Annotated in this window: 53 protein-coding genes and 1 pseudogene (1 of these 54 cut by a window edge); 24 read left to right on the top strand and 30 right to left on the bottom strand. The window is 70.3% G+C overall.

Annotation, left to right across the window (positions count from 1 at the left end; translation table 11 throughout):
* Positions 1-1,029: 1,029 nt before the first annotated feature.
* Positions 1,030-1,392, bottom strand: a complete 363-nt coding sequence (locus ABD785_RS26280; protein WP_344833265.1) for a nuclear transport factor 2 family protein — start codon at positions 1,390-1,392, stop codon at positions 1,030-1,032.
* Positions 1,393-2,021: 629 nt separating this feature from the next.
* Between ABD785_RS26280 and ABD785_RS26285 the strand changes: the two genes are divergently transcribed.
* Together ABD785_RS26285 and ABD785_RS26290 are read left to right on the top strand one after the other, a co-directional pair.
* Positions 2,022-2,576, top strand: a complete 555-nt coding sequence (locus ABD785_RS26285) for a GNAT family N-acetyltransferase (protein WP_344833268.1) — start codon at positions 2,022-2,024, stop codon at positions 2,574-2,576.
* An 84-nt stretch (positions 2,577-2,660) separates the two neighbouring features.
* On the top strand, positions 2,661-3,875 hold the full coding sequence (locus tag ABD785_RS26290; protein ID WP_344833271.1) for an FxsB family cyclophane-forming radical SAM/SPASM peptide maturase: 1,215 nt from the start codon (positions 2,661-2,663) through the stop codon (positions 3,873-3,875).
* Between the two features lie 31 nt (positions 3,876-3,906).
* On the opposite strand, the gene fxsT is transcribed toward ABD785_RS26290, so the two are convergent.
* On the bottom strand, positions 3,907-6,432 hold the full coding sequence (gene fxsT / locus ABD785_RS26295) for an FxSxx-COOH system tetratricopeptide repeat protein (protein ID WP_344833274.1): 2,526 nt from the start codon (positions 6,430-6,432) through the stop codon (positions 3,907-3,909).
* A 258-nt stretch (positions 6,433-6,690) separates the two neighbouring features.
* Between fxsT and ABD785_RS26300 the strand changes: the two genes are divergently transcribed.
* The 4 genes from ABD785_RS26300 (at position 6,691) to ABD785_RS26315 (ending at position 11,075) form a co-directional block, all read left to right on the top strand.
* The gene (locus ABD785_RS26300) at positions 6,691-6,867 is read left to right on the top strand and encodes a hypothetical protein (protein ID WP_344833276.1); all 177 of its coding nucleotides are present in this window, start codon (positions 6,691-6,693) and stop codon (positions 6,865-6,867) included.
* Positions 6,868-6,901: 34 nt separating this feature from the next.
* Positions 6,902-8,878 (top strand): nSTAND1 domain-containing NTPase, encoded by a 1,977-nt coding sequence (locus ABD785_RS26305; RefSeq protein WP_344833691.1) that lies wholly within the window; start codon positions 6,902-6,904, stop codon positions 8,876-8,878.
* The gene (locus ABD785_RS26310) at positions 8,878-9,426 is read left to right on the top strand and encodes a hypothetical protein (RefSeq protein WP_344833279.1); all 549 of its coding nucleotides are present in this window, start codon (positions 8,878-8,880) and stop codon (positions 9,424-9,426) included. Before ABD785_RS26305 ends, ABD785_RS26310 begins: the two co-directional genes overlap by 1 nt.
* A gap of 158 nt (positions 9,427-9,584) precedes the next feature.
* Positions 9,585-11,075 carry an MFS transporter gene (locus ABD785_RS26315; RefSeq protein ID WP_344833282.1) on the top strand — a complete coding sequence of 497 codons (1,491 nt, stop codon included), beginning with the start codon at positions 9,585-9,587 and terminating at the stop codon, positions 11,073-11,075.
* A 45-nt stretch (positions 11,076-11,120) separates the two neighbouring features.
* Here ABD785_RS26315 and ABD785_RS26320 read toward each other — a convergent pair whose 3' ends face one another.
* From ABD785_RS26320 to ABD785_RS26330, 3 genes are all read right to left on the bottom strand, one after another.
* On the bottom strand, positions 11,121-12,266 hold the full coding sequence (locus ABD785_RS26320; RefSeq protein WP_344833284.1) for an NAD(P)/FAD-dependent oxidoreductase: 1,146 nt from the start codon (positions 12,264-12,266) through the stop codon (positions 11,121-11,123).
* Between the two features lie 84 nt (positions 12,267-12,350).
* Positions 12,351-13,295 (bottom strand): RNA polymerase sigma-70 factor, encoded by a 945-nt coding sequence (locus ABD785_RS26325; protein ID WP_344833286.1) that lies wholly within the window; start codon positions 13,293-13,295, stop codon positions 12,351-12,353.
* Positions 13,296-13,403: 108 nt separating this feature from the next.
* Positions 13,404-14,315: an RNA polymerase sigma-70 factor gene (locus ABD785_RS26330; RefSeq protein WP_344833288.1), complete on the bottom strand. Its 912-nt coding sequence runs from the start codon at positions 14,313-14,315 to the stop codon at positions 13,404-13,406.
* 169 nt (positions 14,316-14,484) lie between these two features.
* Between ABD785_RS26330 and ABD785_RS26335 the strand changes: the two genes are divergently transcribed.
* Entirely contained in the window at positions 14,485-15,972 is a 1,488-nt protein-coding gene (locus ABD785_RS26335) for an MFS transporter (RefSeq protein ID WP_344833289.1), read from the top strand.
* A 37-nt stretch (positions 15,973-16,009) separates the two neighbouring features.
* Here ABD785_RS26335 and ABD785_RS26340 read toward each other — a convergent pair whose 3' ends face one another.
* Complete coding sequence (locus ABD785_RS26340; protein WP_344833291.1) at positions 16,010-17,422, bottom strand: AAA family ATPase; 1,413 nt, start codon at positions 17,420-17,422, stop codon at positions 16,010-16,012.
* Between the two features lie 70 nt (positions 17,423-17,492).
* Here ABD785_RS26340 and ABD785_RS26345 point away from each other — a divergent pair, with 70 nt between their 5' ends.
* Complete coding sequence (locus ABD785_RS26345; protein ID WP_344833294.1) at positions 17,493-18,752, top strand: CE1 family esterase; 1,260 nt, start codon at positions 17,493-17,495, stop codon at positions 18,750-18,752.
* Positions 18,753-18,760: 8 nt separating this feature from the next.
* On the opposite strand, the gene ABD785_RS26350 is transcribed toward ABD785_RS26345, so the two are convergent.
* Positions 18,761-20,035, bottom strand: a complete 1,275-nt coding sequence (locus ABD785_RS26350; RefSeq protein WP_344833296.1) for a hypothetical protein — start codon at positions 20,033-20,035, stop codon at positions 18,761-18,763.
* Between the two features lie 82 nt (positions 20,036-20,117).
* On the opposite strand from ABD785_RS26350, the pseudogene ABD785_RS26355 reads away from it, so the two are divergent.
* Both ABD785_RS26355 and ABD785_RS26360 read left to right on the top strand, forming a co-directional pair.
* A pseudogene (locus ABD785_RS26355) lies at positions 20,118-20,318 on the top strand (YciI family protein); the annotation flags it as partial.
* Between the two features lie 130 nt (positions 20,319-20,448).
* On the top strand, positions 20,449-20,667 hold the full coding sequence (locus ABD785_RS26360; RefSeq protein WP_344833703.1) for a YciI family protein: 219 nt from the start codon (positions 20,449-20,451) through the stop codon (positions 20,665-20,667).
* A gap of 3 nt (positions 20,668-20,670) precedes the next feature.
* On the opposite strand, the gene ABD785_RS26365 is transcribed toward ABD785_RS26360, so the two are convergent.
* Positions 20,671-21,195 carry an FxLYD domain-containing protein gene (locus tag ABD785_RS26365; RefSeq protein ID WP_344833299.1) on the bottom strand — a complete coding sequence of 175 codons (525 nt, stop codon included), beginning with the start codon at positions 21,193-21,195 and terminating at the stop codon, positions 20,671-20,673.
* Positions 21,196-21,457: 262 nt separating this feature from the next.
* On the opposite strand from ABD785_RS26365, the gene ABD785_RS26370 reads away from it, so the two are divergent.
* On the top strand, positions 21,458-22,669 hold the full coding sequence (locus tag ABD785_RS26370; RefSeq protein ID WP_344833302.1) for an FAD-binding oxidoreductase: 1,212 nt from the start codon (positions 21,458-21,460) through the stop codon (positions 22,667-22,669).
* Here the strand turns inward: ABD785_RS26370 and ABD785_RS26375 are convergent.
* A complete protein-coding gene (locus tag ABD785_RS26375; RefSeq protein WP_344833304.1) occupies positions 22,666-22,887 on the bottom strand; it encodes a hypothetical protein in 222 nt (73 codons plus the stop codon). The genes ABD785_RS26370 and ABD785_RS26375 overlap by 4 nt on opposite strands.
* A 203-nt stretch (positions 22,888-23,090) precedes the next feature.
* Between ABD785_RS26375 and ABD785_RS26380 the strand changes: the two genes are divergently transcribed.
* The gene (locus tag ABD785_RS26380; protein WP_344833306.1) at positions 23,091-24,407 is read left to right on the top strand and encodes an NsdA family TPR-like regulatory protein; all 1,317 of its coding nucleotides are present in this window, start codon (positions 23,091-23,093) and stop codon (positions 24,405-24,407) included.
* Positions 24,408-24,429: 22 nt separating this feature from the next.
* Here the strand turns inward: ABD785_RS26380 and ABD785_RS26385 are convergent, their stop codons facing one another.
* Together ABD785_RS26385 and ABD785_RS26390 are read right to left on the bottom strand one after the other, a co-directional pair.
* Positions 24,430-25,230, bottom strand: coding sequence for an integrase (locus ABD785_RS26385; RefSeq protein ID WP_344833308.1), 801 nt, complete (start codon positions 25,228-25,230; stop codon positions 24,430-24,432).
* Between the two features lie 20 nt (positions 25,231-25,250).
* Positions 25,251-26,513, bottom strand: coding sequence for a beta-ketoacyl-[acyl-carrier-protein] synthase family protein (locus ABD785_RS26390; protein ID WP_344833311.1), 1,263 nt, complete (start codon positions 26,511-26,513; stop codon positions 25,251-25,253).
* Between the two features lie 231 nt (positions 26,514-26,744).
* On the opposite strand from ABD785_RS26390, the gene ABD785_RS26395 reads away from it, so the two are divergent.
* Entirely contained in the window at positions 26,745-28,523 is a 1,779-nt protein-coding gene (locus ABD785_RS26395; RefSeq protein ID WP_344833314.1) for a glycosyltransferase family protein, read from the top strand.
* A gap of 15 nt (positions 28,524-28,538) precedes the next feature.
* Positions 28,539-28,877 carry a hypothetical protein gene (locus tag ABD785_RS26400; protein ID WP_344833316.1) on the top strand — a complete coding sequence of 113 codons (339 nt, stop codon included), beginning with the start codon at positions 28,539-28,541 and terminating at the stop codon, positions 28,875-28,877.
* 87 nt (positions 28,878-28,964) lie between these two features.
* Here ABD785_RS26400 and ABD785_RS26405 read toward each other — a convergent pair whose 3' ends face one another.
* Positions 28,965-29,162, bottom strand: a complete 198-nt coding sequence (locus ABD785_RS26405) for a hypothetical protein (protein ID WP_344833319.1) — start codon at positions 29,160-29,162, stop codon at positions 28,965-28,967.
* 176 nt (positions 29,163-29,338) lie between these two features.
* On the opposite strand from ABD785_RS26405, the gene ABD785_RS26410 reads away from it, so the two are divergent.
* Positions 29,339-29,848, top strand: a complete 510-nt coding sequence (locus tag ABD785_RS26410) for a hypothetical protein (RefSeq protein WP_344833322.1) — start codon at positions 29,339-29,341, stop codon at positions 29,846-29,848.
* Positions 29,849-29,878: 30 nt separating this feature from the next.
* Here the strand turns inward: ABD785_RS26410 and ABD785_RS26415 are convergent, their stop codons facing one another.
* The gene (locus ABD785_RS26415) at positions 29,879-31,309 is read right to left on the bottom strand and encodes an MFS transporter (protein ID WP_344833325.1); all 1,431 of its coding nucleotides are present in this window, start codon (positions 31,307-31,309) and stop codon (positions 29,879-29,881) included.
* 66 nt (positions 31,310-31,375) lie between these two features.
* On the opposite strand from ABD785_RS26415, the gene ABD785_RS26420 reads away from it, so the two are divergent.
* Positions 31,376-31,846, top strand: coding sequence for a MarR family winged helix-turn-helix transcriptional regulator (locus tag ABD785_RS26420; RefSeq protein ID WP_344833328.1), 471 nt, complete (start codon positions 31,376-31,378; stop codon positions 31,844-31,846).
* A 23-nt stretch (positions 31,847-31,869) separates the two neighbouring features.
* On the opposite strand, the gene ABD785_RS26425 is transcribed toward ABD785_RS26420, so the two are convergent.
* Complete coding sequence (locus ABD785_RS26425; protein ID WP_344833330.1) at positions 31,870-32,463, bottom strand: pentapeptide repeat-containing protein; 594 nt, start codon at positions 32,461-32,463, stop codon at positions 31,870-31,872.
* An 84-nt stretch (positions 32,464-32,547) separates the two neighbouring features.
* On the opposite strand from ABD785_RS26425, the gene ABD785_RS26430 reads away from it, so the two are divergent.
* Together ABD785_RS26430 and ABD785_RS26435 are read left to right on the top strand one after the other, a co-directional pair.
* Entirely contained in the window at positions 32,548-34,164 is a 1,617-nt protein-coding gene (locus tag ABD785_RS26430; RefSeq protein WP_344833333.1) for a long-chain fatty acid--CoA ligase, read from the top strand.
* Between the two features lie 15 nt (positions 34,165-34,179).
* Entirely contained in the window at positions 34,180-34,470 is a 291-nt protein-coding gene (locus ABD785_RS26435; RefSeq protein WP_344833335.1) for a thiamine-binding protein, read from the top strand.
* A 12-nt stretch (positions 34,471-34,482) separates the two neighbouring features.
* Here the strand turns inward: ABD785_RS26435 and ABD785_RS26440 are convergent, their stop codons facing one another.
* From ABD785_RS26440 to ABD785_RS26485, 10 genes are all read right to left on the bottom strand, one after another.
* Positions 34,483-35,157, bottom strand: coding sequence for a hypothetical protein (locus tag ABD785_RS26440; RefSeq protein WP_344833338.1), 675 nt, complete (start codon positions 35,155-35,157; stop codon positions 34,483-34,485).
* Between the two features lie 52 nt (positions 35,158-35,209).
* Positions 35,210-36,751: a polysaccharide deacetylase family protein gene (locus ABD785_RS26445; RefSeq protein ID WP_344833340.1), complete on the bottom strand. Its 1,542-nt coding sequence runs from the start codon at positions 36,749-36,751 to the stop codon at positions 35,210-35,212.
* 85 nt (positions 36,752-36,836) lie between these two features.
* Complete coding sequence (locus tag ABD785_RS26450; RefSeq protein WP_344833343.1) at positions 36,837-38,378, bottom strand: polysaccharide deacetylase family protein; 1,542 nt, start codon at positions 38,376-38,378, stop codon at positions 36,837-36,839.
* A 74-nt stretch (positions 38,379-38,452) separates the two neighbouring features.
* Positions 38,453-39,427, bottom strand: coding sequence for a hypothetical protein (locus ABD785_RS26455; RefSeq protein ID WP_344833346.1), 975 nt, complete (start codon positions 39,425-39,427; stop codon positions 38,453-38,455).
* Between the two features lie 70 nt (positions 39,428-39,497).
* A complete protein-coding gene (locus ABD785_RS26460; protein WP_344833348.1) occupies positions 39,498-40,313 on the bottom strand; it encodes a hypothetical protein in 816 nt (271 codons plus the stop codon).
* Between the two features lie 6 nt (positions 40,314-40,319).
* The gene (locus tag ABD785_RS26465) at positions 40,320-41,084 is read right to left on the bottom strand and encodes a polysaccharide deacetylase family protein (RefSeq protein WP_344833350.1); all 765 of its coding nucleotides are present in this window, start codon (positions 41,082-41,084) and stop codon (positions 40,320-40,322) included.
* Positions 41,081-42,607: a polysaccharide deacetylase family protein gene (locus ABD785_RS26470; RefSeq protein WP_344833352.1), complete on the bottom strand. Its 1,527-nt coding sequence runs from the start codon at positions 42,605-42,607 to the stop codon at positions 41,081-41,083. Before ABD785_RS26470 ends, ABD785_RS26465 begins: the two co-directional genes overlap by 4 nt.
* Positions 42,608-42,609: 2 nt before the next feature.
* Positions 42,610-43,980: a glycosyltransferase family 2 protein gene (locus tag ABD785_RS26475; protein ID WP_344833354.1), complete on the bottom strand. Its 1,371-nt coding sequence runs from the start codon at positions 43,978-43,980 to the stop codon at positions 42,610-42,612.
* Positions 43,980-45,272, bottom strand: a complete 1,293-nt coding sequence (locus ABD785_RS26480) for a nucleotide sugar dehydrogenase (protein WP_344833357.1) — start codon at positions 45,270-45,272, stop codon at positions 43,980-43,982. The genes ABD785_RS26475 and ABD785_RS26480 overlap by 1 nt, the downstream gene beginning before the upstream one ends.
* A gap of 151 nt (positions 45,273-45,423) precedes the next feature.
* Positions 45,424-46,014 carry a GNAT family N-acetyltransferase gene (locus tag ABD785_RS26485; protein WP_344833358.1) on the bottom strand — a complete coding sequence of 197 codons (591 nt, stop codon included), beginning with the start codon at positions 46,012-46,014 and terminating at the stop codon, positions 45,424-45,426.
* A gap of 40 nt (positions 46,015-46,054) precedes the next feature.
* Between ABD785_RS26485 and ABD785_RS26490 the strand changes: the two genes are divergently transcribed.
* A complete protein-coding gene (locus tag ABD785_RS26490) occupies positions 46,055-46,453 on the top strand; it encodes a gamma-glutamylcyclotransferase family protein (protein ID WP_344833361.1) in 399 nt (132 codons plus the stop codon).
* A gap of 18 nt (positions 46,454-46,471) precedes the next feature.
* Here ABD785_RS26490 and ABD785_RS26495 read toward each other — a convergent pair whose 3' ends face one another.
* Positions 46,472-47,428, bottom strand: coding sequence for an NADPH:quinone oxidoreductase family protein (locus ABD785_RS26495; RefSeq protein ID WP_344833363.1), 957 nt, complete (start codon positions 47,426-47,428; stop codon positions 46,472-46,474).
* 17 nt (positions 47,429-47,445) lie between these two features.
* Entirely contained in the window at positions 47,446-47,916 is a 471-nt protein-coding gene (locus tag ABD785_RS26500) for a GNAT family N-acetyltransferase (RefSeq protein WP_344833366.1), read from the bottom strand.
* Positions 47,917-48,038: 122 nt separating this feature from the next.
* Between ABD785_RS26500 and ABD785_RS26505 the strand changes: the two genes are divergently transcribed.
* Positions 48,039-48,326, top strand: coding sequence for a WhiB family transcriptional regulator (locus ABD785_RS26505; RefSeq protein ID WP_344833368.1), 288 nt, complete (start codon positions 48,039-48,041; stop codon positions 48,324-48,326).
* 122 nt (positions 48,327-48,448) lie between these two features.
* Positions 48,449-49,090, top strand: a complete 642-nt coding sequence (locus ABD785_RS26510; RefSeq protein ID WP_344833370.1) for a rhomboid family intramembrane serine protease — start codon at positions 48,449-48,451, stop codon at positions 49,088-49,090.
* Here the strand turns inward: ABD785_RS26510 and ABD785_RS26515 are convergent.
* The 4 genes from ABD785_RS26515 to ABD785_RS26530 form a co-directional block, all read right to left on the bottom strand.
* On the bottom strand, positions 49,087-50,385 hold the full coding sequence (locus ABD785_RS26515; protein WP_344833372.1) for an extracellular catalytic domain type 2 short-chain-length polyhydroxyalkanoate depolymerase: 1,299 nt from the start codon (positions 50,383-50,385) through the stop codon (positions 49,087-49,089). The two genes, ABD785_RS26510 and ABD785_RS26515, sit on opposite strands and share 4 nt — an antisense overlap.
* The gene (locus ABD785_RS26520; RefSeq protein ID WP_344833374.1) at positions 50,382-51,674 is read right to left on the bottom strand and encodes an alpha/beta hydrolase family protein; all 1,293 of its coding nucleotides are present in this window, start codon (positions 51,672-51,674) and stop codon (positions 50,382-50,384) included. Before ABD785_RS26520 ends, ABD785_RS26515 begins: the two co-directional genes overlap by 4 nt.
* Positions 51,675-51,764: 90 nt before the next feature.
* Positions 51,765-52,391, bottom strand: coding sequence for a 3-oxoacid CoA-transferase subunit B (locus tag ABD785_RS26525; RefSeq protein WP_344833377.1), 627 nt, complete (start codon positions 52,389-52,391; stop codon positions 51,765-51,767).
* Positions 52,391-53,128, bottom strand: a complete 738-nt coding sequence (locus ABD785_RS26530) for a CoA transferase subunit A (protein WP_344833380.1) — start codon at positions 53,126-53,128, stop codon at positions 52,391-52,393. The genes ABD785_RS26525 and ABD785_RS26530 overlap by 1 nt, the downstream gene beginning before the upstream one ends.
* A gap of 237 nt (positions 53,129-53,365) precedes the next feature.
* On the opposite strand from ABD785_RS26530, the gene ABD785_RS26535 reads away from it, so the two are divergent.
* The 3 genes in view from ABD785_RS26535 to ABD785_RS26545 are tightly spaced (at most 32 nt apart) and all read left to right on the top strand, a layout consistent with a single transcriptional unit that may run on beyond the window.
* On the top strand, positions 53,366-54,124 hold the full coding sequence (locus tag ABD785_RS26535) for an ABC transporter ATP-binding protein (RefSeq protein WP_344833381.1): 759 nt from the start codon (positions 53,366-53,368) through the stop codon (positions 54,122-54,124).
* Positions 54,111-54,803 carry an ABC transporter ATP-binding protein gene (locus tag ABD785_RS26540; RefSeq protein ID WP_344833383.1) on the top strand — a complete coding sequence of 231 codons (693 nt, stop codon included), beginning with the start codon at positions 54,111-54,113 and terminating at the stop codon, positions 54,801-54,803. The genes ABD785_RS26535 and ABD785_RS26540 overlap by 14 nt, the downstream gene beginning before the upstream one ends.
* 32 nt (positions 54,804-54,835) lie before the next feature.
* Positions 54,836-55,162: the beginning of an ABC transporter substrate-binding protein gene (locus tag ABD785_RS26545; RefSeq protein WP_344833386.1), read on the top strand. It continues 909 nt past the right edge of the window; only the first 327 of its 1,236 coding nucleotides appear in the window; it begins with the start codon at positions 54,836-54,838; the stop codon falls past the right edge of the window.

A 55,162-nucleotide genomic window follows, 5' to 3' on the forward strand; every position in this document is an offset into this window, starting at 1 on the left:
AGCCCGTTCCCGCAGCTCAGGGGCATACTTCCTCGGTGGTGCCATAACTCCTCACCCTTCCAGGTATCGGAGCCTCCAACCAACTCGGGGTGGCCCAAGGCGCGTGCCATTAACGTGCCATTAGGCAGGGCGAACAGGGGTCAATGGGGGTCATCCGGGGGTAGATCTGGTCGCAGGTCAGGGTTGCTGTTGGCCTGGATCCATTGGACTCCCAAGCTGACCACGCGGGTTCGATTCCTGGTATCCGCTCCAACGAAGGAGCACTGGCCAGGTAGTTGATCAGGTCTGCGTTGGTTCTACTATCAAGGCCGGGGTCGGTGGAATGCCTGTCGGCGGTTGCGGTCCTTCATGCCGTGGCGGACCGCCAGGCGGATGAGCCAGTAGACGGCGACGATCGGTAGCACCAGCCCGAAGAAGACGATGACGAACTCGATGGGTCCGAGATCCGTTGTGGGGTGCTCCGATCGGAATATTCAGGGACAGAGGCGACACGGTATCAGTCGCCTACAGGACGGCCCGCCGTGCCAGCACATCCTTCGGGAGTGGCAGAAGAACTGCCAGCGCACCGGCACTGACCATCGGACATAACGATCAGAGGCCCAGGACGTCACCCGGCAGTGTCCAATGTTCGCCGGTTCGGAACTGGCCCAAATGGTGCTGGGCGGACAACGAGGTCACGGATCCGGGCAGGACGGCGAGGGTAATGCTGGGCAATTAGCGGCCGATCAAGGGTCGATAGGGGTCACTCGCGGAGACTCTCACCCACAGGTCAGAGGCCCTGTCGGGGGTAGCCATGATCCCGACTTTTGGATCGTGGCTCTCTATCATTTGTCGCTCATCCGTCACCTGGGCTGAGGTTCCGGGAACGGTTCGCTGGGGAGACCAGGTAGGCCATCTCCTGTGCGATGGGGCGGCTCGGGACCATTCGCTGGTTCGGAAATGGATCGGTCGGTTCAGGTTGAGGGCATCGACCGCGTTCAGCCGGTCACTCTCACGACACGGCCTCATCGGGCAACGTGTCGGCCGATGTCAATCGGTCGTGCCGGCGTGCACGGCGATGATTCGCCAGCCGTGGGTCTCGCTGTGGAGCCAAGTGCGGGTGTAGCGCATCCTGGCCGCGAACGGCGTACCGGAGATGGTCCCTTCGACGGTGCCGAGAAACCACGTCACCCCAGTGTGCCCATCGGAGAAGACGGTCAGCTCCTCCTCGGCCACCTTCGTCATCACCTGCGTCCGAGTGCGGTGCAGCTCCAGGTCGTCCGCCTTGGTCGCGACGTTCGCACCGAAGGTGAAGATCAGCCGATCGTCGAGCAGGCGATCCAGCGCCTTGACGTCTCCAGCAAGCTGCGCGGCCTGGAGTCGGCGCTCGGCGTCCCTCAAGTCCTCCGTCATGAGGTCCACCCTCCCAACCGGCGCCGTTTCCGCGCCAGGGCGTTCACGCTCGGCTGATCTTTGCAGCCGGCTCCAGGGACCCGCACAGGGTTCGGCCCCGAGTCCTGGGGGCTTCGGGAGTTCTGGGCCGGGAAGGCTGTGGACGTACCAGTCCACCGGGGCAGAGCCGAAGCTCAGGGAGCTTGGTCACGTGCCATTAGGCAGGGTGATCGAGGGCAATCGGGGTCGCAGGCGGATGCAGCAGACCGCACAAGCGTCGCGGATCCCCTTGGCCAGGTCTTCGATCCGGTCGGTGGGCGTCGGGCGGTGTTCTGTCGCGGCGATCGAAGCTGTGCCGGCGCCGGAGGCCGACATCAGTGGCACGATCAGGAACCTCTGGGTTCCCCGCCGTCCGTACCGTCCCCCTGTGGACAATCGATTTTGAGCCGGGCTTTGGCTACATGGTGCACGTGGACCATCTCGCCAGGTCGGAGCGGGCTCTTCGTCAGGAGAGGGAAGGGGTCCTGGCGCGCTGCGGTGGTGGCGACGTCATCGGCTCAGCAGGGCGACCGGCTGTCCTGCCGACGGGCGGAGGCGGAAGGTCGTCGGTGTCTTGCGGTGGGGGAGATGGCCTGGGGGATGATTCGGGGATGGGTCGGGTGGGGTTGCGGCGGATGGGGGGGGGGGATCTCGAGGAGTTCGTGGGGCTGGCGGTGGAGAGTGTGGAGCTGCATGCCGGGAGGGTCTACACGCCGGTTACGCCGGAGGGGTTCGAGGAGTATCTGGGGCGGTTCGGGGGCGGGGAGGCGGAGGCGTTCCTGATTCGTCGGGGCGGGGAGGGCGGGGCCGTCGGACTGGTGACGATCAGTGGCATCGTGCGCGGGCCCTATCAGCGGGGGGTGCTCGGGTACGCGGGGTTCGCCTCGGGGGTGGGGAAGGGGTACGTGACCGAGGGGGTGGGGCTGGCCGTGCGGTACGGGTTCGGGCGGCTCGGGCTGCACCGGCTGGAGGCCGACGTCGAGCCGGACAACGTGGCGTCGCTGCGGCTCGTGGAGCGGCTCGGGTTCCGGCGTGAGGGGTATTCGCCCGGCTTCATCCAGCTCGACGGGCGGTGGCGGGACTACGAACGGTGGGCCATCACTCCGGAGATCTCCGGTGGGCTGGGGACCTGCGAGGACTGGCAACTGCCGGACACCGGCTTTTAACGATCAGTAGAAAGGCGTACATAAGACTACAAATCGGATAGTGCGCAGCGCCGCGCGTGAGGATCGCCCGGGGAGCTGATCGGCGTGGATGACGGCGGGGAATGGCCGAGGACCCTGGACGTCCAGGCGCTTCTGGAGAGCGGCTGGCGGCCGACGCCGTTCCAGGAGTTCGTGTTCAAGATCCACAGCCGCTGCAACCTGGCCTGCGACTACTGCTACATGTACGAGATGGCCGACCAGAGCTGGCGGACGCAGCCGCGGCGGATGTCCAGGCACGTCGTCGAGGCCGTCGTCCGGCGGATCGGAGAGCACGCCAGGGGCAACGGGCTCGAGCAGATCGGGGTGACGCTCCATGGCGGTGAACCGCTGCTGGCCGGTGCCGACCATCTCCGGTTCACCGTCGAGACGATGCGCGCGGAGGCCGGGAACGACTTCGGGGTCGACTTCCAGGTGCAGACCAACGGAGTCCTGCTCGACGCGGTGTACCTCGACCTGTTCGACGAGCTGGGGGTGGCGGTCGGAGTCTCCCTGGACGGTGACGAGGCCGCTCACCAGCGGCACCGGAAGAAGAAGGACGGCAGCGGCAGTTACCGTGAGGTCCGTGCCGGGCTCGACCGGCTGACCTCTCCCGGTTACCGGCATCTCTTCGGCGGCCTGCTCAGCACCATCGAGCTGCGCAACGACCCCGTGACGACCTATGAATCCCTGCTGGCCTTCGCTCCGCCCCAGATCGATTTCATGCTGCCCCACGGTACCTGGGACAGTCCGCCGCCGGACCGTCCCCCCGACGCGTCCACCCGCTACGGAGACTGGCTGATCAAGGTCTTCGACCGCTGGTACGGGTCGCCGGTGCGGGAGACCCGGATCCGGTTGTTCAACGAGATCATGCAACTGCTCTTCGGCCGTCCTTCGCGGAGCGAGGCGGTGGGGCTGTCCCCGGTGGCCGTGGTCGTGGTCGAGACCAACGGCCGCATCGAGCAGGTCGACTCGCTCAAGTCGGCCTTCCAGGGCGCGACGGCGACCCCCTTCCATGTGGCCAGGGACGCCTTCGACGCGGTGCTGATGCTCCCGGAGATGGCCGCCCGGCAGATCGGGGCGCGCGCCCTGTCGCCGACCTGCCAGGGTTGCGATCTGCGCAGGACCTGCGGGGGAGGCCTGTACCCGCACCGGTACCGGTCCGGCACCGGCTTTCTGAACCCCTCGGTCTTCTGCGAGGACCTGTACCGGCTGATCGGCCATATCCGCAGCACCGTCAGCATGGACCTGGACCTGGCGGTGGTCAGGAAGGGCAGGCGCTGAGACCGGCCGATGGGACGCGAACGGTGGCCGATCAGATGGGCGGGGGGTCGAAGTCGCTGTCCAGGTGCCGGCGCTCCTGTGCCACGACCGCGTCCGGGTGGGACAGGCCGAGGGTGGCGGAGTAGTGCGCGATGGTCGCCTCGTAGAGCGTCCTCGCCTCCTCCTTGAGGTCCAGGGTCTCCAGATCCGCGGAGAGGTTGGCCGCGCACGCCAGCGTCATCGGATGGCGTGCCCCCAGAACCTGGGTCAGCCGTTCGAGGGTGTCCGTTCCGAGGACGCGTGCCTCTTCCAGGTGCCCCAGGGCGGCCAGGTCGCTGGCGAGGTTCGCGGCGACAGTGAGGGTGTAGTGGTGGTCGCGGCCGAGGGCCTCGTCGAGCCCCGCGAGCGCGCGCTCGTTGAGGGTCCTGGCGCGTTCGGGGTCGTCCATGGTCCGGTGCAGGAGGGCGAGGTTGCCGAGGCAGCCGTGGTAGTAGGGATGCTGCTCGCCGTACACGCTCGCGTAGCGGTTGACGGTGTCGACGATGAGCTCCTTCGCGGCGTCGAACTCGCCGACCGTCCGCTGGATGTTCGACAGGCAGATCGCCGCGGCGAGGGTGTCGGGATAGTTGAGGCCGTACTGGCGGACGTACCGGGCGTGGACGTCCTGGGCGAGTTCCAGTGAACGGTCGGAGTCGCCGACGCGGCGCCAGGCGATGGAGAGGTCCTTGGCCGACAGGAGCGTCCACGGGTGTTCGGGGTCGAGTTCCTCACGCCCGAACGCGTAGGCCTCCTCGCCGACGTCGCAGGCCTCGCTGTAGTCGCCGCACAGCCTGACCGCTCGGGCGATCCCGCTCCAGGCCGCCAGCCGGTTGATCGCGCCGCTCTCCAGGGCCACCGACCCGAGATAGGACTCCTCGTGGAGCTTGCGGCACTCGGGGTAGTCGCTGGCCAGGCCGTAGTCCAGGGCCAGGTTGTTGACCGCGCGCAGGGTGAGGAAATGGCTGTTCCCGTACTTCTCGCGGTGCCGGTCCACCGATTCCTGCTCGCGCGCGAGCGCCGCACGGAAATCGCCGCGGGCGCGGAGGTCCGCGCCCGCGCCGTTGATGAGGCTGAGAGCGGAGTCCGACGTCGGTCCCGCGAGTGCCTCGACCTTCTGGAGGGTGTCCTGGTTCAGCTCGAAGGCGGCCGCGTAACCGCCCAGGGCCCGCCGGACGTTGCCGAGGTGGCGGCGCGCCTCCAGGACGTCCATGCTCTCGATGCCGTCGACGCTCAGCCAGGTCTCGTCGAGCAGTTCGGCGAAGGCCTGAGCCGTCACGTAGTCACCGGAGGCGAAGAGGTACCGGACGAAGCTGAGGGCGAACTTCCGCACTTCGCGGTCGTCGCTCAGCGCGACGCCCGCCGACTGGACGTGTCCGAGGAGGCCGTTGAACTTCGGCCAGTTGTTCTTCTCGTCGGGCTCGCTCGGTGCGTGCTGGGCCAGCAGCAGGTGGACCTCGTGCCGCAGGGCGTCCCGCTCGGCCTCGGTGAGCTCCTCACGGACCAGGGCCTGGATCAGCCGGTGGACCTGGACGGTCCGCGTCTGCGGGTCGATCTTGGCAAGGGCGTACCGGCCGAGTTCACCGAAGGCCCTGCTGAGCCGGATCGGCTCGCTGAGCAGAGAGGTCATCTTCTGGCCTAGTCCGGCCGACGGGCGATTGAAGACGTCGCGGGGGATCGGTTCCGGTCCGAAGAACGCGCAGCAGCGCAGGAGGTCGATGCACTCGGGCATCGACTGGTTGAGGCTGGCCACCGACAGGCCCCAAGCGGCCGTCATGGAGACGGGGTACTCGGTGGGCTTCCCCTGCTCCATCAGTTCGGCCGTCTTGCGCTGGGTGAGCAGGGTCAGGTACTCGGAGACGGCCATGCCGGTCTCCGCCTGGAGGGCGCCGGCCTGCTCGAGGGCCAGCGGAAGGTCTCCCAGCTCCTCCGCCAGCCGGTCGGTGTCGGGATCTCCCAGCGATCTGGGCATCCGCTTGGCCAGGAAGTCCAGCGACTCGTCCCGGGTGAAGACGTCGACGGCGACGGTGTCGACCACGCCCTCCCACTTGTGGTTCCGTGAGGTGATCAGGACGTGCCCGGGCCCCTGCGGGATGATGTCGGTGAGGCCTTGAGGCTCGTCGGCGTTGTCGAAGATGAGAAGCCAGCGGTCGAAGGGCTCGCCTCGGCGCAGGGCGTCCAGGACGGCGTTGGCACCGTCCTCGATGCCGGTGGCCGTCACCGGCGGGAGGCCGAGGTAGGGCGCGAGGGCGGCGAGGGTGGCGCGCACCAGCGCGGGCTGGTCGGCCGGAACCCACCAGACGATGTTGTACTCATGCTGATAGCGATGGGCGTATTCGACGGCCATCTGTGTCTTGCCGACCCCGCCGAAACCCTGCAGCGCGTGCGGGACGACGGCCGTGATGCGGGTGATGCCACCCCGCAGACGCTGCAGCAACTCCTCGCGACCGGTGAAGTTCTTGTTCCGCGGCGGTACCCGGCCCCAGATGTCCGGTACTCGTCCTGCCGGGCGTCCGGAACCCGCGGGATGCGAAATCGACACTGCACCAGCCTCACGTTTCTTTTCAGTTAATCGACAGCAGTAGTACCAGTTGAGGTGCGTGTCATCGTACCCTCGCAAATGTTGTTTCTCACCTGAGGAGTTGTTTTGATCTCGCCTTCTCACCGAGATCAAACAAGACCGAAACCGGGTTTGTTTCAGGTGACACAATCGGCGGTCATGATCGGACGTCAGAGAACTGGAATGCGGCAAGTCGCCGTGCGAAGATTGGAGGTACCGTGCGTCCTACAAGGAGAGTTGATGCCGACCCAGCAGAGCTTGCACGCCGACCACGTCGATTTCCTCTCGCTCGATCCCACCGGCCTCGACACGTCGAACCTGAGCCCCGTCCTGGCCGATCTGCTGCTGCAGACCGCGGAAGCCCGGTTCGCGGGATTCAACAGCTACCTTCCCAGGATCCCTCGACCCCTCAACTGATCAACGTGTCATGCCTGGCCGGATTCGGGCAGTGATGAATCCGGCCACGGTAGCTCCACCGGAAGTTCGAGACGCCATTGTGGACCTCCCCGTAGATCCTTCTTCGCCTTTCCCGGGAAGCCGTCCTTACAGCGCGGCTGACAGAGGGAGGTTCCGCGGCCGCGCCCGGGAGATCGACGATCTTTCGGAAATGTGGACCGCACACCGCTTGACCATCCTCTATGCGAAATCCGGAGCGGGCCGGACCTCGCTGCTGTCCGCGGGCGTCCTTCCCCGGTTCGCCAACGTCTGCGCCCTGGGGAACCCCACCGACGGGATGACGGTCCCGCTGGCCACGGTGCCCAACGAGAACCGGTACGCCCTGTCCGTTCTGTCCACCTGGCAGCCCGAGGCCGCTCCGTCCTGGATGGTGGGGCTGTCGGTGAGCGGCTTCTTCCGCCGGCGGTTCGACTCGCGCTGGTTCGGTCCCCCCGCCGAGCCGCTGATCGCCATCGACGCCGCGGAGAGGCTCTTCTCCCGGATCTCGGGGCGGGAGGGCGAGCGGACCCGGTTCCTGGCCGACCTCGGTGAGGCGCTACGCGAGCGCCCCGACGCGCATCTTCTCCTGTCCGTCCGCGAGGACTGCCTGCCGGAGGCCGTCCGGTTCGCGCGGCGCGCCGTGGGCGAGCCGCGGAGCTACGAGCTCGCCACGCTGTCGCGCGAGGCGGCGCTCGAAGTGGTGGGCGAGCCCGCCGGATTTCCGCGCCCGATCGCCGAACGGCTGATCGGCGAGCTCATCACGGTGCGCGTGGACGGACGCCCGGATCGCCGGACGGCACGCGTCGAACCGTCCCTCCTCCAGGCCGTCTGCACCCGGGATCCGGCGCCTCCGTTCGAGCCGTCCGTGGACGAGGCGCTCGCCGAGCACGTGTCGGGTGAGCTGGCCGCCGTCGCCGAGGGCCACGGCCTGAAGACGCCCCGGATCGCCCGGTGGTTCGGCGACACCTTCGTGGCCGGGTCGGGGGAGACGCTCGTGGTCCGCGAGGAGGACGGCCGCACCGCGGGGATGGACAATGCCGTGCTCCGAGCGCTGGAGGACCGGCATCTCGTCACGACGACGCGGCACGGGGACGGTCCGCGGTGCTACCGCCTGGCCGACGAGCGCCTGGTCCGCCCGGTGCAGCATCTCCCGCTGCGGACGCCCCCGGCGATCGGGCCGACGGCGGAAGAGGGGCTGCGCGCGGCGAGGGCCGCGCTCTTCCATCGGGACCACACCACCGCGATCAGGCGGGCCGAGGCCGTGCTCGGGGCGAGCGGCCCAAGCGAGCTGCGGATCCGGGCGGAGGCCGGGACGATTCTCGGCGACGCCGCCTTCGAGCAGGGCGCCGTCGAGAAGGCCATCGAGCACTATGTCCAGGCCGCGTCGCTCCTCGAAGCGCTGCAGGACACGATCGGAGTGGGACGGCTGCTGGCAGCCACCGGACGCCTGAAGCTGCAACGGCCCCGGAACGCGCCGGCCGACGCGATCGCGGACCTTCAGGCCGCGGCCCGACGGATCCCGGGTGATCCGCTCATCCAGACCGTTCTGGGGCGCGCCCTGTGGCAGGCCGGGCAGCTCCGCGCGGCCCTCGCCGCCGTCAACGAGGCGCTGGCCCACGACGGTGAACTGCCCGAGGCGCTCCGGACCCGCGGTGAGCTGCTGGCCGAACTCGGAGACAGGGAGTCGGCGGAGGCCGCCCTGCGCGACCTGGACCGGGTGGACGCCGATCTCGCGCATCCCTCCAGCGGAGCGGCTCGCGCCCTCGCACTGGCCACGACGGGACGGATCGACGCCGCGCACCGCGCCCTGGAGCCGGCGCTCGCCGAGGGCGGGGACAGCGGCCCCGTCCTCTACCGTGCCGCCAGGGTCGAGAAGATCAGCGGTGATCTGTACTCGGCCGTGCGGCTGGCAGCCCGCGCGGTGGCCGCGAAGGATCCGCCGCTTCCCGAGCACCAGCGCCTGGCGGCGGGGCTGCTGCGAGACCACCGTTGATGGACACCGGCACGGTCATCACCCTGACCATCGGGGTCGCCACCCTCCTCGGCACCGTCATGGCGGCGGTCGGCGGCATGGCCGTCGAATGGTGGCGTTCCCGCCATCGGGAGCGCCGCGAGCAGCTCGCTCGCGAATGGGAGCAGCGCGCCCTCGACATCAGGGAGCTACGGTCGGCCCTCGCCGAGGTGCGCTCGTCCGTCCTCACCTTCAGCGTCGACGTCCAGCTGACGCTGGAGATGCTGCGCAGCGCCAGTGCCCGGCTCGACAACGGTGACCTCGCCCAGCAGATCCATCGCACCCGCGGGGACTATCCGGCCGCGGTGACCGCGCTCGAAGCCCTGTGGACCCTCTGCCCTACGGAGGAGTCCCGGACGGCCGTCGAGGAACTGTGCGAAACCGCCGCGTGGGCGTTCCGCAACACGTGGTCGGCGGGGGGACAGGGAATCGCGCCGGAGAAGGTGGACGAGCAGGTTCGGGTGCGGTTGCGCACCCTTAGTGTGTCTCTCGCGATCAGTGAGCGAAGTTTGACGGCACATCCTGAGTAGCGCTCATGAGGCCCGAGTACCTCCTGATGTTTCCGATACGATTCTCGCGCTTTGTTTTATGAGCCAGCCAAATTAGGTCCAAATAGGACTTTTCTTTATTTTTTGGCCGATTTTCTGCGTCCACGCGACATCGTCATCGTGGAGGGGAAGGCACCAGGGTGACTGTCGCGACCTCTACTTGGCGCATCGACTTCAGGCTGCTGTGGACGGGTTCCGCAGTGTCGCAGTTCGGCAGCATCAGCACGAGCACTGCGCTGCCGCTTCTCGCACTCGCGATCACTCATTCGGCGGCCTTCGCCGGCTGGGTTGCCGCCGCGAGCATCGTTCCCACCCTTCTGGTGAATCTGCCCGCCGGGCTGCTCGTCGACCGGATGGACCGTCGGCGGATCATGTTCATCAGCCAGGGGGTGCGCGTCCTGACAGCGGTCGTCCTCGGCTGTGCGCTGTGGTTCGTCGACGATCCGTGGCCGGGTCTGCTCGTCATCGGCGCGATCCTGGACGGCACGTGCATCGCCTTTTACAGCATGGCCGAAACGGTGGCCATGCGCAGTATCGTTCCCGACACCGAACTCAACGGAGCCTTGGCGCGCCAGGAGTCACGGGCCCATGTCGCGTTGCTCCTCGGACGTCCGCTCGGAGGCTTGCTGTTCGGTCTCGGACGAGCGATGCCCTATGCGGCCGATGCCGTGGCCGGGGCCGTCGCCCTGGTCACTCTGTCGATGGTGCAGACCAAGGGCTTCGCGTCGGAGGAGCGGAAACAGATCGCGGGGATGCGCGATAGCGTCAGTGCGGGCTTGAGATGCATCCGCGACGACATGTTCCTGCGTAGGGTCCTCCGCGTCTGCACCATCACCAATTTCATGTTCCAGGCTGGATATCTGCTCCTCATCGTGGTGGCGTCCAAATCCGGGATGTCGGGTCGCCAGCTCGGACTGCTGCTGGGCATCTCGGGGCTGGGCGGCGCCCTCGGCTCTGTCGCTGCGCCACGCTTGACCGGCAGGATGCAGCCGACCTGGATCATCGCCTGCTCCGTATGGGTCTGGATGGTGCTCGTCGCCCTGATGGCGGCGGCCCATCAGCCGGTCGTGGGCCTGGTGGCCTGGGGTGGGATCAGTTTCATGGGCGCGAACCTCAATGTCGCGCTCGCGGTCTACCAGTCGCGCAGGGTCCCGGCAGAGAGCCTCGGAACGGTCATGGGCATCATCCAGTTCACGACCCGGGGCGCCGGGCCACTGGGAGCCCTCTGCGGAGGCTACGTCCTGACTTTCATCAATGACACCAGGGCCGCCGCTATATGCGCGAGCCTGGTGATCCTAGGCCTCGCCGCCTCGATAACGCCCCGCGAAATGATCAAATCGATCTTCGTCGGGCTGCGGGCGAAGGACGTTCCCGCTTCCAGATCGGCTTCCGGGCCACCGAAGAGCCCTCCGGGGCAGGGATTGCCGCGGACGCGGGCTGACGAAGCCGCTCGCCCGGACCGGCCGCTGGAGCTCGTCCTGGAAGGGGACCGTCTCACGCCCCGCGCCACGGCTCCGGACCGGGTGGAGCGGCCCCGCAGAGCGTCGAGCGCACCCTGCCCGCCGGAGCAGGCCGAGGACGCGCCGCCGGTGGAGCGGGACCGGATCTCGGTGGGGATTTCCAACGGCTGAGCGGGGCCGTTCGTGTCCGGGTGGGGTGGGTGACCGGTAGGGCGGTCAGCGGGTGGGGTGGCGGCGGGTGGGGAGTTTGAGGGTGGGGTTGGCGGTGGACCAGGCGGCGGCGGTGCAGATGAGTTGCTTGACGCGGGCGGCGGGGCGGCCGGTGAGGGCGGAGGGCTTGGCTCGGTCGTCGGGGGTGACGCGCTGGACGAGGGCGTCGTGGCGGCCGAGGCTGATGCACTGGAGGGTGTAGCCGATGGTCGTTTCGGGGAGGGGGCGGGCGGTCAGGTGGGCGGCGATGGTGTCGGCGGCGTGCCAGGCCATGGGGATGCCTGAGGCGCAGGACATGCGGAGGGGCTTGTCGCCCGCGCCCTGGGCCAGGGCGGCGTCGCCGATCGCGTAGACGTCGGGGTGGGAGAGGGAGCGCATCGAGGCGTCGACCATGACGCGGCCGGCCGGGTCGGTGCGCAGGGTCGTGGCGGCGGCGATGGGGTGCGCGGCGAAACCGGCCGTCCAGACGGTGATCTCGGCGGGGATCTTCCGGCCGTCGGCGGTGAGGGCGTGGGTCCCGGTGATCTCGGTGACGTCGGTGTGGTCGTGGATCCGGACGCCGAGGCGGCTCATCACCCTGGTCAGGTGGCGGCGGCCCTTCTCGCTCAGCCAGTCGCCCAGGCCGCCCCGGACGGCCAGGGCAACGTCGAGGTCGGGACGGGACTCGGCGATCTCGGTGACGGCCTCGATTCCGGTGAGGCCGCCGCCGGTGACCAGGACCGTCCCGCCGGCGGGCAGGGCGGTCAGGCGGTCGCGGAGGCGGAGGGCCCCGGCCTTCCCCGCGACGTTCTCGGCGTGGTCGGCGACTCCGGGCACCCCCTGGTCGGCGGCGGTGCTGCCCAGGGCGTAGACCAGGGTGTCGTAGGCGAGATCGGAGCCGTCCTCCAGCAGGACGGTCTTGGCGTCGGCGTCCACGGTCGCGACGCGGGCGATCTTCAGGACGATGCCCGTCCCGGCGAAGACGTCCGCCAGCGGGCGGTGCTTGAGTTCCTGGCCGGTCGCGAGCTGGTGCAGCCGGACCCGCTCGACGAAGTCGGGGTCGGCGTTCACCACGGTGATCTCGGTGTCGGCGGGCTGCAGCCGCCGGGCCAGGCGTCCGGCGGCGTTGGCTCCGGCGTATCCGGCGCCCAGGACGGCGATGCGGTGCTTCATGGCTGTGCTCCTGTCCGGTGTTCGTTGGCGCCTCTTGAACCGGACAGGCCCGCGATTCATGACAGAACCCGGACGTGATCCGGGTCACCAGCCTGTGGACAGCGGTTTCCCGTGGTCGGAGGCCGTCCAGTGCCGGGTGGCCCGGCCGAGTTTCGCCGGATTCACCTGGATGGTGATCGCGGAGACGCCGTCGGCGGAGACGTCCAGGGCCAGGACCCCGGCCACCCGCTCCCCGACGACCACGACCAGCGCCGGATCGCCGTTGGCGATCGCCGGGTAGAGCGACGCCCTGCCGCCGATCAGCTCCCACATGTGCTCGTTCGGCCGGAACAGCCCGCGCAGGAAGCGCGCCACCCGCAGCGCCCCCGCCATCGGGACGGTCACCGCGGGCACGACGCCGCCGCCGTCGCCCCGGCTCACGGTGTCGCTGGTCAGGAGCGCGAGCAGCGGCGCGGTGTCGCCGCTCAGCGCCGCCGCGAGGAACTCCTCGACGATCCGCCGCGCGGTCGCCGCGTCGACCTCCCGCCGGATCCGCCCGGTGGCCGCGTGCTGCCGGGCCCGCCGGAGGATCTGCTGGCAGTTCGCCTCGGTCAGGTCGAGCATCTCCGCGATCTCGGAGTGCGCGTACCCGAACGCCTCCCGCAGGACGTACACCGCGCGTTCCTGCGGGGTGAGCCGCTCCATGACCAGCAGCATCGCCATCGACACCGACTCCCGCTGCTCGGCGGTCTCGGCCGGGCCGAGCATCCGGTCGCCGTCCAGGACGGGCTCGGGCAGCCACTGCCCCACATACGACTCCCGCCGCACCCGCGCCGAGCCCAGCACGTTCAGGCACAGCCGCGTCAGCACCTTGGTCAGCCACGCCTCGGGAACCTCGATCGCCCGCCGGTCGGCCCCCTCCCAGCGCAGAAACGCCTCCTGGACGACGTCCTCGGCCTCCACCGCCGACCCCAGCATCCGGTAGGCGATCGCCTCCAGCCGCCCCCGAACCCCCTCGAAGACCCCGACGTCCTCCACCCCGATCGCCATCCCCCGACCCTACCCACCGTCCGGCGGAGCCTCCGGGTCAGGCGTGGGGGACGGCGGGGGTGGCGTGGACGGCCACGTGGCCGGATGGGCGGCGGCCGTCCAGGAGGCTCAGCGGCTCAGCGGGGTCTCGTGGGTGACGCGGGAGAGCTTCTCGGGGTTGCGGACGAAGTAGAAGCCGGTGATGAGGCCGTCCTCGAGGCGCATCGCGATGACGGTGTCGATCTCGCCGTCGAGGCGCAGGATGAGGCCGGGACGGCCGTTGACCTCGGCGGGCTCGAAGGTCGGGTCGAGGGCGAGCCGGGTCAGTCCGCCGGTCAGCAGGCGGGCCACCCTGGTCGCGCCGACGACGGGGCGCAGGACGGCGCGCTTGACCCCGCCGCCGTCGGCCAGCAGGACGACGTCGGGGGCGAGGATGTCGAGCAGGCCCTGCATGTCGCCGGTCTCGACGGCCCGCTGGAAGGCCTGGAGCGCGGCCCGGCTGTCGGCGGGGGAGACGACGTCGCGCGGCCGGCGGGCGGCGACGTGCGCACGGGCCCGGTGGGCGATCTGGCGGACCGCGGCGGGGCTCTTGCCGACGGCCTCGGCGATCTCGTCGTAGGCCAGGTCGAACACCTCGCGCAGGACGAAAACCGCCCGTTCCGTCGGCGCGAGCGTCTCCAGGACCAGCAGCATCGCCATCGAGACGCTGTCGGCCAGTTCGACGTTCTCGGCCACGTCGGGCGTGGTCAGCAGCGGTTCCGGCAGCCACTGCCCGACGTAGGACTCCTTGCGGCGGCCCAGCGCGCGCAGCCGTCCCAGGGCCTGGCGGGTGGTGATCCTCACCAGGTAGGCGCGGTCGTCGCGGACCGTCCCGAGGTCGACGCCCGCCCATCGCAGCCAGGTCTCCTGGAGGACGTCCTCGGCGTCGGCGGCCGAGCCGAGCATCTCGTAGGCGACGGTGAACAGCAGGTTGCGATGGGTCACGAACGCCTGGGTCGCGGCGTCCATGCCGTCCTCACCGGACAGCGGTCCTGCGCTCATGCCCTGGTCCCCCTTGTTCGCCGTCGATCGTCGCATGTGCACGAGATGCCGCTCATCGGCCGTTCGTGACGGGTGCGGGCGGTGGTCTATGTCACATTCGCGGCCTGTCACGTCGATCGGGCCGCCGGCATCTCTTGGGCATCTGACACCGTAGTGAGTGAGGACGATCATGGTGACCACGAAGGAAAGGCCCCCGGACTCGCGCCGCTGGGCCGCGCTGCTGTTCATCGGGCTGGCTCAGCTGATGATCGTCCTGGACGGGACCATCGTGAACATCGCGCTGCCGTCGCTCCAGCGTGATCTGGGGATCTCCGACGGCGACCGGCAGTGGATCATCACCGCGTACATGCTGGCCTTCGGGAGCCTGCTGCTGCTCGGCGGCAGGATCGCCGACCATGTCGGCCGCAAGCGGATCTTCCTGATCGCGCTGATCGGCTTCGCCGGGGCGTCGGCGCTCGGCGGGGCGGCGGGCGGCTTCGAGCTGCTGTTGACCGCGCGGGCTCTGCAGGGCGCGTTCGGGGCGCTGCTCGGGCCGTCCGCGCTGTCGCTGCTGACCATCACGTTCACCGAGCCGGGCGACCGCGCCAAGGCGTTCGGGATCTGGGGCGCGATCTCCGGCATGGGCGGGGCGATCGGGCTGCTGGCCGGCGGCGCGCTGACGGAGTACCTGGACTGGCGCTGGTGCCTGTACGTCAACATCCCGATCGCGCTGGTCGCGGCTGCCGGGGGCTACGCCCTGCTGACCGAGTCGCGGCGCGCGGGCCGGGCCCGGTTCGACCTTCCCGGTGTGTTCCTGGTGACCAGCGGGCTGGTCGCGATCGTCTACGGCACCGGCCGGGCCGAGTCCGACGGCTGGAGCTCCGCGACGGTCCTCGGCCTGCTGTCCGCCGGAACCCTGCTGCTCGCCGCGTTCGCCCTGGTCGAGAGCAGGGTGCGGGAGCCGCTGCTGCCGCCGCACGTGATCGCCGACCGGACCAGGGGCGGTGCTTACCTGGCCGTGGGCGTGACGGTCGTCGGGATGTTCGGGGCGTTCCTGTTCATGACCTACTACATGCAGGCGGTGAAGGGATACTCGCCGGTCAGGACGGGCGTCGCGTTCCTGCCGATGGTCGCGGCGATGCTGCTGTCGGCCGGCGGGCTCACCACCCGGCTGCTGCCGAGGGTCGCGCCGCGGCTGCTGATCGTCCCGGGGATGCTCGTGTGCGCCGCCGGGATGCTGTGGATGATCACCCTGGAGACCGGGACGCACTACGCGGGCGGGGTGCTCGTCGCGCAGCTCCTGTTCGGATTCGGCGCCGGAATGATCATGCCTGCGGGGCTGAACTACGCCACCCACGGTGTCGGCCCGGACGACCTGGGCGTGGCCTCGGCCGGCGTCAACACCGCCCAGCAGGTCGGCGGTTCCCTCGGGATCGCCCTGCTCAACACCATCGCCGCGAGCGCGTCCATCGACTACCTGGGCTCGCACGGGAAATCACCGGAGACCGTGCGTCAGGCGGTGCTCGAGGGGTTCGGCGCGGCCGGTGTCTGGGCCGTGGTCATCCTGCTGGCCGGGGCCGTCCTCGTCGGCCTGCTGATGAACACCCCCCGGCCCGCTCCGCAGCAGGCCGGCGACGTGCCCGAACCGCTGCCCGCGACCGACCTCGTCTCCCGCTGACGGGGAACCGGCCCGGACGCCCGTGCGTCCGGGCCCGTCAGTCCTCGTCGTCCCAGTCCTCGTCGAAGGAGTCGCCGGGGTCCGCGCCGAGCAGGACCCGGGTGAGCTGCCGTCCGCCGTGGTCCATCTCCGCCCCCGCGGCGGCGAAGTGGCGGTCGTGCAGGACGGTCGTCCCGCTCTCGCGCAGGGCCGCCAGGACGGCGCGGCGGACCAGCTCTTTGACGTAGGAGGCGGTCACGCCCTCGGTGGCCTCGACGACGGGGCCCGGATCGGCCTGGACGTCCACTCCCCTGCCGTACAGGGCGAGCAGCCGGGCGCGGCCGGCGGCGTCGGGGCGAGGGATCTCCACCGCGAGATCGACCCGTCCAGGACGCTCGGCGAGTGCCTTCTCCAGGACCGAGGCGCGGTTGGTGGTGAGGACGAAGCTGACGTCGGCGTCGCCGCCCACACCGTCCATGGCGTCGAGGAGGGAGAAGAGCAGCGGCCGGCCGTCCTCGCCGTCGAGGTCGCGGTCCGTGGCGACCAGATCGACGTCCTCCAGCACCACCAGCGACGGCTGGAGCCGCCGGGCCAGCGCGGCGGCCTCGTCGATGAACCGCATGGCGGGCCCCGTCAGCAGGATCACCGTGCAGTGGGCGAGCGAGCTGATCAGGTAGCGCACGGTGTGGGTCTTGCCGGTGCCGGGCGGGCCGTGCAGCAGCAGCCCCCGCTTGAGGTGCTGCCCGGCGGCGAGCAGCTCCGCCGACCACTCGGCCACCTCGACGACATGGCGTTCGATCAGGTCGAGGACCCCGTCGGGCAGGATGACGTCGGCCGCGCGCACCGGGGGTCGCGGCAGGAAGGTCACCAGCTCGTTGCCATGGTGTTCGCTCACGCCGAAGCTCAGGACCTGGCCGCGGAACACGTCGTGGACGCGCATGAGGCGCACGATCTCGTCGCGGGTCTCGGTGGCGGCGCGGCCGGAGGCGGCCAGGACGTCAATCCGGCAGGACGGGGAGAACTCGCCCGCGGTCCGCAGGCCGATCACCACGGCCTCTCCGCCGGGGGACACCGCGTGCACCAGGCCCAGCTCGACGACCTCGGTGCTCGTCGCGGGCCCGGTCGGCGCGGTGCCGAACCTGGCCCTGCCCAGCTCGAACATGCCGTGCCGGGCGGCGTTGGTCAGGATGTTGAGGAAGTCCTCGTGGTCGAGGCCGTGCCCGGACATCCCGAACCAGCCGGGCTCGGTGAGGTAGGCGTCCACGCCGCGCTGCAGGTTGACGTGCTCCCACGGCGGAAACGACTGCGACACCGCGAGCATCTCGGCCGGCGGCACCCCGAGATGTCCGGTGACCTTCTCCACCAGCGCCGATGGCCGGCCTTCGCCGCCGAGTGCCCGGTGGGCGGCCTCCAGTACCTGCCGCAGGGCACCGGCGAGCTGACGCGCGTCGTCCGTTCCGATCTCAGCCATCCCCCCACGATGCCCTCCGGCGTCCGGGATCACTATCGGATTCTTCGCCCCGCGAACCTACGCTGGGCGGGTGAGACTCCACCCCCCGGCTCTCGCCGTGCTGTCCGCCGCCGCCCTCTGTGCCGTGATGCCCTCCGGGGCACGGGCCGCCGCTCCTCCGGCCGATCATGTGGTGCTGGCCGTCGAGGGAGGGCCCGCCTACCGGCTCGACGCGGACGTGACCGGGGGCGGGATCGCCGTCACCGACACGGTCGGGGACTACGCCGTCAACAGGATCCGGGGCACGGCGACGCTTCCGGGCGGGGCGGCGCTGACCGTCGGGATCAGCCGCGGGCCGCTGGGGCTCGGCGGGAGCCTCTCCTTCGAGGACCGGGGCGCGGACGTGCGGATCACCGCGGTCGTCGCGGGCGGGGTCACGGCGCGCGGGGACGGGACGGTGGCCTGGCGCGGCACGGCGCTGGTGCGGAGCGGAGGCGGGACGGCGCTCAGGAACGTCGCGCTGACGGTCGAGGACCGGCGGCCCGACCCCGGCGACCACGCGATCCGCATCACCCACGCCGGGCAGGCGCGCAACGCCATCCTGCGGCTGCCCGACGACTACGACGGGACGCCGCGGCCGGTGCTGTTCCACTTTCCCGGGCTCGTCGAGACGCCCTGGATGGCCGAGCTGTTCGGGCGGATGGCCGACTACGCGCAGAAGCACGGCTTCATCATGATCACGCCGGAGCACCACGGGATCGCGTGGCAGGAGGTCGGGTCGCAGCATGACGTCCCGCCGGATCCCGATGTCGACGATCCGGGGTTCGTCGACCGGCTCCAGGACATCCTGGTCTCGCGGTTCAACGCCGATCCCCGGCGGCTCTACGCGTCGGGGATGAGCAACGGCGGCTACTTCACCAGCAAGATGGCCTGCGAGAACGGGCGCTTCGCGGCCTTCGCACCCGTCGCGGGACAGCTCGACGATCCGGCGACCTGCCGTCCCGGGCGGCACATCCCGATCATCCTCATCCACGGCGACGCCGACCCGGTCGTCGACTACGCCGAGGCCCCGGTCTCCGCCGCGTTCTGGGCCCGCAACAACTCCTGCGCCCCCACCACGACCGACACGACGCTCCCCGACCTGGACCCCGCCGACGGCACGACCGTGGTCCGCTCCGCCTACGACGGCTGCCCGTCCGACGGCCCGGTCACACTCCTCCGCATCAGGGGCGGCGGCCACAACTGGCCCGGCGGCATCCCCTTCCTCGGCCCCCTCCTCGGCGGCACCACCCACGACATCGACGCCAACGCCGCCATCTGGACCTTCGTCTCCACCCACCGCCTGCCCTGAGCCCGGGCTCAGACCGGGGTGGCGGTGGTCCAGAGGGCTTCGGCCTCGGTGAGGAAGTGGGGGGTCCAGGGGGAGGCAGGGGGGAGGGAGAACTTGGGCTGGGAGGGGGCTCGGTAGGAGTAGTACTCGAGGTGGAGGGCGGGGGCCGGGGGGCCTTCGGGGGCGGGATCGGGGGCGAGGAGGCTGATGGCCAGGGGGTGGTCGGTCAGGCGGACGGAGAGGGGGCCGCGGGTGTTCTCGCGGAGCTCTTCTAGGAGGCGGAGGGTGTGGAGGATGCGCTGGCGGAGGCTCTCGGCCGAGCGGTTGGCGTAGTAGCGGGCGGCGGCGGTCTCGACCGCGGGGGAGGCGGGGTCGAGGAGGAGGAAGCGGATCTCGCAGCCGGAGGTCAGGAGGCGTTCGAGCGCCGAGTAGCGGGTGTGGACGAAGGTGTTGCGGGCGACGCCGGTGACGAGGAGGCGGCGGGCGGAGGCGAGCTGGGCGTCGAGTTCGGGGCCGTGCTCGTCGGTGAAGGCGGGGGCCGGGGTGGGCGCGGGCCGCGATGACGGCCAGGGGAGGCCGTCGTCCCAGATGCGGAGGGCCTCGGCGACGTAGTGGTCGTACCAGTGGCCGTCGCGGCGGTGGAGGTGGAGGATCGGCGTGGGCTCGGCCTCCGGGCGGTGCTCGTAGTGCTGGACGAGGATCGCGCCGTCGCGGGCGCCGATGTCGATGCCGTTGAAGCCGATGTTGGGGACGAACGCGCTGACCCTGATCTCGAGGGTGCCGCCGGTGGTGTCGCGCAGGTGGGTGAGCTCGTCGAGGGTCGCCTGGACGCGGCCGCGGATGCGGTCGGCGTCGACCGGGGTGACCTGGTTGAGGGACGCCTCCCGGACGAGACGGTCGTCCGTGGGGTCGATGAGCAGGAATCGCACGCTTCCTCCCGCGGTGAGGATGCGGCGGAGGTCGTGGCGCATCGTCTGGACGGTGCGCGTCCCGGCCGTCCCGATGAAGAGGAAGTCGCGCGCCCGGGCCCGGCGGAGGTGGTAGGCGTCGGGGAAGTCGGCGTGCAGCTCGACGGCGTTCTCCGGCCCTCGCGCGGTGAGGGCCGTGAGCTGGTTCCGCGACCTGATCTGCGACAGCGCCAGCAGGGCGAGCAGCGCCAGGACGGCCGACGAGAGCGTCTTGACGTCGGAGACGCCGAAGCCGCCGAGCACCGTGAACAGCAGGGCCGTCGCGATCAGGCAGTAGAGGTCGAGGTTCGGGTCGGTCACCGCGCGGCCGAGCGCTCTTCTGAGATTGTCGATCACTGAAGGCACGCTACGTCGCGGCGCGGGGGGCGGCCAGAGGCCGTTCGTTGCGGGGCCCGTGACCGGCGGGAACACTGGCGGGATGGAGTTCTTCTGCTACCACCGCGACCGTCCCGGATCGGGAGCGCTGCGCGACGAGCTGCTGGAGGCGCACTGGTCGTACATGGACCGGTTCGCGAAGGAGCTGATCGCCCGCGGGCCGACCCTCGGCGACGACGGTGAGACGGCCACCGGCAGCGTCCACATCGCCGACCTCCCCGACCCGGCCGCGGCCCGCACGTTCGCGTTCGAGGAGCCCGGCTACCAGGCGGGCGTCTACCGCGACGTCATGGTCCGCCGCTGGCACAACCTGCTGGGCCGCACCATGTGGGACTTCCCGGACCTCCGCGCCGACACCCCCCCGCTACCTGGTCATGGCCCTGGCCCCCGCCACCCCCTCCGCCCTCTCCCTCCCGGCCGCCCGCGACGACCTCATCGCCTTCGGCCCCCTCCTGTCCGACGACGGCACCCGCCCCCTCGGCACCGCCGCCCTCCTCCGGGCCCCGACCCCCGCCGCGGCTTGCGCCGTCCTGTCCCCCGCCTCCTACGCCTCCGTCGAGGTCCACCCCTGGGAACCGGGCGGCCGCCGCTGACCTCTAGGACCCGACCTTGACATCCGCCAGGGTGCAGACGATCTCATCGGTGCCGGCCGAGGTCAGAGCCACGGCGGTGAAGTTCCCGCGCTGCCCCGGACGGAGATCCGCGACATAGGCGACCGCGGCGTCGATGCGCGTCCCCTCCGCGTCGGTGATGTCGAAGCCGACCCGCACCTGCCCCTTGGTGGTGGCCGTGTTGACGACCGTCCCGGTGACCTCGGGGAAGCCCAGGATGTTGACCTCGCAGCCCTTGACCCTGACGCTCTTGAACGCGGCCGTACCCGCGTCCTGGGCCGTCGCCGAGGGCGCCGGCTCTCCGGCCTCCTCCGCGGTCCCGGTGTTGCGCGCCGTCTTCCGCGCCTCGTCGTTCAACGCCATCCCGAAGAGCACGGCGCAGCCGCCGAAGAAGAGCGCACAGACCCCCACCACGATGAGGACGATCATTCCCGTGTTGTTCTTCCCCGGCGGACGCGGCTGCCAGTAGGGCTGTTGTCCCGCTCCGCCGGGACCTGGGATCGGCTGCATCACAACCTCCCTGAATAGCTTAAAGCTAGCTATCCCTTACATTACGTCACTATTTTGGAGATGTCGGTCTTCTGGCCCCCAAGAAAGGCGTGGGGTGGATTTGTGTGTCGGGTGGGGGGTGTCGGGGGCGGAGGGATGTGTTCCCATGGGGTGATTCGGGAGCTTCTGGGGGGTTCTGGTGTGGGGATCGCAGGGGTTGGTGCGGCGGTTCGGGGACCGGCTGGTGCGGCCCGGGGACGGGAGGTATGGGGCGGCGTGCGCCGTGCACAACGCGGTGGTGGAGCGGAGGCCGGCGGCGGTCGTGTACTGCAGGTCCGAGGATGAGGTGCGGGCCGTGGTGGTGGAGGCCGGGGAGGCGGGCCTCGGGGTCGTCGTGCGGTCGACCGGGCACGGGGTGGCGGGGCGGAGCGTGGCCGACGGGGCCGTGGTCGTCGACGTCGGGGGGATCGACCATGTCGCGGCGGACCGGCGGCGGATCACGGTCGGGGGCGGGGCCGTGTGGCTGAAGACCGACGCCGTCTGCGAGGCCGCGGGGGTCGCCGTCACCGGGGGGACCGTGTCGTCGACCGGGGTCGGCGGGCTGACGCTCGGCGGGGGGATCGGGTGGCTGCTGCCCTCGTACGGGCTCGCGTGCGACAGCCTGGTCGGCGCGAGGGTCGTGACCGGAAACGGCACCGTCATCGAGGCGGACGACGCCGCGACGCCCGAACTGATGTGGGCGCTGCGGGGTTCGGGCGCAGGGCTCGGCGTGGTGACGGAGTTCGGGTTCCGCGCGCATCCGCTGCTCCCCGTGCACGGCGGGTCGTTCGCGGTCGATCTCGACCGGGTGGGCGACTGGGCGGGGGCCGTCGCGGAGCTGATGTCCGATCCGGTGCCGTCGACGATGCTCGGGCCGTCCTTCCTGTTCCGTGACGGCGTGCCGATGCTCTCGGTCGATGTCGCGATGCACGGGCCCGGCCCCCGCGACCTGGCCAGGATCGACGCCCTGCGACGGCTGCCGGGGATCATGTCCGACACCGTCCGGCCGAGGTCGTACGTCTCGCTCCAGACGATGATCGACGAACCCTCCCGATCGGGCCTGCGCTCGTACTGGACGGCCGGCTACCCCGCGATGGTCCGTCCCGAACTGATCGTCGCGTTGGCCGGGCGGATCCGGCGCAGCCCGTCCGGGCGCAGCATCGTCTTCCTGGAGAACCTGCACGGCGCCTACACGCGGCCGCCGCTGCCCACCTCCTTCCCGACGCGCGAGCCGAGGCTCTCCGCACTGATCACCGGGGCCTGGCACGACCGGGCCGACGACGAGGCGAACATGGACTGGATCGCCTCCGTCCGCGACGTCCTGGCCCCCTACCTCAGCCACCACGACGCGTACCTGAACTACAGCAGCGACCAGAAGGGCACGGGCCGTCCGGACGCCCCCGCCCGCCTCCGCGCCGTGCGGACCGCCCTCGACCCGCACGGCGTCTTCGTCTAGGCGATGATCTCGGGATCGGGTTCGCGGTGCCGTTTCCGCGCGGTCCTGTAGAGCTCCGACGAGACCTGGCAGAAGGCCGAGACGGCCGCCAGGGTGAACGAGACTCCGGCCGCCGCGAACAGCTGGACGGATTCCGAAACGACGAGCAGGAACAGCGGCAGGATCACTTGGGCGGCGCGCCCGGCGCGCCCGCACAGAATGCCGCGACGACGATTCATGTGAATCTCCCAGACCATTTTTGAGGCCGTTGTGGTCGGTTTGCCCGACCTCTGGGGAAATTCTCGGCTGTTATGTGCGGACATCACGAGATGCCGGGGCGGACCGTAAGGGGACGGCTAGCGGACCGGAGCGGGACCGGCATTCCGCTGCGGTAAATCGCCACGTATCGTCGATCGCAGGACGCCGGCCGAGAGGAGCCGTCATGGCAGGGAGAGAATCCCAGCAGCCGCGCACCGTACTCGAGTTCCTTCTCCGTCAGCAGGACCACACCTACGAGGAGCTCGTCCGCGAGTTCTCCAAGGTCGCACGGCAGCTCGACGAGCGCGGTGTCAGCATCTCGGCCAGGCATCTCCGGCGGCTCGCCTCCGGGGAGAGGGCGGGAACGACGCCGGCGACCCGGCGGGTCCTCCAGACGATGTTCGGGCTCTCGGTGAGCGATCTCCTGCGGCCGTTCGACCCCGCGGCCGCGGCACCGAACCCCGCTGACACCATCGAGAACACCCAGACGCAATCCGATGTGGAGAGGCTGATGACGGCCGCAGAACGGTCGAGGGAATTCGCTATGTCAAGGCACCTTCCGGTCAGTGCGGAAGGGGTGGAGGAACTGGCCGACGAGATCATGGGTCTCGCCCAGACCTATCTCGTGACACCTCTGCCGAATCTTCTCGGCCGCCTGATCAGTGCACAGGAATCGGTCTTCTCCCAGCTCGAACTGAGACAGAAACCGGCCAACGCCCGGCAGCTCTATTTCCTCGCGACGATCGTCGGCGGGATGCTCGGTTACGCGGCGCACGATCTCGGAAAGCCGCATGTGGCGCTCTCCCACACCCGCACCGCCTTCATGTGGGCCGAGTACGCCGACCACAACGGGCTGCGCGCCTGGATCCGCGGCCTGCAGTCGCTGATCTGCTTCTGGACCGGCCAGCCGCGGGAGGCCGTCAGGTACGCCCTGGCGGGCACCGAGTTCGCCAGCACCGCCCGGACGACCTCCGCCCCCTGGCTCTACGCCTGCCAGGCCAGGGCGCACGCGGCCCTCGGTGACGCCGCTCAGGCCAAGGCGATGATCGAGCGGGCGACCCAGGCCCAGGACCAGGTCGTCACCAACGATCTGGACGAGTTCGGCGGGATCTGCTCCTTCCTCCCCGCCCGGCAGACCTACTACGCGGCCCGGACCCTGGCGAGCCTGCCGGGCGAGTCGGCGAACGCCGAGCGCTACGCGCTGGAGGCGATCGAGATGTACACCGACCAGAACCAGGCCGGATGGGACTTCAGCTGCCAGGCCGACTCCTTCCTCAGCCTCGCCCTGGCCCAGGCCAGGAGCGGTGAGATCGAGGGCGCGGCCGCGTCGCTCCGGCCCGTCCTCGATCTCCCGCCCGAACAGCGGATCTCCGAGCTCAACACCACGATGAACCTGGTGCACGGCGCCCTGAACCAGCGCACCCCGCACCGTCAGGCCCTGGAGATCCAGGAGGAGATCGAGCTCTTCACCCGCGTCTCACTCCCTGGCTTCCCGGTCTGACCATCGCCCCCCGGGCCGCCCGTCAGCCGGTGAGGGGCCAGTGCAGGGCGGTGGCGTCGTCGGAGGGCTTGCCGCTCGCCGGAGGGGTGGCGGCCTCGGTCTTGCGGGTGCGGCGGATCAGGCCGGCGGGGCCGTCCGTGGTGAGGATCGTGCGGAGATCGGGCCAGGACAGGGTGGCGAAGAGGTCGGCCAGCCGGGTCGCGCCGTCGGTCAGGAGGGAGACCGAGCGCAGCTCGTCGAGGGGGACGGCGCCGGTAAGGGCCTGACGGGCGGCCAGGGGGTCGGCCGCCGCGACCCAGAATCCGCCGGGCCGGTTGCGGTGGGCGGCGAACCGCTCGACCGGGCCCAGACGCTCGTAGGCGAGGGGGTCGGCGCCCTCCGGCGGGGTCGCGATGCGCGGTCGGAGCAGGTCCAGCCGGTCGTCGGTGACGGCCTCCGCGGTGCCGTCGCGGTGGTCGAGCAGGACCGTGGAGTCGCACAGGACGAGGTACTCCAGCAGCCCGCCGCGCGCCCTGGCGATCGCGAGGGTCGCCGACGGCGAGTGCGGGCTGCCCAGATCGCAGCCGCCGGAGTGGATCCGGCCGACCTGGGCGATGGCCAACTCCAGCGCCTCGGCCAGGCTCAGCCGCAGGTCGGTGACCGTGCCGAGCAGCAGGCCGCCGAGCGTCCTGGCGTACCAGGCGACCGAGTGCACGCATCCGGACGCGACGCCCGGCGGTGCCGTGGCCCCGTCGACGACCAGGGCCGCCCCCGGGACGGCCCCGGCGAAGTCCTCGTTCTCCCGGTCGGCCCGGCCCGGCTCGCTCGCCACCGTGATCCGCATGGCGCCGACCCTAGCCGGGATCAGACCCGGGTGAAGGCGAGGGTGACGTTGTGGCCGCCGAAGCCGAAGGAGTTGGCGAGCGCCGAGGCGGGTCCGGGCAGGAGCTTGCGGGGCTCGTCGGTGACGATGTCGAGGTCGACGGCGTCGTCGAGGTCGACGAGGTTGCGGACCGGCGGGATCAGGCCCTCGCGGAGGGTCAGGATGGTGATCAGCGCGCCGAGCGCGCCCGCGCCGCCGAGCAGATGCCCGGTCATCGACTTCGTGCCGGTCAGCGGCAGGTTGTAGGCGTGCGCGCCGAACGCGGTCTTGATCGCGTTGATCTCGGCGACGTCGCCCTGCGGGGTCGCCGTGGCGTGCGGGTGGATGTGGACGATCTGCTCCGGGTCCAGCTCGGCGTTGGCGAGGCAGCGGCTCATGGCCTTCGCGGCGCCGCGGCCGTCCTCGGGCGGCTGGACCATGTCGTGGCCGTCGGAGGAGTAGCCGACCCCGGCCGCGATCGCGTGGACGCGCGCCCCGCGGGCCGCGGCGAACTCCTCGGACTCCAGGATCAGGATGGCCGAGCCCTCGCCGAGCACGAAGCCGTCGCGCGCCTTGTCGAACGGGCGGGAGGCGATCTCGGGCTCCTCGTTGTGGGTGGACATCGCCCGCATCGCCCCGAACGCCGCGATCTGCAGCGGGTGGACGCACGCCTCGGTGCCGCCGACGATCACGACGTCGGCCCGGTCGTTGCGGATCATGTCCATGCCGTAGGCGACGGCCTCCGCGCTGGACGCGCACGCGCTCGACAGCCCGTGGCTGCCCGCGTAGGCCTTGAACTCGCGGCAGACCTCGGTGGACCCGCCGTCCAGCCGCATCATCGGGTAGGTGCCGGGGGAGACGACCTCCCAGCCCGACTCGAGATAGCCGTCGTAGTTCTTGATGGCCGTCTGGAGCCCGCCGATGCCGGTGGAGAGCACGACGCCGAGACGGTCGGGGTCGACGCGCAGGCCGTCCTCGGAGGAGTAGTCGTAGCCGGCGTCGCGCATCGCCTCGGTCGCGGCGATCAGGGCGAACTGCTGGCCGCGGTCCAGGCGCTCCCTCCGCTCGGCCGACAGGACGCCGCTGTCGGAGGGTTCCACCGCGGCCTGCGCGGCGAAACGGACCGGCAGGTCCTCCACGCAGTCCCACGTGAGACGCGTCACACCGGTCCGTCCGGCGAGAAGGCCCTCCCAGGTCGAGGAGACGTCCCCGCCCAGGGGGGTCGTGGCTCCGAGGCCGGTCACCACAACACGTGTCCTGCTCACAGGGCTTGCCTCCTTCTGCGCGGTGGGCCTTTCACCCTGCGGCGTCCGGGATGCCCGGGGATAGTCCGATGCGAACGAAAAAGACCCCGTCTACTTGTCAGTACGGTGATTGATGCAAAGCCTGACGCGTCGTGACCGGGCGATGACTGGACCAGTCACAGTGGGTGGAAAATCGCTCTTTTTTAGCCTTATGTGCTGAAGTTGGTCACCTGGCTCAACTAGAGTCGGCCGATGCCGATCATGTCGGATCGTGAATACGTGACCGGAACGCCCCTCGCCGATGAGCGCAAGACGCCACGGCGCGGTCTGTGGATCGCCTTCCTCGTCTTCGGATGGGCGGTCCAGGCCGTCATCCGCTGGTGGCTCGCCCGGGAGCAGAGCGCCCCGATCACCAGTGCGGACGAGATCGGGTATCTGATGGCGGCCCGCGTGCTGTCCGGAGGCGTGGGCGGTGATCTCTCCGGCGGAACCTTCTACCAGGCCGGATACTCCCTCCTGCTGACGCCGATCTACTGGATCACCCGTGACCCCGACCAGGTCTTCAAGATCGCTGTCGGGCTGAACTCGCTCATCGGCGCGCTGCTGTTCCCCCTCTCCTACGTCGGCCTGCGCCGGTTCGACGTGGGACGGAAGGCCGCCTACGCCGCCGCGTTCGCGCTCGCCGCGCTGCCCGTCGGGATCTGGTACGGCCAGCTCGTGTGGTCGGACGCGCTGCTTCCCGTGGTCATCATGGGCTGGCTGCTGGCGCTCCACTCCTTCATGCGCAAGCGGACCGTCTCCGCGACGCTCATGTGCAGCATCCTGGCCGGCTACGCCTCCGCCGTGCACTCCCGCGGGTCGGTGATCGTCGCCGTGCACTTCCTGACGCTGCTGTTCGTGGCGTGGAAGAGCAGGGCCCACCGGCTGCTGGCGTTCGCCTCGATGGGCGTCCTCGGGCTCGTCTACGTCCTCGGAGCCCTGCTCAACCGGTACATCGTGAGTGAGATCTACCCGGACGGCCCCCGCTCCCTCGGTGATCTGCTCGTCCAGCGGATGACCAGCGTGGACGGCCTGATCAGATCGGGCTCCGGAGCGTCCGGGCAGATCTGGTACCTGGGCGTCAGCACCTGGGGGCTCGCCGCCATCGGCATCGCCGCGGCCGTGGCCGTGATCTTCATGCCGTCGCGGCCCCGGCAGGAACGCCTGCTCGCGGCCGTCATGATCGCGACGACGGTCGGGCTCGCGGTCGCCTCGTGCGCCGCGCTGCCGGTCGAGCACCGGGTCGGCAACTACGCCTACGGGCGGTACCTGAGCTTCTTCGCGATCCCCTACAGCCTGGCCGGGATGGTCGTCCTGGTGCGGGCCGGGATCGGGAAGGTGTTCCTCGCCGGGGTCGGCGGCATCCTGCTGATCGCCGGGGGGTACTTCGCGGTCTACTCCTACGCCGGCGATCTGCTGACGACCGACCAGTTCTACGCGGCGGACTTCCCCGAGATGTCCTTCCTGACCGGTGACTGGAACGCTCTCCACATGCGCGACGCCTCGATCACCGGTGCGGCGCTGGCGGGGATCGCGACCGGTCTCGCGCTGTTCCTGCGGGCCCCCGAGCGGTGGATCGGGCAGGCCAAGTCCACCGCCGTGGGGGCGAGCGTCCTGGCGGTGGCGATCCTGGCGATCGACGGCGCCGCCGCCCAGGCCATCACGGTCAAGGGCACGCGGGAGTGGAACAAGTACGCCGACACGCTGTCCAGGCCGCCGGTGAAGTCCGGCGAGATCGTCGCGCTCGACTCGCGGTTCACCTGGGAGGTGCCCTACCAGACCATGCTGCGCGTCTGGTGGACCGAGCTGCCGCGCTTCGACCCCACGACCACGGCCCCGCCCGCCGAGGCCTGCGCCGTGCTCGTGAAGGCGACCACCCCGCCGCTGAAGCCCGCCGCGGGCTTCCACGACGCGGGTCACTACTACGACCGGTGGGTCGCCTGGCGCAGGGACAGCTGCGGCGACGAGGGGTTGACGATCATCCGCATCTGACGAAGAGTCGAGGACATGGCCACTCCCGCTGAGCTCGAGCGCCGCTACACGCTGCTGACGGCCGTCGGGCGGTACGACGCCCTGCGCACCCGCGAGGTGCTGGCGGCCCCCGACGAGCCCGACATCAAGCCGCTGGGCCGCGAGGAGTGCCTGGAACTGCTGGCCCTCGGCGAGGTCATCGCCAAGAAGGCCGCGTACGGGCAGCAGCTCTCGGTCCGGGCCGCGCGGGAGGCCGGGGCCTCCTGGGCCGACATCGGCGCGGCCCTGGACGTGGACGAGGAGACGGCCAGGCGGCTGCACGAGCGGTGGCTGGAAGGCCGTCAGCCGCGTGACGTGGTCGACTCCTCCGACTGAGACGGGGACCGGACCCGAAGCTCCGGAGCACAGGGAAGGGCGCGGACCCGGGTGTGACCGGGTCCGCGCCCTTTCCCGTCGTCCGGCCTACTTGCTGGGCTCGGGGGTCTTGCACTCGATCTTGGGGTTGGCGCCCAGGTAGTTGAGCGGGCCCGCCACGATCGTGACGGCGACCGTCGAGGTCTTGGAGCAGTTGGCGTCGGAGTCGTCGAAATAGTCGCGCTGGATGGCAGCGGCGAGTCCGATCAGAAGCCAGAGAATGAGTATTACGGATCCGGCGCGCATGCCTTCCTCCTACTGGTGAATTTGCTTCACATGTAGTGCCCGACGGACGCGGAATAAACCGGTATGTCGGGCCCAGCGGAGAAAGGGCAGGCAGAAAGCGTCGCGAACGGGTGCCGTCGCCGTGACCCCGCCCCGACAATGTCGGGGAGTGGTGACACGGCGGCGAAGGGTGACTCATGGGGAAGCGTTCCGACCGGCTCCCGGCCTGCACGCTCTACAGCACGCCGCTCCGCCCGTTCGGGCCCCGGCGGATCACGGTGCGCGCGGCCGCCGTGGCGTCGGCGGCGGTGCTGGTCGTGGCGGCCGCCGTCGCCTGGCCCCGGGACGTCCCGGTACCGCTGGCCTTTCCCGGGCGGACGCCCACGGCCCAGGCCACGGAGTCCGGCGGGCAGGACCGCGTCCCGCCGCTGCCGGCCCGGCTCGGCGCCCCCGGGCCCGAGGCGTCCAGGACCCAGGACGAAGCCGCCCGGGACGGGCGTCCGGCGCAGGGACGTCCCGTGCAGGCCCGGCCGCGGCCCTCCGCCGAGAAGCCCGTCTCCCACCAGGTCCGGCCCGGCAAGAAGCCGCGGAAGGCCGAGCCGCGCCCGGTGCCCGCGTGGGTCTCCCGCGAGTGCTCCCGCCGCTTCCCCCGCGACCAGGTGCGCCGCGAGGCCTGCCGGGCCGTCCTGGAGAAGGCCCTCGGCTGAGACGGGGGCACGGGACCGTTCCCGGCGCGCTCAGGCCTCGTGGGGGTGGCGGATGGCGTGGAGGAGCGCCACGCCGGTGGTGAGGATCGCGGCGGCGGCGACCAGCCAGAAGCAGATCTGGTAGGCGGTGAGGGTGGGGGCGCCGGAGGAGAGGGTGTGCCCGGCGAGGATCGCGGCGGTGATCGCACCGGCGGCGCTGCCGCCGGTCGTGCGGACCAGGGAGTTGATCCCGCTGGCGATGCTGCTCTCGGCCATCGGCACGTGCTGGACGGCCAGTGTGCCGAGCGCGGCGTAGGCGATGCCGAAGCCGACTCCCTGGAGCGCGCCGAAGATCAGCATGTCGTGGACGTGGCTGTTGGCGACGGCCAGCCAGACATAGCTGAACGCGGCGAAGACGCTGCCGATCGCGAGGGTGTAGGCCGAGCCCAGCCGGGCGGCGATCCGGCCCGCGAACATCGAGCAGATCAGCATCGTGAAGGTGCTGGGCAGGCCGTAGATGCCGACGTCGAGCACCGAGCCGGACAACCCGTACCCGGTGGCGTCCCGGTCGGTCTGGATGAAGTTGGACGTGAGCGTGAACGCCGCGAACATCGAGAACCCCAGCAGCGCCGAGGCGACGTTCGCCGACAGGGACTGCCGGCCGACCAGCAGGCGCAGCCGCACGAGCGGCTCCTTGACGCGCGTCTCGACCCTGACCCACACCGCGCACAGCACGGCCGCCGCCCCGAACAGGCCGAGGACCCCGCCGGACGCCCAGCCCCACTTGTTGCCCTGGCTGATGGCCATCAGCAGGCAGACCAGCCAGCCCGCGAGCAGCGCCGCGCCGACGAGGTCGGGACGGCCGCCGGAGCGGTTCCCGGTGTCGGGCGCGGCCCAGGCGACCAGGGCGAGCCCGGCCGCGGCCAGCACCGTGGTGATCCAGAAGACCGGGTGGTGGCTGGTCGTCCGGTCGGCGATCAGCCCGGTGACGATCATCCCGAGGGTTCCGCCGACGCCCATGGTCGCCGACACGATCCCGATCGCTCCCATGATCTTCTCGCGCGGGAACGCGTCGCGGATGACGCCGATGGCCAGCGGGATCAACGCGGTCGAGACGCCCTGGAGCACCCGGCCGAACACGAGGACCGGCAGAGACTCCGACAACGCGCCGACCGCGGACCCGAGCACCAGCAGGCCCATGACGACCAGGATCATCCGCTTCTTGCCGTACATGTCGCCGAACCGCGACAGCAGCGGGGTCGCGACCGCGCCGGCCAGCAGCGAAGCGGTGAAGACCCAGGTCACCGCGGTGACGGAGGTGTCGAACTGGGCCATGAGCCGCGGCAGCAGCGGGATCACGACGGTCTGCTGCACCGAGACGACCATCCCGGCCGTGGCCAGGGCCAGGAGGGTGAGCCCGGTGTGCGGGAGGGCAGGGGCGGGTCCCGGCCGTCCTGTGGTCTCGGCTGTCTCGGTGGTCATGCGCTCTCCCGGGGGGCGTAGGAAAGTAGTTACTTAAGTTAAGTAATATAGCCATACGCTTGGGCCATGCAGGCACCGGAGGACATCGTCGAGATCGAGCGCGCGCTCACCCGTGTCGCTCATCTGCTCACCCGTGCCCGCCAGCACGACCGGACCGTCGCGGCCGCCGGGGTGCCCATCGACCGGGCGGCCCTGCCCGTGTTGCGCCTGCTCAGCGAGGCCGCCGACCCGATGCGGCCCAGCGAGCTCGCGTCCCGGCTGAACGTCGAGGCGCCGCATGTCACCCGGCAGATCCAGCGGCTGGAACGCGTGGGCTATCTCACGCGGGTCCCCGACCCCATCGACGGCCGCGCCCACCGGGTGCGCGTCACCCCCGCGGGCCGCGACGCCATGGACTCCATCCGCGCCATCGGCCTCCAGTGGATGGAGGAGGCCCTGTCGGACTGGTCGGCCTCCGAACGCCACCAGCTCGCCGACCTGGTCCACCGCATGGTCGACGACCTGGCCGACCACATGGAACTCCCGCTCAAGCCCTGAAGGCCTTGTCTCGCGGCCTCACCTCAGGGCTTCACCTCGAGGCCGAGGGCGGCCGCCAGCGTGACGGCCTGCTGCGGGGTGATGATCGCGCCCTTGAGGTCGAAGGCCTGGGGATCGAGGTCGGAGAAGACCGTGCCGCGCAGGTCGGCGCCCGTCAGGGCCGAGCGGTGCAGCCAGGCCGCGCTCAGGTCGCAGTCACGGAGGTCCGCCCCGTCGAGCCGGACGCCCGTCAGATCCGCCTCCCGCATCCGCACCCCGGTGAAGGAGCTGCCGCGCAGGTCGGAGCCCGGCATCGCGACGAACGACCAGTCGCCGCCGTCGACCTTGAACAGGCCGAAGTCGCACCGCTCGAACCCGCTGCCGGTCATCTTGCACGAGGTGAAGGAGGCGTCGAAGAACGACGATCCGGCGAACGTGCAGTTCAGATAGGCCGACTCGGCGTGGGTCGAGGCGTTGAACCGCACCTGCCGGAAGGTGCACTCCTCGAACACGGCCCCCCGGACGTCGATCTCCATCAGGTCGAGGTCCACGAACAGCACGCGCCTGAAGGTCTCTCCGTCGATGTCCCGGCCGTCCCAGTCACCGACGGTGCCATCCTCATGTACGCGTTCTGCCATATCCCGACGCTAACAGCGGTTTCCCTCTTTTCGGGTGCCGACCGCATGGTCTACCGTGCGGCACATCGAGCCCGAGGAGACCATGTGCTGAGCACCATGCAGGACGTCCCGCTGCAGATCCGGCGGATCATGGAACACGGCCTTAACCGGCATTCCACCGCCACCGTCGACACCGCGGAACCGGGTGGGCTGAGAACCTCCACGTTCGCCGAGATCGGCGCCGGAGCGGCCCGCCTCGCCCACGCCCTGAAGGAGCTCGGCACGGGCGACGGAGACCGCGTCGCCACCTTCATGTGGAACAACGCCGAGCACCTCGAGGTCTACCTCGCGGCGCCGAGCATGGGCGCGGTCCTGCATCCGCTCAACATCCGCCTCCCCGGCGACCAGGTCGTGTTCATCGCGAACCACGCCGAGGACACCGTCGTGGTCGTCGACAACTCGCTGCTGCCGCTGTTCGCCCCGCTGCTGCCGCGGATGGAGACGGTCCGGCACGTCATCGTGAACGGCCCCGGCGAGCTCGACGCCCCCGAGGGCGTCACGGTGCACGACTACGCGACCCTGCTCGAGGGCCGTCCCGCCACCTACGACTGGCCGGATCTCGACGAACGCCAGGCCGCCGCGATGTGCTACACCTCCGGGACGACCGGCGACCCCAAGGGCGTCGTCTACAGCCACCGCTCCATCTACCTGCACACGCTCTCGCTCGTCGCGCCGGACGTCTTCGACCTGTCCTTCCGCGACAAGGTCCTCGCGATCGTCCCGCAGTTCCACGTGCTGTCCTGGGGCCTGCCCTACGCGGCGTTCCTGACGGGCTGCTCCCTGTCGATGCCCGACCGCTTCCTCACCCCGGAGCCGCTCGCCGGGTTCGTCAAGGCGTCGCGGCCGAACAAGGGCGCGGGCGTGCCGACCGTCTGGCAGGGCCTGCTCGGCTACGTCAAGGCGACGCCCGACGCCGACATCTCGTCCCTGACCAGCGCGGTCATCGGCGGCTCCGCCTGCCCGCCGGTCCTCATGGACGCCTACGACGAGATGGGCATCACCCTCCTGCACGCCTGGGGCATGACCGAGATGTCCCCGCTGGGCTCGCTGGCCAGGCCGCCGCGCGGCGCCGACGCCGACGCCGTCCGCGCCCACCGCCTCACCCAGGGCCGCTTCATCGCCTCGGTCGAGTCGCGGCTGATCGGCCCCGACGGCTCCGTGCTGCCCAACGACGGCGCCAGCGTCGGTGAGCTCGAGGTCCGCGGGCCCTGGATCACCGCCTCGTACTACCGCGCGGACGACCCGGAGAAGTTCCACGACGGCTGGCTGCGGACCGGGGACGTCGGCCACATCAGCCCCGACGGCTATCTCACGCTCACCGACCGGGCCAAGGACGTCATCAAGTCCGGCGGCGAGTGGATCTCCTCGGTGGAGCTGGAGAACCATCTGATGGCCCACCCGGCGGTCGCCGAGGCCGCGGTCGTCGGCGTACCGGACGAGAAGTGGGGCGAACGCCCGCTCGCCGCGGTCGTCCTGCGCCCCGGCATGACCGCCGACTACGCCGAGCTGCGCGACTTCCTCGGCGGCGAGATCGCCCGCTGGCAGCTCCCCGAGCGCTGGACCACGGTCCCCGAGATCCCCAAGACCTCGGTCGGCAAGTTCGACAAAAAGGTGATCAGGAACCAGGCGGCGCAGGGGCTGCTGGACATCAAGAAGATCTGACGGAGGAAGAGGATCATGCTCGTTGCGTTCTCGGTGACCCCGCTGGGCGTCGGTGAGGAGGTCGGGGAGATCGTGGCCGAGGCCGTCCGCGTGGTGCGGGCGAGCGGCCTGCCGAACCGGACGGACGCGATGTTCACGACCGTCGAGGGCTCGTGGGACGAGGTCATGGCGGTCGTCGGGGACGCCGTCGCCGCGGTGGAGGCCCGCGCGCCGCGCGTGAGCCTGGTGCTGAAGGCCGACATCCGGCCGGGCGTCACCGACGGCCTGACCTCGAAGGTCGAGACGATCGAACGCCATCTCGGCTGAGTTCCGAGAGGGTCAGCGGCGCCGGCGCCAGATCAGGAAGGCGGCGGCGCCGGCGAGGCCCAGCCCGGCTCCGGCGGCGTTCCGCGCGCTGACCAGCGGTGGCCGTTCCGGCCTGGCGGGGATGGCGGAGGCGGCCGTCCTGGGGCGGGTGCGCAGGGTGCCGTCGCCGGGCTCGGACAGGAGCGAGCCGGGCAGGCCGGTCCCCGTGACGGCCGAGGCAGCCACCGCCCAGGCCCCGTGGGCCGTCAGCACGTCGAGGCGCCGCTGGAGATCGAGGATCGACCGGCGCAGCTCCGCGACGGCCTCGCCGTCCCCCGCGGGGCCGCGTTCGCCACGCGGTCCGGCCGGGCCGCGCAGGCCCATGGCGGCGACCGTTCCGGGCAGTCCCCGCTCGCCGGGCGGTCCCGCGGGCCCACGGGGTCCGGCGGGACCGCGCCGAGAGTCGGCGTGGAGCAGCGGGACGTGTTCGGCCACCACCCGCTCGGCCCAGGAGCCCTCCACGCCCTCGTAGGAGAGCGTGAAGGGCCCGAGGGCGCTGAGGCCGTGCCGGACGGCGATCTCGGCCAGCAGGGCCCGTGTCAGCGACGCGCGGTCGGCCGCGTGGGCGTGGACGTCCAGTTCCTGGACGGTCCCGGTCAGCTGATCGCCGCTGCGGGTGATCTCGACATGGAAGGTCCGACTGTTCATCCCCCCATGATGTCACTCAAGGTGACGGAGGCACCTCACGGGGTGGGCGGGCCTACCGGGTGAAACGACGGACGATCTTCACGGAGTTGTTCTTCCTGGACGTCTCCACGCTGGAGGTCCGCACCGAGGCCGAGAGCGTCTTCCGCACGGACCTCTTCAGCCGGGGAACACGGAACCTCACCGTGATCACGGCCTTCCGGGCGGCGCGGAAGTCGGCGAACGTGCACCGGATGCCGGTCCTGCCCTGGCGCTTGCAGCCCTTCACGGAGAGGATCTTCACTCCGCGGGGCAGCGTGCCGGTGAGGACGACCTTCTTCGCGCTCGTGTTCCCCTTGTTGGCCAGGGTCAGCCTGAGGGAGGCCGTCCGGCCGGACTTCAGCCTCCCGCTGACCGATCCCGTCAGCTTCAGATCGGCCCGCAGGACGGCGTCCGGCTTGAGGATCAGCGTGCCGAGTTCGGCCCCGTTGTCGGCGGGGTTCTTCTCCGGCGAGGTGGAGGTCGCGGCGGCGGTCGCCTTCGGGCTCTGGCCGGGCGTCCCGGTGAGCTTCCCGGTGACGGTCACCTTCCTGCTCTGACCCTGGGCGATGCCGCCCTGGTCGCAGCTGACGGTCGTGCCGGCGACGGCACAGCCGGGCGCGGTGACGCCGGTCAGGCCGGGAACCCGGACGACGGTCTTCACACCGGTCGCGTCACGGTCGCCGCCGTCGGAGGTGGTGACCTGGTAGGCGACGGTCGTGCCGGGCTTGGCCCGGACGGGGCCCGTGAGGGTGACCTTGAGGTCGGACTCCAGCGGCTTCGGCGGCGGCTGGACCCGTCCGCCGATGGCCTGGGCGACGGTGCCGAAGTCGACCGGCTGGGTCCGGGCCCAGGTCAGGAACTGGTCGATGACCTGGGCGGAGACGCCGTAGTCATCGGCGCAGGTGCCGGCCGGGCAGACGTCGTGGAAGGTCAGCGGCAGCCAGGCGCCGCCGGCCTGGACGGCGTTGTTCACATACCGCTTGAGGTCGTCGGCCGTGGTCCCGCTCTTGAACGAGGCGGGCGCCCGGACGGCGAACCGGTCGGCCGGCGGCAGGGTCTCGGCCGCGACGGGCGTGCCGTCGGGACGGATCGGGCCGGTGCGACGGGCGTTGTCGTAGCCGCAGGCCCGCGCCGCGTCCTGGACGGCCCCGTCGTACTCGCCGAAGGGGTAGGCGAGGCTGCTGACCTTCAGGCCCTGCTGGAGCAGTGTGGTGCGGCTGTCGCACAGCTCGCGGCGCAGATCGTCGGCGCCGAGCCCGGCCAGGTGGGGATGGGAGATCGTGTGCCCGCCGATCTCGTGGCCCTGGTTCTGGAGGTCCTTGACCTGCTGCCAGCTCAGGTTGCCGCCCCCGCCGACGCGCCCGGTGATGACGTAGAACGTCGCCTTCACCCCGTGCTTGTTCAGCACCGGAAGGGCGTTGGCGAACTGGCTGGAGAGGGCGTCGTCGAAGGTCAGGGTGAGGACGGGCCTGCCGGGCGCCGCGGCGTGGGCGGGCGCGGCGACGGCTGACAGGGCGGAGCCCGCGGCGAGGACGGAGAGGGTGAGGGCCGCGGCTCGGGTCTTCAGGGAGGGCATGCGGGCTCCGAAAGTCGGTCATTCAGGTCTATGAGAGACGCGAAAAGGGGCCGCCCGGTTCGGACGGCCCCTCGGAAAGTTTTTGCTACTTGACGAACTTTCGGACGATCCGCACCTTGTTGTTCTTCTTGGTGGTCTCGGCGGAGGTCGTGGTCACCTTGGCGGTGAAGGCGACCTTGACGGCCTTCTTCAGCTTCGGCGTCTTGAACTTCACCCAGATGGTGTGGGTCGCGCCCGGCTTGAACGAGGAGGCCTTGCACTTGATCGCGTGCTTGCCGTACCGCTTGCAGCCCGCGACCGAGACGATCTTCAGGCCCTTGGGGAGCTGGGCGATCAGGACGACGTTCTTCGCCGTGCCGCCGCCCCGGTTCACCAGGGTCAGCTTCAGCTTGGCGGTCTTCTTGGACTTGAGCGCGCCGAGCGTGCTCGCCTTGAGCGCCATGTCGGCCTTGAGCTTGGCGGACGCCTTGAGGAGCAGGGTGCCGAACTCGCTCTTGTTCGGGAGCGCCCACTCGGTGGAGGTGGTCGTCGCGTCGGCGGAGACCTTGACGACCGCGCCGACGGCGCCGTTCACCTTGCCGGTGACGATGACCTTCTTCTCGGTGGTCGCGGCGATCGCGCCCTGGTCACAGGTGATGACCGTGCCGGCGACCGCGCAGCCCGGAGCCTTGATCCCGGTCAGCGCGGGGGCGTTGACGACGGTCTTCACGCCGTTGGCCGCCGTCAGGCCGCCGTTGGTGGTGCTCACGGTGTAGGCGGCGGTCGTACCGGCCTTGGCCTGCGCCGGGCCCTCGACGGCCGTCTTCAGGTCGGCCGCGCGGGACGGGCCGGGCACGGCGGGCTTCTCGGCCCCGCCGACGACCTGGTCCATCGTCTTGAACTCGACGTTCGGGTTGGCCTTCGCCCAGGTCAGGAACTGGTCCATGACGTTGGCGCCGACCCCGTAGTCGTCGGCGCAGGGCGCCGTGCCGCACACGGTGTGGAAGGTGATCGGCAGCCAGCCGCCGCCCGCGTCGATGGCGTTCTCGACGTAGTTCTCGATCGTGGCCGCGGTCGTCTTGTTGTCGAAGGACGCGGGGGCGCGCACGGCCATGACGTCGGCGGCGGGGAGCGTCTCGGCGGCGACCGGGCCGCCGTCGGGACGGATCGGGCCGACCCGGCGGGCGGCGTTGTAGCCGCAGTCGCGCGCGGCCTGCTGGACGCCCGCGTCGTAGTGGCCGAACGGGTAGGCCAGCGTCGTGACCCTGACGCCGAGCGCCTTCAGGTCGACCCGGCTGTTGCACAGCTCGTCGCGGACCTCGTTCTGGGTCAGCTTCAGCATGTCGGAGTGGGACACGGTGTGCCCGCCGACCTCGTGCCCCTGGTTCTGCAGGCCCTTGATCTGGCCCTCGGTCATGATGCCGTTGCCGCCGATGCGACGGCTGACGATGTAGAAGCTGCCCTTGACCCCGTGCTTGTTGAGCACCGGGAGCGCGTTCTCGATCTGGTTCGACAGGCCGTCGTCGAAGGTCAGGCTGACCACGACCTTGCCGGGGGCGGCGCTTGCGGGGGCGGCCGGGTAGACCGCGGCGCCCGCGGCCACGGCCGACAGGCCGATGGCCAGGCAGCGCATCTTGAGTGAGGACATTCGAGCTCCGAGCTGTGGGGTGGTCGAGCAGGCGAAGAGACGGCTTCGGCCGAGCTGCGGCCGGGCCGGGGGGATCAGAGGTTGTAGACGCGGAAGTCCGTGAACTCGAACTCGCACCGGTCCGCCCGGACGCCCACGGCGCCCTGGTTGGTGATGACGTGCCCGCCGGTCCCCCGGTCGGTCACCGAGAGCAGCTGACGGCCGCCCTGCTTGACCGTGATGACGGCCGCGTCGCCCGCGGACCGGATCGAGAGGGAGAAGGACTGCCATTTGCCGTAGGGGACCGTGTAGCCCGTCTGGCCGAGCTCGTGGTAGGTCCCGCCGTTCTCGGTCCCGCCGGCGAGCTTCTTCTTGATGACGATCGAGTTGTCACGCCGGTTGAGCGACACGACGTACAGCTCGAACTGGGTCTGGTAGCGCAGCCACACGTGGATGCCGTCGGTGTCGGGCCCGCCGCTGCGCAGCCCGAGGTTGCGGATCTTCAGATCGACCCGGACGTCCTTCATGTCGCGCCGCTTGGTGTCGGCGCGGAAGATGTTGGACCCGGTCCCGTTGGAGGACTCGGCGTTCGGCTCCGCGCTGTCGGGGTAGCCGGAGTAGCCGACCCCGTTGCGCCGGAACAGCGAGCCGCTGGTGACCTCCCAGATCGGGGAGGTGGCGCCGGCCCGGTTCCACTTGGCCCAGGCGTTGGTGACCAGGCGGTCCGGTCCGTCGAAGGTGTCGTTGATGACGGCGCCGGGAGCGGGCGTGTCGTTCGGCGGGGGCGGCGTGGTGGTGCCGGGGGCGGGAGTGCTCCCGCCGCCCTTCTTCTTGCCGGTCTTGCCGTCGAGACCGGGGCCGACCGGGTACAGCGGACCGACCTGGAAGGGGCCGTCGGCGAGGACCTGCGGCGCGTCCTTCGCGCCCTTGTCCTTGCCTCCGCTCTTCGGCGAGGCGGACGTCGAAGGCACGTCATCAGGGGTGACGACCTTGGGCGGCGCGGTGCTGCACGCGCTCGTGACCAGTACCGCTGCTAGTCCCAGCAGTACCGGGAGTGACCGGCGTTCCATCACGCTCCCCGTGATCCTATGTCGGCCTAAGAGTATGGCGTAACACTGGTGTATAGCGCCACTTGTCTACTTAAAGCGCATACACCTTGAAATCCGAGAACTCGAATTCACAGTTGTCGGCCCGGATGCCCACCGCACCGGCTTTGGTGATCTGCGGACCGCGGTCGGCTTTCAGGGGCATCCGGGTGCCCTTGTCCTCCGCCTTCAGGATCAGCCGGTCGTTCACGAAGATCATGATGGTGACGGTGGGGCCGGTGTTCTGGATGGTGACGCTGAACGGCTGCCACAGCCCCTCCGGGACGCTGTAGGGCTCCCGCTGGATCTCCGCGTAGTGGCCACCATTGGACGATCCGCCGGGCAGCTTCCGCTTGACGACGACCGTGTTGTCGCGGCGGTTGAGCGTCACGGCGTAGAGGTCGCGCTCGCTCTGCCAGCGCAGGAACAGGTGGACGCCGTCCCAGCCGCCCGAGGTGGCCTGCTTGCTCAGCCCGAGGTTGCGCAGCTTCAGGTCGACCCGGACGTCGCGGAAGTTCTTCTGCCGCGTCGTCATGCGGAAGACCGAGGAGTTGTTCCCGGTCCTGGACAGCTTGTCGGGAAGCTTCGCGTCGGGCCTGCCGGACCAGCCGACGCCGTCGCGCAGGAACAGCGAACCGCTGGTGACGTCCCACTGCTGGGACCGGACGCCCTTGCCCTTGTTCCAGTGCGCGTACTCGTTGGTCAGCAGCCTGTTCCGGCCCGAGAGGTCGGCGGAGAACAGCGGCTCACCCGGGGAGGGCGGTGTGACGGCCGGAGTGGGCGCGGACACGGGGTCGGGCGTCGCGGTGGAGGGGGAGCAGGCCGTCGCCGCGAGCACGACGACGGCGCAGCTCAGAACGAGCCTCTTCACGATCTCTCATTCAGTCTGGGCGGATGGCAGTGCGGTGCAGAAGCCCTTCTTGCGGATGCCCTCGATGACCTTGGGCAGGGCTTCGACCGTCGCGAAGGAGTTTCGCACACCATCGTGCAGAAGGACCGTTTGCTCCTCCGGAACGGGAGGCTTCACTTCGAGCTGCTTGATCACCGTGTCGGCGATGTCGTCCGGCTTGCGGCCGCGCCAGTCGTTGGTGTCGATGTCCCAGTAGTCGAAGATCAGCGCGGGCTTGAACTTGTTGACCTCGAGGACCACGTTCTGGCTGATGTTGCCGAACGGAGGCCGGAAGTAGGTCGGCTTGGGGGCGCCGGCCTCGATCAGGGCGTCCTGGGTCTTCTGGATCTGCTCCCTGACCTGGGCCCGGGACAGGTCCGCGAGGTGCGGGTGGTCCCAGCTGTGGTTCTGGACCGAGTGACCGTCGGCGATCTCCGCCTTGATCATCTCGGGGTGCTTGACCGCCTTGGAGCCGAGCGCGAAGAAGACCGCCTTCACGTCGTAGGCGCGCAGCACCTCCAGGACCTGCGGGGTGTAGGCGTCGGGGCCGTCGTCGAAGGAGAGGATGACCTTGCCCTTGGAGCAGGTGTTGGTCTTGTCCGCGCTCGCCAGGGCCGCCTCGTCGACGACCCGGGTCGCCTTCAGCTCGACGTCCTTCAGCTCCTCGGGGCGGGTCAGGTTGTAGGCGAGAGAACCGGTCGCCGCGAGGACGACCATGCCCGCCGCCAGCTCCATGAGCCTGAGGCGAATCACGGCGCGACCTCCTGGTCGATCTTGAGCTGGGGCTTGAAGAAGGTGAGCGGCTTGAGGTAGCCGTCGACGCCGAACTTGACGCCGCCCGCCACGATCTCCGGCAGGAACTTCACGGTGAGCGGCTGGGCCATCCCGGTGATGTTCACGACGAGCGTGTTGTCCGGGCCGGTGCCCGACACCTTGATCGCGACCGTCCGGGTGGGACTGGCGGCGAGGTCGGCCTTGCCGAGCTCCTTGACCAGGTCGCCGCCGTTGAGCGTCTGACGGACGACCATCTCGTCGCGGCCCACGGCCACGACCAGGGAGCCGGTGTGCGTCGCGCCCTCGCCGTCACGGACGGAGAAGAAGGCGATCTGCCGGTTGATCGGCGCCTTGATGACGGTGCTCAGCGTGTAGTCGCGCCAGCGGGTGGTGTTGACGGTGTCGAGCTTGCAGTTGCCGTACTCGCGCGAGTAGACGTACAGGTTGCCCTTGAGGGTCTGGCACGCCACCGTGTAAGGGCCGGTCCACTTGACCTGGGTCAGGTTGGCGGGAGGCGGCGCGGGGATCGTGCCCCGGACGTCCTTGAGGAGCGTCGCGACCGTGGTCGTCGACCGGACGCCGATGCGCGGCAGCCGGTACCGGTTGGAGTTCTTGGTGACGCCGTCCACCTGCCCGGAGGGGACGTCCTCGCCGTAGAAGGCGTAGTCGAAGCCCGCGCTCTTCAGCAGCTTCTCGGTGCGGACCTGGATCCGGTCGAGGTTGTTGCTGTTGCGCGGGTCGCCGTTGGGATAGGAGAACGCGACGGCCGGGCCGCCCAGGTGCTTCTTGAAGAAGTCCTGGGTCCTGGCGAGGTCGGCGGTGATCCGGTCGTCCCACTGCTCGGGGGTCTCCGGCTCGCCGTCCACCATCATGCGGTTGGTGAAGGAGACGCCGACATCGCCCGGGACGTCGACGGAGTTCGCCGAGTCGTCGGTGTGCGAGCCGAACTCCCACCGGCCGGTCCCGCGCAGCTTCTTGAGCTGGTCGAAGGACAGGAAGTAGGACGGGGTGCCCGCCTGGACGATCTCGCTGGTGGTCAGGAACGTCACGGCGTTGAAGCCGAGCTCCTTCAGCACCGGGTCGACGTTGGTCCAGTCGGTGATGTGGCCGCCGTCGAAGGTCAGCAGCAGCGCCTTCGGCGGGAGCTCGACGCTCTCGCCGTTGACGAGCTTCTGCACCTGGTCGAGCGTCACGGTCTGGAAACCCGCGGTCTTCATCGCCCGCATGTGCTCGGCGAACAGCTCGCGCGACAGCGTGGTCCCGGCGTGGTCGGTGTCGGAGACGCCGTGGTAGGCGAGGGTGACGACCGAGCCCGCGAAGGCGGGCATCTTCTTGGCGTCGGCGATGGCGATCTCGTCGAGCCTGCCGCTCGCCGGCTTCACCTGGTCGGGATCGAAGGGCTGGCTGACCTTGATCCAGGCGACCATGACGAAGCCGAGAGCGACGATGAACAGCGTGCCGCTGATCTTGCGGATGAAACTGGATCCGGCTGACTCGCTCATGCCTACGCGGCCTTTCCGGCCCGCGCGACGCGACGTTCCTGCTTGGAGATGTTGGTCGTGCCCGCGGTCGACGGCCGGGTGCCCCACTTGCCGTCGCGGATCCGCAGGATCGCCCAGACGAGCTGGGGAGAGAACGAGATGTAGAAGAACGTTCCGAAGAACGCGTACAGCCACAGCCCGTCGTTCCGGAACATCCGGTAGAGGAGCGCGAACGCCATCGCGACCATGTAGAGGCCGAGGAAGTAGATGATCGGGAACTTGCCGCCCATGATCGGCACGGCGAGGCTGTAGGCGATGACGAACGGGCTGAGCAGCCCCGCCATCGTCTGGATCGCGATCGGCAGCAGCGCGAGAGGGCGCGAACGCCACACGTGCGACAGCAGCATGGGCCCCTCGCGGGACCAGGACTTCTTCCAGCGGAGCTGCTGCTTGAAGAACTTCCTGTACTCGTCGGGGGCGTCGGTCCACGCCTCGGCCTGCGAGTCGTAGATGGTCTTCCAGCCGGTCTTGATGACACGGGCCGTCAGGGCGCGGTCGTCGCCGTGGGTGCACTCGCGGCCGAGGAAGGTCTGGTTCTCCCACTGGTCGAGCAGCGGCGTCACCGCGGCCCTGCGGTAGGCGGCGAAGCAGCCCGAGCAGCAGGTGACCGCGTTGAGGACCGACTCGGCGCTCTTCAGGAGCTGGAAGGAGACGTAGTAGCGCGCGGCCTGCATGCGGGTCAGCGCGTTGGTCTCGGCGTTGCGGACGTAGGTGAGCCCGGAGATGGCGCCCACCTTCTTGTCGGCGAAGCCCTGGACGAGCTTGTAGACCGCGTTCGGCGCCGGCATCGAGTCGGAGTCGACGAACACCAGGATCTCGGCCCTGGTCTCCCTGATGCCGACGGCCATCGCCTTGCGCTTGCCCTGGTTGACCCCGGGATTGACGCAGCGGACCCGGCCCGGCGCGTACTGCGACGCCGCCTCGACCATGTGGTCCCAGGTGTCGTCGGTCGAGCCGTCGTTGATGACGACGATCTCCAGCAGGTGCGGCGGGTACTCCAGCGCCATCAGCGAGTGGATGGTCCGCGCGACCGCGCTGCTCTCGTTGTAGGCGGGCACGACGATCGCGATGGACGGCGTGATGCCGGCGTCGCGGGGCGGCCGGTAGAACGCCGCGAGCAGGAAGCGGCTGAGCATGTAGCCCGCGACCAGGATCGTGTACAGCGGGATGAAGATGTTGCCCCGCATGAACATGACCTTGACGATCACGTGCCAGAGGATGATGGCGCAGACGGACGTGATCCCGATGAAGGCGGCGACCTTGCCGACGACACTGGGTGAGACCTTGTTCCTGGGCAGCCGCGACCGCGGCACGTCCCCCGTCGTCTCGTCCATCAGAGGGCGTGACGGCCGGCGAGCCCGGCCATGCGGTAAGTCGCGTCGAGGACGAGCTGCCCCGGCTTGATCCAGGCGCTGGTCCCGCCACGCTGCGGGGTGTGCGCCAGGACGAGGTCGACGTCCACGGTCTCGAGGTCGACGCTGGTCATCTTCCGGCCGCGGATGGTCACCTCCTGGATGAGCTGGTCATGGAAGGACACGTCGGCTCCCGCGTCGAGCAGCCGCTCGATGATCTCGAGGGCGGGCGACTCGCGGATGTCCTCGACACCCGGCTTGTAGGCGACACCGAGCACGAGGACCTTCGCACCGCGCAGGCCCTTGCCGTGGTCGGACAGCAGTTCACGCACCCGGTGCACGACCTCGCCCGGACGCATCGCGATGTCGTTCATCGCGTTCTCGACCACGTTCATGACGACGCGCTCCTTGCGCATCTGCCAGAGCAGGTAGTGCGGGTCGCACGGGATGCAGTGGCCGCCGGCGCCGGGACCGGGGTAGAAGGGCATGAAGCCGTAGGGCTTGGTGGCCGCGGCGTCGATCACTTCCATGATGTCGATGCCGAGCTGGCGGCTGGCGTTCGCGAACTCGTTCGCCATGGCGATGTTGACCGCCCGGAACGTGTTCTCCAGCAGCTTGCTCATCTCGGCGACGCCCGAACCGGACACCTCGTGGATGTGGCGGTTGTACCGCGAGAGGACCTTGCTCGCCGCGGCCGTGCACCGTTCCGTCGTGCCGCCGACGACGCGCGGGACGTCCTCGTGGGCGTGCCGGTCGTTGCCCGGGTCGATGCGTTCGGGGCTGAAGGCGACGAAGACGTCGGTGCCGATCTCGAGCCCGCGCTCCCGAAGCGGCCTGACGAGGAGGTCCTCGGTGCATCCGACGTAGGTCGTGGAGGTCAGGATCAGGACCTGGCCGGGAACGGCGTGCTCGACCGCCGCCGCGCAGGCTCCCTTGAGGGCGCGCAGGTCGGGGGAGAGCTCTTCGGTGACGGGGGTGGGGACGCAGATGACCATCGCGGCGGCGGAGGACGCGGCGGCCACGCTGGCCGTCAGCTCCAGGGCGTCACCGGACAGGGCCTCGGTCAGCCGGACCCGGTCGGAGTCCAGGAGATCGACGCGCTCGGCGCGGATGTCGTCGAGGCGGCGTTCGCTGACGTCCACGCCCAGGACGCGCGCGCCCGCCGCGTGGAAGGTCAGTGCGGTGGGTAGTCCGACGTAGCCGAGCCCGATGATGGCGACGTCGTGGGTGAACGAAGACGCCTGGCCGGCGGTAACAGTGTGTGGCGACACCATCGAGGTACAACACTCCGTGACTGGGCTCCGTGCCCGGCGTGACAGGCGTGGTTCTAGAGCTGAGGTGGGGGTTCGGTCACGCAACCTTAAAGGACCTTAAGAGGTGCTACAAGCTGAACTGATACTTAGGTCGGTTTCTTGGCTTTTGTGCCTACACCAGCGACTTTGCCATCCAGACCACCCACTCATCGCGAGCGGCTTCGTGGAAGCCGAGCTTGGTGTAGAAGGGGGCGGCGGCGGTGTTGGCGGGGTCGAATCCGAGGTGCACTCCCGGCGAACCGGCGTCGCGCAACTCGTCCTCGAGCCTGTTGATCAGGGTGCGGCCGTGGCCCCTGCCCTGGGCGGCCGGCAGCAGATCGATGTGAAGGTGTGACGGATAGTCACCCACCAGTCCTTCCGGTGTCCTGTGGGGAGAATGGATCACGCGCATAAGACGCTGGTCCGGAGTGAGAAGTTCGGGGGGGTTCGGGTACTTTTTCCGGAGCGCGGGCCACCACTCCTCCTCGCACCGGGCCTCGAACTCGCGAGTGTCGGGGGCCGCCAGGACGTAGCCCAGCACCTGGCCCTCGTCGACCACCGTCGCGAACTGGGGGGCGAAACGCAGGTAGGGGCCCGCGTAGACATGGCCGATCAGCCGCGGATCCTCGTACAGATCGGTGGCGTCCGCGCCGGCCCTGCCCGTGCGGAGGCAGATGTCGTACACCGCGTGCTCGTCGTCGAGGCGGAACTTGCGAAGGGACATGCGCCGTAGCTTACGGAGCGGTTCGGAGTATTTTGTCCGTATGTCCGACCTGTTCGTCTACGGCACGCTGCGTTTTCCCGACGTCCTGTCGGCACTGCTCGGAAGGGTCCCGGTCATGTCGCCGGGACGGGTCGAGGGCTGGCGGGTGGCGGCCCTGGCGGGACGGGTCTATCCGGGGCTCGTCCGCGCCGAGGGGGCGGCGGCGGAGGGGGTCGTGCTCTCGGGGCTGAGTGAGGATGAACTGGTCGTTCTGCATGCTTATGAGGATGTCGAGTATGACATCGCCGTGCTCGATCTCACGGACGGGAGGCCGGCGCTCGCCTACCTCTGGAAGGGCGAGGCGCTGGCCGCCGACTGGGACGTCGCGGGATTCGCGACCACGGAGCTCGCCGCCTACGTGCCGGGCTGCGCGGAGTGGCGGAGCACGTTCCGAGGGTGAGCGGCGCTCGGGGCCCGGTCAGGGGATGAGCGCGACCTTGCCGGTGATCCGGCGCTCCAGGAAGTCGTCGAGCAGGGACTCGGCCGTCGTGAACGGATGGGTGGCAGGGGCGATCGGGTCGAGCCCGCCGTCCTCGACCAGCTTCAGCAGCTCGGTCAGCAAGGCGGCCTGCTCCAGCGGGTGCGACAGCGACCAGGAGCCCCAGTCGACCCCGATGAGCGCCCGGTTGCGCAGCAGGACCTGGTTCAGCGGGAGTGAGGGGATCCCGCCGGTGAAGCCGATGACCGCGTAGCGGCCGTACTCGCGCAGGCAGCGCAGGGCCGAGTCGGCGAGCTCACCGCCGACCGGGTCGTAGACGACGTCGACGCCGCCCTCGGACCAGGCCCTGGCCGCGCTCTTCAGATCGTGGGCGGTGTCGACGACCGCGTCGGCGCCGGCGACGGCCGCGGCCTCGCGCTTGCCCGCGCTGGACGCCCCCGCGAGGACCTCGGCGCCGAGGGCCTTGGCCACCTGGACGCCCGCCAGCCCGATGCCGCCGCCCCCGCCCAGCACGAGGACCCTCTCTCCCGGCCGCACGCCGACCCGGTCGCGGAGGGCGAACAGCGCGGTGCAGTAGGACTGGGAGAAGGTCGCGGCGCGGGCGAAGTCGAGCCGGTCGGGGATCGGGATCGCGGCGTGCTCGGGGACGGCGACCTGGGTGGCGAACCCGCCGAGCCCGCAGAAGGCCACGACCCGGGTCCCGGGCGCCAGGCTCTCGACACCGGGACCGACGGAGCGGATCGTGCCCGAGACCTCGCTGCCGGGGGCGAAGGGGAGCGGCGGCTTCAGCTGGTACCTGCCGTGCAGGAACAGCCCGTCCACATAGTTGACGCCCGCCGCCGCGACGTCGATGACGACCTGGCCGGGGCCCGGGGTCAGATCCTCCGACTCGACCGACGTGAGGGAGCCGAGCGTGGTGACCATCAGGACGCGCATGAGTGAATCGTAATCTTTCAGGGCTCGCGCAGCGGATACTTGAGGCCCATGTGAGAGGGACGAAACCCTAGCTTCTGGTAGAAGCGCAGGGCCTCGGGACGCTGGCGGTCGCTGGTCAGCTGGACCACGCGGCAGCCGCGCGTCCTGGCCTCCTCGATCGCGTAGTTCAGCATCTGCTGGCCGACTCCCCGGCCGCGCAGGTCGCCCGCGATCCGGACGCCCTCGATCTGGGCCCGTTCGCCACCGGTGTAGGTGAGGCCGGGAATGTAGGTCAGTTGGAGCGTGCCCATGACGGTGCCGTCGATGTCGGCGACGATCAGCCGGTTGTTGGGATCGGCGGCGATGGCGTCGAAGGCGGTGCGGTAGGCGTCCACGGCCGCGACGGACTCGCGGGTGCTGCCGAGGACGTCGTCGGCGAGCAACTGGATGATCGCGTCGAGGTCGTCGAGCGTGGCGTCCCGGAAGACCGGAGTGGGATGGACACTCATGCCGCGCAGGCTACCTGCCGGTCACTTGGGGTTCATCCGGGTCGTCCTTGTAACTCTCGCTTGTAGTACTACGGCTTGTAGTACTACGGTGGGGGAGAACGAAGCGCGAGGAGGCGCCCCCAATGAACGCGACCATGTACCGCGACGCGGCCAACCCGCTGGCAGTACGCAAGGAAGCCGATGGTCACTGGGCCGATCTGGCCGAGTGCAGCGGCATCGACCCCGAGATCTTCTACCCGATCTCCGTCGGAGGCCCCGCGGTCATGCAGGTGGCCGAGGCGAAGAAGATCTGCCGCCGCTGCCCGGTGGCCGACGCCTGCCTCGACTGGGCGCTGCGCGCGGGCGAGCCCGACGGCGTCTGGGGCGGCACCACCCCCGACGAGCGCCGCTACCTCCGCGCCGCCCGCTGACACCCCGTTTCCGGCCGCGAACGGCCGGACGTGGCGGAACGGCCATGGCGCCGGAGCGGTAGATCAGGCACCATCCGGGTATCCCCGACGTTGTCCCGGGGACGAACCAGAAGGAACCTGAGATGCCCGCATCCCCCCGCCTGCGCCGTTTCGGCGACCAGGCCGTCGGCCAGGCGAGCCAGGCCCTGGCCGCCCTCGCCCTCATCGGACTCCTGCTCGCCGTCATGTGGGGGCTGGAGATCCTCGACTACGCGATGGACGGCAGGCTCGACCAGTACGGGCTCGAGGCCAGGAACGTCGACGACCTCCCCGACCTGTTCACCTCGCCCTTCCTGCACTTCGGCTTCGACCACCTGATCGGCAACACGGTGCCGTTCGCCGTCCTCGGGTTCATCGCGGCCGTCCGCGGGGTGGGCAAGTTCGTCGCCATGAACCTGCTCGTCATCATCCTCGGCGGCCTCGGCGAGTGGCTGATCTCCCCGCCGAACACCCTCACGCTCGGCGCCAGCGGCCTGGTCTTCGGCTACTTCGGCTACCTCGTGGGGCGCGGGATCTTCGAACGGCACCTGGTCGACGCCCTGCTCGCGGTGGCCGTCGGCGTCCTGTACGGCGGGATCCTCTACGGCGTCCTCCCCACCGACCTGCCGATCTCCTGGCAGGGCCACCTGTGCGGCCTGATCGCCGGTTTCCTCTCCGCCTACGTGCTGCGGAGGAGGAAGCGGAACCTGCCCGCCGCCCCCTCCGTTCCCGGCCTGCCGGGCTAGCACTTCTCCCAGTAGCCGGGGGCGGTCTCCCGGATCGTGCTCGTCACGTAGAGGTTCCACAGCCCGAGCAGCTGCCCGGACCCCTTGGCGTAGGCGTTGCCGCCCGAGACCGTCGCCCGGCCCGCCGCGGTGTGCGCGTAGGTGCTCGCCGTCACGCACGCCGCGGTGGGCGTGGGCGTCGGTGTGGGCGTGGGGGTCGGTGTGGGCGTGGGCGTCGGGGTGGTCGGGGTGGGGGTCGGGGTGGACGTCGAGCCGCCGGTGATCTTGCGGACCATGTTCATGACGGCCTCGATCTGGGCGCCGCCGTGCTGGGCGTAGGCCGTGTCGCCGCCGTAGCCCCACCAGTTCCAGCAGCCGTTCGGGTTGGTGGTCGAGGCGCTGGACAGGGGGATCGCCTGCGGATACAGGACGATCATCGCGTTGGTGTCGGCGTACTCGTTGAGGTGGGCCAGGCGCATGAACTTGTCGCCGAAGCCCTGGTAGCCGTAGCCCTGCTTGCAGCCGTGCAGGGCGACCATCAGCCTGCACGAGGCGCCGGCCGCGCAGCCCGGCGGCACGTAGGCGAAGCCCTTGGCGTCCATGCTGATGGCCTGGGCGCTGCCGCCGGGGGCGTAGAGGTTCTGGTCGAACTGGACCAGGGAGCCGGTGAGCGTCGCGGCGGGCGCGGTGACCGTCCCGAACAGGTGCCTGAGCATCGCGTTCTCGGGGTCGGTGCCGCAGTCGTTGACGAACGGCGTCGCGGTGGAGGAGCAGGCGACCGTGCCGAGCGGTGAGACCCAGCCGTGCCCGGCGGCGGAGGCCTTGTCGTAGGAGACGTTCGCGCCGAGGTTCCCGTAGTAGGTCGCGAGGTCGTCGTTCACGGCCTGGAGGACGGTCTGGTCCTGGGTCCCGTGGAAGAGATAGACCGGGTCGCCGGACAGGTTCGCGGTCGCGTCGACCCTGCCCGCGGAGGCCAGGCTCTGGGTCTCCGCGACGAGCTGGGCCGGGGTCTTGCGCCCCGCGCCGTTCTTCATGCAGGAGTTCTGCGCCCGGACGGCGTAGTCGAAGTCGCCCGCGCACCGGAACGGGCCCGCGCTGAAGATCCCCGCGCCCTTGAAGACCGACGAGTAGGCCACGTGGAGCTGGCCGGCCATGTAGCCGCCGGAGGAGATCCCGGAGACGTATCCGGCGCTGACGTTGTAGCCGTTGAGCGTTCCGGGCGACGGAGCGGGAACGGCCGCCAGGGCCGCGGTGACGGTCGCCGCGGTGAGCCCGGCGGCCGCCAGCAGGCTCAGGAGGGTTCGTGTGACGTTCATCGGTTCTCCAGCGCGCAGGTCGTGGCGAGGTCGCCGGTGGAGGGCCTGGTGAGGGTGGCCGAGGGCGGCGGCCGGTGGCCGGTGGCGGTCCACTGTTCGACGGCGTCGAACGCGGTGCGGAAGCAGGGCAGGATCGGCCGGAGCAGGGACGGGAAGGCGTCGTAGAGGCCGTCCACGTGGTTGCCGCCCTCGAGGCGGTAGTAGCGGTGGAACCGGCCGCGGCCCTCGTTCTCGATCATCCGGCTGTAGGCGTCGGAGTCCTGGTCGATCGGCAGGAGGGCGTCGAGGGTGCCGTGCAGAGTGATCATCGGCCGGCTGATGCGGCCGGAGAGCGAGATCTTGCGGACGGCCCTGACGACCGAGCGCGGGCGCGTCGCGTAGTCGTAGGCGGCCTCGTCGCCGGTGTAGCCGGGGTCGAGCTCCTGCCGGTAGATCGACTGGGTGAGGCCCCAGTAGACCTGGCGGTGGTAGTCCCACAGCGGGGCCGAGTCCGCGGGATAGACCTCCTCGGGACGGCCGGCGAGGGCGGTCGGCAGGAATCGCAGCAGGTTGGGGCCCTCGGGCGTCCAGAGGGTGCCCTCCCAGTCGACGCCGCCGGTGTAGAGCTCGGGGTGGCGTTCGAGCTGCCAGCGCACCAGGTAACCGCCGTTGGAGATCCCCGCGGTGAAGGTGCGGGCGGGCGTCCTGCCGTAGCGCAGCCGCAGGGTCTCCCTCGCGGCCCGGGTGAGCTGGGTGACCCGGTCGTTCCACTCGGCGATCGCGTCGCCGGGCTCGGCGCCGTCGGTGTGGAAGGCCGCGCCGGTGTTGCCCTTGTCGGTCGCGGCGTAGGCGTAGCCCTTGGCCAGCACCCAGTCGGAGATCGCGAAGTCGTTGGCGTACTGCCGCCGGACGCCCGGCGTGCCCGCGACGACCAGGCCGCCGTTCCAGTGCTCGGGCAGCCGGATCACGAACTGGGCGTCGTGGTTCCAGCCGTGGTGGGTGTTGGTCGCCGAGGTGTCGGGGAAGTAGCCGTCGAGCTGGATCCCCGGCACCCCGGACGGGTTCTGCGCGCCCGCCGGGGTCAGTCCCGCCCAGTCGGCCTGGACGGTGTGGCCGCTCGCGAGGGTTCCGGCCGTGGTCAGATCGGCCAGGCAGGCGGAGACCTGGAGTTCGGCGCCGGGCACCCGGAGGGCGTCGGGGCACCCGGCCGCGGCGGCGGGCGCGGCGGGCAGGCCGACCGCCGCGCCCAGCAGGAACGCGGCGGTCAGGACCTTGCGGATCGTTGGGCGACTCAGGGTCGGGCGGATCATCGGCACTCCTCGATGGGGGATGGGTGCCGTCATCGTTCAGTCCCGGTGTGACCCGGACCATGTGGGCCGCCGCCACTTTCGGCCGGACCGCTATAGGAGCGGCGCCCCGCTGGCCGCGCGGACCTCGTCCCCGGTGACGCCCGGAGCGGTCTCGACCAGGACGAGCCCTTCGGGGACGACGTCGATGACCGCGAGATCGGTGATGATCCGGTCCACGACGCCGCGTCCGGTCAGCGGAAGCGTGCACTCCTGGACGATCTTCGATGAGCCGTCGCGGGCCACGTGCTCCATCAGCACGATCACCCGGGCGGCCCCGTGGACCAGATCCATCGCCCCGCCCATTCCTTTGATCATCTTCCCGGGGACGGTCCAGTTGGCGAGGTCGCCCGAGGCCGAGACCTGCATGCCGCCGAGGATCGCGGCCGACAGGCGCCCGCCGCGGATGATCCCGAACGACAGCGCCGAGTCGAAGAACGAGGCGCCGGGCAGGGTCGTGACGGTCTCCTTGCCCGCGTTGATCAGGTCGGGGTCGACGTCGGCGTCGTCCGGGTAGGGGCCGGTCCCGAGGATCCCGTTCTCGCTGTGCAGGACCACCTCCACGCCCTCGGGCAGGAAGTTCGGCACCAGGGTCGGCAGCCCGATCCCGAGGTTCACATACGTGCCGTGCTCCAGCTCCCGTGCGGCGCGGGCCGCCATCTGCTCACGGGTGAGCGCCATCAGGCCACCGTCCTTCCCCGGGTCGTCCTTCGCTCGACGCGCTTCTCGGAGACCCCGGCGACGACCCGGTCCACGAACACCCCGGAGAGATGGATCTCGTCGGGATCGAGGGCGTCCACGAGCTCCTCGACCTCGGCGACCGTCACCCGGCCCGCCATCGCGGCGAGCGGGTTGAAGTTGCGGGCGCTGGAGCGGAAGACAAGGTTGCCGAACCGGTCCCCGCGCGCGGCGTGGACCAGCGCGAAGTCGGTGACGATCGCCTCCTCCAGCACGTAGCGGCGGCCGCCGAACGCCCGCTCCAGCTTCGGCGGCGAGGCCAGCGCCACCTCGTCGCCGGGGCCGTAGCGCCACGGCATCCCGCCCTCGGCGACCGGCGTGCCGACCCCGGCCGGGGTGTAGAACGCGGGCACCCCGCAGCCGCCGGCCCGCAGCCGTTCGGCGAGCGTGCCCTGCGGGACCAGTTCCAGCTCCAGCTCACCGGCCAGGTACCGGCGGGCGAACTCCTTGTTCTCCCCGACGTACGAGCTGGTCATCCGGGCGATCCGCCCCTCGGCCAGCAGCAGGCCGAGCCCCCAGTCGTCGACGCCGCAGTTGTTCGACACGACCCGCAGCCCGCCGGTCCCGCGCACCCGCAGCGCCTCGATCAGCAGGCTGGGGATCCCGCACAGGCCGAACCCGCCCACCGCGATCGACGCCCCTTCATGGATGCCGGCCACAGCGTCGTCCGCCGTAGACATCACCTTGTCCACACGTCCACCTCCGGGCGGCGACGCTAGGGCCCGGCGGGGCCCGTTCCCATGGCGGCGGGCCACACAAGTCGCCCGTCCGGCATGTGGTGTGGCCCGCCTCCTCTGATCGTGATCGCAATGTGTGGCGGGCCCACATGGAACGGGCTCCGGGACGGTCATAGTGTGCGGCGTCACAGTGGTCCGGATGTGTCCTGGATCACCCCCCAATCCACGAGGAGGGCCCGGATGCCGGAAGCCATACTCACGGCCCGCGGACTCGCCAAGGAGTTCCGCGGGTTCCGGGCCGTGGACGGCGTGGACCTCGACATCGAAGAGGGCAGCGTCCACGCCCTGGTCGGCCCGAACGGGGCCGGCAAGACCACGCTCTTCAACCTGCTCACCGGCTTCCTCCCGGCCACCGCCGGGAAGATCACGCTGGCCGGTGCGGAGATCAGCGGCAGGAGACCGGAGGACGTCGCCAGGGCGGGCCTGGCCAGGTCGTTCCAGATCACCAGCCTGTTCCCGCAGCTCAGCCTGCGCCGCCATCTCGAACTGGCGCTGGCGGGGCCGACCGGCCTCGGCTGGCGGTTCTGGCGCAGCGACCGGGCCCTGCGGGACTTCACCCCCCGCGCCGACGAGCTCCTCGACCAGGTCGGCCTGCTCGGCCACGCCGGCGAGCACGCCGGAACGCTCGCCTACGGCCGCAAGCGCGCCCTCGAACTGGCCCTCGCCCTCGCCCTCGATCCCAAGGTCCTGCTGCTCGACGAGCCGACCGCGGGCATGGGCGCCGAGGACGTCGACCGGACCGTGGCGCTCGTCCAGAAGGTCAGGGCGGGCCGGACGGTCGTCATGGTCGAGCACAACATGAACGTGGTGTCGACCCTCGCCGACCGGGTGACCGTCCTCCAGGCCGGTCAGGTGCTGGTCGAGGGCGGCTACGCCGAGATCCGGCGGGACCCGCGGGTGATCAGTGCCTATCTGGGAGACGCCGATGCTCACCGTTGAGAACCTGTCCGCCTGGTACGGCGAGGCGCAGGTGCTGCGCGAGGTCTCCCTCGACGTCGCCGAGGGCGAGATCGTGACGCTCGTCGGCCGCAACGGAGCGGGCAAGACCACGCTGCTGCGCTGCCTGATGGGCCTGCACTCCCGGCTCGAAGGCGGGATCGGCCTTCTCGGCGAGGACCTGACCGGGCTGCCCGCCCACAAGAGGGTGCGGCGCGGGCTCGGCTACGTCCCCGACGACCGCGGCGTCTACGCGTCGCTGACCGTCGAGGAGAACCTGCTCCTGCCGCCCGTCTCCGGGCCCATGCCGTGGTCGGTGGCGGAGGTCTACGAGGCCTTCCCCCGGCTGAGGGAGCGCCGCCGCTCACCGGGCACCAAGCTGTCCGGCGGCGAGCAGCAGATGCTGGCCATGGCCCGGGTGCTGCGCATGGGCTCGCGGTTGCTGCTCTGCGACGAGCCCACCGAAGGGCTCTCCCCGCTGATCGTCCAGCAGATCGGCGACATCCTCCGGCAGGTCAAGAGCCGCGGTGTGACGGTCCTGCTGATCGAGCAGAACGTCCACTTCGCCACGACCGTGGCCGACCGTCACCACCTCCTCGCGGAGGGCCGCGTCGTCGAGTCGCTCGACAACGACCAGGTCAAGGCCCGCGAGCACGAGCTCCTCGAACACCTCGGCATCTAAGCCGGCCCACCCCAGGAAGAAGGAGAAGGACAATGAAGGCTCTCGGTGCCGCGGCTGCGGCCGTCACGACGGTCGTGCTGGTCGCCGGATGCGGCGGGGGACCCGGCGGGGGCGGGGGGAAGATCAGCGACGGCGAGGTGAACCTGGCCGTCCTCAACGACCAGTCGGCCACCTATGCCGACCTGTCGGGCAAGAACAGCGTCGAGGCGGTCAAGATGGCCGTCGCCGACTTCCAGGCCGAGTACGGCGACAAGGCCGTCGTCAAGAAGATCAACGTGCTGTCGGCCGACCACCAGAACAAGCCGGACGTCGCCAACTCCAAGGCGCAGGAGCTCTACGACCGCCAGAAGGCGGACGTC

Origin of the sequence: Actinocorallia longicatena (assembly GCF_039534125.1) — a bacterium.
GTDB lineage: Bacteria > Actinomycetota > Actinomycetes > Streptosporangiales > Streptosporangiaceae > Actinocorallia > Actinocorallia longicatena.

Excerpts from the sequence above, each read along its gene's own strand:
- ABD785_RS26280 (WP_344833265.1), bottom strand. The coding sequence starts at position 1,392 with ATGACGGAGGACTTGAGGGACGCCGAGCGCCGACTCCAGGCCGCGCAG.
- ABD785_RS26285 (WP_344833268.1), top strand. The coding sequence starts at position 2,022 with ATGGGTCGGGTGGGGTTGCGGCGGATGGGGGGGGGGGATCTCGAGGAG.
- ABD785_RS26300 (WP_344833276.1), top strand. The coding sequence starts at position 6,691 with ATGCCGACCCAGCAGAGCTTGCACGCCGACCACGTCGATTTCCTCTCG.
- ABD785_RS26305 (WP_344833691.1), top strand. The coding sequence starts at position 6,902 with ATGAATCCGGCCACGGTAGCTCCACCGGAAGTTCGAGACGCCATTGTG.
- ABD785_RS26310 (WP_344833279.1), top strand. The coding sequence starts at position 8,878 with ATGGACACCGGCACGGTCATCACCCTGACCATCGGGGTCGCCACCCTC.
- ABD785_RS26320 (WP_344833284.1), bottom strand. The coding sequence starts at position 12,266 with ATGAAGCACCGCATCGCCGTCCTGGGCGCCGGATACGCCGGAGCCAAC.
- ABD785_RS26325 (WP_344833286.1), bottom strand. The coding sequence starts at position 13,295 with ATGGCGATCGGGGTGGAGGACGTCGGGGTCTTCGAGGGGGTTCGGGGG.
- ABD785_RS26330 (WP_344833288.1), bottom strand. The coding sequence starts at position 14,315 with ATGAGCGCAGGACCGCTGTCCGGTGAGGACGGCATGGACGCCGCGACC.
- ABD785_RS26335 (WP_344833289.1), top strand. The coding sequence starts at position 14,485 with ATGGTGACCACGAAGGAAAGGCCCCCGGACTCGCGCCGCTGGGCCGCG.
- ABD785_RS26340 (WP_344833291.1), bottom strand. The coding sequence starts at position 17,422 with ATGGCTGAGATCGGAACGGACGACGCGCGTCAGCTCGCCGGTGCCCTG.
- ABD785_RS26360 (WP_344833703.1), top strand. The coding sequence starts at position 20,449 with ATGGCCCTGGCCCCCGCCACCCCCTCCGCCCTCTCCCTCCCGGCCGCC.
- ABD785_RS26365 (WP_344833299.1), bottom strand. The coding sequence starts at position 21,195 with ATGCAGCCGATCCCAGGTCCCGGCGGAGCGGGACAACAGCCCTACTGG.
- ABD785_RS26375 (WP_344833304.1), bottom strand. The coding sequence starts at position 22,887 with ATGAATCGTCGTCGCGGCATTCTGTGCGGGCGCGCCGGGCGCGCCGCC.
- ABD785_RS26380 (WP_344833306.1), top strand. The coding sequence starts at position 23,091 with ATGGCAGGGAGAGAATCCCAGCAGCCGCGCACCGTACTCGAGTTCCTT.
- ABD785_RS26385 (WP_344833308.1), bottom strand. The coding sequence starts at position 25,230 with ATGCGGATCACGGTGGCGAGCGAGCCGGGCCGGGCCGACCGGGAGAAC.
- ABD785_RS26395 (WP_344833314.1), top strand. The coding sequence starts at position 26,745 with ATGCCGATCATGTCGGATCGTGAATACGTGACCGGAACGCCCCTCGCC.
- ABD785_RS26400 (WP_344833316.1), top strand. The coding sequence starts at position 28,539 with ATGGCCACTCCCGCTGAGCTCGAGCGCCGCTACACGCTGCTGACGGCC.
- ABD785_RS26405 (WP_344833319.1), bottom strand. The coding sequence starts at position 29,162 with ATGCGCGCCGGATCCGTAATACTCATTCTCTGGCTTCTGATCGGACTC.
- ABD785_RS26410 (WP_344833322.1), top strand. The coding sequence starts at position 29,339 with ATGGGGAAGCGTTCCGACCGGCTCCCGGCCTGCACGCTCTACAGCACG.
- ABD785_RS26415 (WP_344833325.1), bottom strand. The coding sequence starts at position 31,309 with ATGACCACCGAGACAGCCGAGACCACAGGACGGCCGGGACCCGCCCCT.
- ABD785_RS26420 (WP_344833328.1), top strand. The coding sequence starts at position 31,376 with ATGCAGGCACCGGAGGACATCGTCGAGATCGAGCGCGCGCTCACCCGT.
- ABD785_RS26425 (WP_344833330.1), bottom strand. The coding sequence starts at position 32,463 with ATGGCAGAACGCGTACATGAGGATGGCACCGTCGGTGACTGGGACGGC.
- ABD785_RS26435 (WP_344833335.1), top strand. The coding sequence starts at position 34,180 with ATGCTCGTTGCGTTCTCGGTGACCCCGCTGGGCGTCGGTGAGGAGGTC.
- ABD785_RS26440 (WP_344833338.1), bottom strand. The coding sequence starts at position 35,157 with ATGAACAGTCGGACCTTCCATGTCGAGATCACCCGCAGCGGCGATCAG.
- ABD785_RS26445 (WP_344833340.1), bottom strand. The coding sequence starts at position 36,751 with ATGCCCTCCCTGAAGACCCGAGCCGCGGCCCTCACCCTCTCCGTCCTC.
- ABD785_RS26450 (WP_344833343.1), bottom strand. The coding sequence starts at position 38,378 with ATGTCCTCACTCAAGATGCGCTGCCTGGCCATCGGCCTGTCGGCCGTG.
- ABD785_RS26455 (WP_344833346.1), bottom strand. The coding sequence starts at position 39,427 with ATGGAACGCCGGTCACTCCCGGTACTGCTGGGACTAGCAGCGGTACTG.
- ABD785_RS26470 (WP_344833352.1), bottom strand. The coding sequence starts at position 42,607 with ATGAGCGAGTCAGCCGGATCCAGTTTCATCCGCAAGATCAGCGGCACG.
- ABD785_RS26475 (WP_344833354.1), bottom strand. The coding sequence starts at position 43,980 with ATGGACGAGACGACGGGGGACGTGCCGCGGTCGCGGCTGCCCAGGAAC.
- ABD785_RS26480 (WP_344833357.1), bottom strand. The coding sequence starts at position 45,272 with ATGGTGTCGCCACACACTGTTACCGCCGGCCAGGCGTCTTCGTTCACC.
- ABD785_RS26485 (WP_344833358.1), bottom strand. The coding sequence starts at position 46,014 with ATGTCCCTTCGCAAGTTCCGCCTCGACGACGAGCACGCGGTGTACGAC.
- ABD785_RS26490 (WP_344833361.1), top strand. The coding sequence starts at position 46,055 with ATGTCCGACCTGTTCGTCTACGGCACGCTGCGTTTTCCCGACGTCCTG.
- ABD785_RS26495 (WP_344833363.1), bottom strand. The coding sequence starts at position 47,428 with ATGCGCGTCCTGATGGTCACCACGCTCGGCTCCCTCACGTCGGTCGAG.
- ABD785_RS26500 (WP_344833366.1), bottom strand. The coding sequence starts at position 47,916 with ATGAGTGTCCATCCCACTCCGGTCTTCCGGGACGCCACGCTCGACGAC.
- ABD785_RS26505 (WP_344833368.1), top strand. The coding sequence starts at position 48,039 with ATGAACGCGACCATGTACCGCGACGCGGCCAACCCGCTGGCAGTACGC.
- ABD785_RS26510 (WP_344833370.1), top strand. The coding sequence starts at position 48,449 with ATGCCCGCATCCCCCCGCCTGCGCCGTTTCGGCGACCAGGCCGTCGGC.
- ABD785_RS26515 (WP_344833372.1), bottom strand. The coding sequence starts at position 50,385 with ATGAACGTCACACGAACCCTCCTGAGCCTGCTGGCGGCCGCCGGGCTC.
- ABD785_RS26520 (WP_344833374.1), bottom strand. The coding sequence starts at position 51,674 with ATGATCCGCCCGACCCTGAGTCGCCCAACGATCCGCAAGGTCCTGACC.
- ABD785_RS26525 (WP_344833377.1), bottom strand. The coding sequence starts at position 52,391 with ATGGCGCTCACCCGTGAGCAGATGGCGGCCCGCGCCGCACGGGAGCTG.
- ABD785_RS26530 (WP_344833380.1), bottom strand. The coding sequence starts at position 53,128 with ATGTCTACGGCGGACGACGCTGTGGCCGGCATCCATGAAGGGGCGTCG.
- ABD785_RS26535 (WP_344833381.1), top strand. The coding sequence starts at position 53,366 with ATGCCGGAAGCCATACTCACGGCCCGCGGACTCGCCAAGGAGTTCCGC.
- ABD785_RS26540 (WP_344833383.1), top strand. The coding sequence starts at position 54,111 with ATGCTCACCGTTGAGAACCTGTCCGCCTGGTACGGCGAGGCGCAGGTG.